The 57,671-nt window shown below is 60.4% G+C and carries 51 protein-coding genes and 4 pseudogenes (2 of these 55 only partly in view); 20 read left to right on the forward strand and 35 right to left on the reverse strand.

Annotated features, from left to right (window positions below):
• A protein-coding gene (locus tag FHW75_RS04970; RefSeq protein ID WP_025753007.1) for an undecaprenyl-diphosphate phosphatase crosses the window boundary here: on the reverse strand, positions 1-696 show its 5' portion. The gene continues 135 nt to the left of window position 1, outside the view; only the first 696 of its 831 coding nucleotides appear in the window; its start codon is at positions 694-696; its stop codon lies beyond the left edge, outside the window.
• Positions 697-1,086: 390 nt separating this feature from the next.
• Here FHW75_RS04970 and mcpP point away from each other — a divergent pair.
• The 12 genes and pseudogenes from mcpP to FHW75_RS05025 form a co-directional block, all read left to right on the forward strand.
• Positions 1,087-1,758, forward strand: a pseudogene (gene mcpP, locus FHW75_RS27095) (methyl-accepting chemotaxis protein McpP); the annotation flags it as partial.
• Positions 1,759-1,896: 138 nt separating this feature from the next.
• Positions 1,897-2,631, forward strand: coding sequence for a methyl-accepting chemotaxis protein (locus FHW75_RS27100; protein ID WP_409321561.1), 735 nt, complete (start codon positions 1,897-1,899; stop codon positions 2,629-2,631).
• A gap of 133 nt (positions 2,632-2,764) precedes the next feature.
• Entirely contained in the window at positions 2,765-3,331 is a 567-nt protein-coding gene (gene pnuC, locus FHW75_RS04980; protein WP_183673258.1) for a nicotinamide riboside transporter PnuC, read from the forward strand.
• Entirely contained in the window at positions 3,328-3,897 is a 570-nt protein-coding gene (locus tag FHW75_RS04985) for an AAA family ATPase (protein ID WP_159266170.1), read from the forward strand. The genes pnuC and FHW75_RS04985 overlap by 4 nt, the downstream gene beginning before the upstream one ends.
• Before the next feature lie 297 nt (positions 3,898-4,194).
• Positions 4,195-4,635, forward strand: a complete 441-nt coding sequence (locus FHW75_RS04990) for a hypothetical protein (protein ID WP_019098573.1) — start codon at positions 4,195-4,197, stop codon at positions 4,633-4,635.
• 1 nt (position 4,636) lies between these two features.
• Positions 4,637-5,215 (forward strand): adhesin, encoded by a 579-nt coding sequence (locus tag FHW75_RS04995; RefSeq protein ID WP_183673260.1) that lies wholly within the window; start codon positions 4,637-4,639, stop codon positions 5,213-5,215.
• A 51-nt stretch (positions 5,216-5,266) separates the two neighbouring features.
• Positions 5,267-6,718: a hypothetical protein gene (locus FHW75_RS05000; protein ID WP_019098571.1), complete on the forward strand. Its 1,452-nt coding sequence runs from the start codon at positions 5,267-5,269 to the stop codon at positions 6,716-6,718.
• A gap of 63 nt (positions 6,719-6,781) precedes the next feature.
• On the forward strand, positions 6,782-7,462 hold the full coding sequence (locus FHW75_RS05005) for a C39 family peptidase (protein WP_016714146.1): 681 nt from the start codon (positions 6,782-6,784) through the stop codon (positions 7,460-7,462).
• A 45-nt stretch (positions 7,463-7,507) separates the two neighbouring features.
• Positions 7,508-8,260: a hypothetical protein gene (locus tag FHW75_RS05010; RefSeq protein ID WP_019098570.1), complete on the forward strand. Its 753-nt coding sequence runs from the start codon at positions 7,508-7,510 to the stop codon at positions 8,258-8,260.
• A 46-nt stretch (positions 8,261-8,306) separates the two neighbouring features.
• Positions 8,307-9,587, forward strand: coding sequence for a hypothetical protein (locus FHW75_RS05015; protein ID WP_019098569.1), 1,281 nt, complete (start codon positions 8,307-8,309; stop codon positions 9,585-9,587).
• Positions 9,588-9,723: 136 nt separating this feature from the next.
• Positions 9,724-11,925, forward strand: coding sequence for an LTA synthase family protein (locus tag FHW75_RS05020; RefSeq protein ID WP_025753015.1), 2,202 nt, complete (start codon positions 9,724-9,726; stop codon positions 11,923-11,925).
• Between the two features lie 94 nt (positions 11,926-12,019).
• Complete coding sequence (locus tag FHW75_RS05025; RefSeq protein WP_019099109.1) at positions 12,020-12,748, forward strand: thioredoxin family protein; 729 nt, start codon at positions 12,020-12,022, stop codon at positions 12,746-12,748.
• A 108-nt stretch (positions 12,749-12,856) separates the two neighbouring features.
• Here the strand turns inward: FHW75_RS05025 and ureG are convergent, their stop codons facing one another.
• The 17 genes and pseudogenes from ureG to FHW75_RS05110 form a co-directional block, all read right to left on the reverse strand.
• On the reverse strand, positions 12,857-13,480 hold the full coding sequence (gene ureG / locus FHW75_RS05030) for an urease accessory protein UreG (protein WP_010953755.1): 624 nt from the start codon (positions 13,478-13,480) through the stop codon (positions 12,857-12,859).
• Positions 13,481-13,491: 11 nt separating this feature from the next.
• Positions 13,492-14,166, reverse strand: a complete 675-nt coding sequence (locus FHW75_RS05035; RefSeq protein WP_025753023.1) for an urease accessory protein UreF — start codon at positions 14,164-14,166, stop codon at positions 13,492-13,494.
• Positions 14,166-14,711: a HupE/UreJ family protein gene (locus FHW75_RS05040; RefSeq protein ID WP_019099107.1), complete on the reverse strand. Its 546-nt coding sequence runs from the start codon at positions 14,709-14,711 to the stop codon at positions 14,166-14,168. Before FHW75_RS05040 ends, FHW75_RS05035 begins: the two co-directional genes overlap by 1 nt.
• An 18-nt stretch (positions 14,712-14,729) precedes the next feature.
• On the reverse strand, positions 14,730-15,227 hold the full coding sequence (ureE, locus tag FHW75_RS05045; protein WP_016714153.1) for an urease accessory protein UreE: 498 nt from the start codon (positions 15,225-15,227) through the stop codon (positions 14,730-14,732).
• Between the two features lie 10 nt (positions 15,228-15,237).
• A complete protein-coding gene (gene ureC, locus FHW75_RS05050; protein WP_019099105.1) occupies positions 15,238-16,941 on the reverse strand; it encodes an urease subunit alpha in 1,704 nt (567 codons plus the stop codon).
• The gene (locus tag FHW75_RS05055; RefSeq protein WP_016714155.1) at positions 16,938-17,255 is read right to left on the reverse strand and encodes an urease subunit beta; all 318 of its coding nucleotides are present in this window, start codon (positions 17,253-17,255) and stop codon (positions 16,938-16,940) included. Before FHW75_RS05055 ends, ureC begins: the two co-directional genes overlap by 4 nt.
• A 19-nt stretch (positions 17,256-17,274) precedes the next feature.
• Complete coding sequence (locus FHW75_RS05060; protein WP_003253929.1) at positions 17,275-17,577, reverse strand: urease subunit gamma; 303 nt, start codon at positions 17,575-17,577, stop codon at positions 17,275-17,277.
• Between the two features lie 9 nt (positions 17,578-17,586).
• Positions 17,587-18,420, reverse strand: coding sequence for an urease accessory protein UreD (locus tag FHW75_RS05065; protein ID WP_027615196.1), 834 nt, complete (start codon positions 18,418-18,420; stop codon positions 17,587-17,589).
• Between the two features lie 279 nt (positions 18,421-18,699).
• Positions 18,700-19,614: a tyrosine recombinase XerC gene (gene xerC / locus FHW75_RS05070; RefSeq protein WP_016714157.1), complete on the reverse strand. Its 915-nt coding sequence runs from the start codon at positions 19,612-19,614 to the stop codon at positions 18,700-18,702.
• 227 nt (positions 19,615-19,841) lie between these two features.
• Positions 19,842-22,100: an ATP-dependent DNA helicase gene (locus tag FHW75_RS05075; protein ID WP_027609826.1), complete on the reverse strand. Its 2,259-nt coding sequence runs from the start codon at positions 22,098-22,100 to the stop codon at positions 19,842-19,844.
• Positions 22,097-23,746 carry a VRR-NUC domain-containing protein gene (locus tag FHW75_RS05080; protein WP_025753034.1) on the reverse strand — a complete coding sequence of 550 codons (1,650 nt, stop codon included), beginning with the start codon at positions 23,744-23,746 and terminating at the stop codon, positions 22,097-22,099. The genes FHW75_RS05075 and FHW75_RS05080 overlap by 4 nt, the downstream gene beginning before the upstream one ends.
• A gap of 73 nt (positions 23,747-23,819) precedes the next feature.
• Positions 23,820-25,121 carry an MFS transporter gene (locus FHW75_RS05085; RefSeq protein WP_019098283.1) on the reverse strand — a complete coding sequence of 434 codons (1,302 nt, stop codon included), beginning with the start codon at positions 25,119-25,121 and terminating at the stop codon, positions 23,820-23,822.
• A 99-nt stretch (positions 25,122-25,220) separates the two neighbouring features.
• Positions 25,221-26,465 (reverse strand): fumarylacetoacetate hydrolase family protein, encoded by a 1,245-nt coding sequence (locus FHW75_RS05090; protein WP_371257718.1) that lies wholly within the window; start codon positions 26,463-26,465, stop codon positions 25,221-25,223.
• Positions 26,462-27,521, reverse strand: a pseudogene (locus FHW75_RS05095) (Ldh family oxidoreductase). The gene FHW75_RS05090 and the pseudogene FHW75_RS05095 overlap by 4 nt, the downstream one beginning before the upstream one ends.
• Before the next feature lie 35 nt (positions 27,522-27,556).
• Complete coding sequence (locus FHW75_RS05100) at positions 27,557-29,098, reverse strand: UxaA family hydrolase (protein WP_016714163.1); 1,542 nt, start codon at positions 29,096-29,098, stop codon at positions 27,557-27,559.
• A 190-nt stretch (positions 29,099-29,288) separates the two neighbouring features.
• Entirely contained in the window at positions 29,289-30,236 is a 948-nt protein-coding gene (locus FHW75_RS05105) for a LysR family transcriptional regulator (protein WP_016714164.1), read from the reverse strand.
• Between the two features lie 28 nt (positions 30,237-30,264).
• Positions 30,265-31,212 (reverse strand): LysR family transcriptional regulator, encoded by a 948-nt coding sequence (locus FHW75_RS05110; protein WP_016714165.1) that lies wholly within the window; start codon positions 31,210-31,212, stop codon positions 30,265-30,267.
• Between the two features lie 101 nt (positions 31,213-31,313).
• Here FHW75_RS05110 and FHW75_RS05115 point away from each other — a divergent pair, with 101 nt between their 5' ends.
• Both FHW75_RS05115 and FHW75_RS05120 read left to right on the forward strand, forming a co-directional pair.
• Positions 31,314-32,627, forward strand: a complete 1,314-nt coding sequence (locus FHW75_RS05115) for an L-fuconate dehydratase (RefSeq protein ID WP_019098281.1) — start codon at positions 31,314-31,316, stop codon at positions 32,625-32,627.
• A 66-nt stretch (positions 32,628-32,693) separates the two neighbouring features.
• Positions 32,694-33,995: an MFS transporter gene (locus FHW75_RS05120; protein ID WP_025753044.1), complete on the forward strand. Its 1,302-nt coding sequence runs from the start codon at positions 32,694-32,696 to the stop codon at positions 33,993-33,995.
• Positions 33,996-34,059: 64 nt separating this feature from the next.
• Here the strand turns inward: FHW75_RS05120 and FHW75_RS05125 are convergent, their stop codons facing one another.
• From FHW75_RS05125 to FHW75_RS05135, 3 genes are all read right to left on the reverse strand, one after another.
• The gene (locus FHW75_RS05125; RefSeq protein ID WP_026020423.1) at positions 34,060-35,412 is read right to left on the reverse strand and encodes a GntR family transcriptional regulator; all 1,353 of its coding nucleotides are present in this window, start codon (positions 35,410-35,412) and stop codon (positions 34,060-34,062) included.
• Positions 35,412-36,791 (reverse strand): hypothetical protein, encoded by a 1,380-nt coding sequence (locus FHW75_RS05130; RefSeq protein WP_019098278.1) that lies wholly within the window; start codon positions 36,789-36,791, stop codon positions 35,412-35,414. The genes FHW75_RS05125 and FHW75_RS05130 overlap by 1 nt, the downstream gene beginning before the upstream one ends.
• Positions 36,792-37,307: 516 nt before the next feature.
• A complete protein-coding gene (locus FHW75_RS05135; RefSeq protein WP_019098277.1) occupies positions 37,308-38,330 on the reverse strand; it encodes a zinc-dependent alcohol dehydrogenase family protein in 1,023 nt (340 codons plus the stop codon).
• 206 nt (positions 38,331-38,536) lie between these two features.
• Between FHW75_RS05135 and FHW75_RS05140 the strand changes: the two genes are divergently transcribed.
• A complete protein-coding gene (locus FHW75_RS05140) occupies positions 38,537-39,451 on the forward strand; it encodes a LysR family transcriptional regulator (RefSeq protein WP_003253946.1) in 915 nt (304 codons plus the stop codon).
• A gap of 151 nt (positions 39,452-39,602) precedes the next feature.
• Entirely contained in the window at positions 39,603-40,874 is a 1,272-nt protein-coding gene (locus FHW75_RS05145) for an integrase arm-type DNA-binding domain-containing protein (RefSeq protein ID WP_183673262.1), read from the forward strand.
• 239 nt (positions 40,875-41,113) lie between these two features.
• Here the strand turns inward: FHW75_RS05145 and FHW75_RS05150 are convergent.
• The 6 genes and pseudogenes from FHW75_RS05150 to FHW75_RS05170 all read right to left on the reverse strand — a co-directional run bounded on the left by FHW75_RS05150 (position 41,114) and on the right by FHW75_RS05170 (position 46,811).
• Positions 41,114-42,263 (reverse strand): annotated as a pseudogene (locus FHW75_RS05150) (IS3 family transposase).
• 82 nt (positions 42,264-42,345) lie between these two features.
• The gene (locus FHW75_RS27105) at positions 42,346-43,209 is read right to left on the reverse strand and encodes a methyl-accepting chemotaxis protein (RefSeq protein ID WP_141099597.1); all 864 of its coding nucleotides are present in this window, start codon (positions 43,207-43,209) and stop codon (positions 42,346-42,348) included.
• A pseudogene (locus tag FHW75_RS27110) lies at positions 43,201-43,968 on the reverse strand (MCP four helix bundle domain-containing protein); the annotation flags it as partial. The pseudogene FHW75_RS27110 and the gene FHW75_RS27105, both read right to left, overlap by 9 nt.
• Before the next feature lie 144 nt (positions 43,969-44,112).
• Positions 44,113-44,322, reverse strand: a complete 210-nt coding sequence (locus FHW75_RS05160; protein ID WP_027596523.1) for a hypothetical protein — start codon at positions 44,320-44,322, stop codon at positions 44,113-44,115.
• A gap of 154 nt (positions 44,323-44,476) precedes the next feature.
• Positions 44,477-45,589 carry an FAD-dependent monooxygenase gene (locus FHW75_RS05165; protein ID WP_027596522.1) on the reverse strand — a complete coding sequence of 371 codons (1,113 nt, stop codon included), beginning with the start codon at positions 45,587-45,589 and terminating at the stop codon, positions 44,477-44,479.
• A 223-nt stretch (positions 45,590-45,812) separates the two neighbouring features.
• Positions 45,813-46,811 carry a fumarylacetoacetate hydrolase family protein gene (locus FHW75_RS05170; protein WP_027596521.1) on the reverse strand — a complete coding sequence of 333 codons (999 nt, stop codon included), beginning with the start codon at positions 46,809-46,811 and terminating at the stop codon, positions 45,813-45,815.
• Positions 46,812-47,199: 388 nt separating this feature from the next.
• Here FHW75_RS05170 and FHW75_RS05175 point away from each other — a divergent pair, with 388 nt between their 5' ends.
• The 3 genes from FHW75_RS05175 to FHW75_RS05185 are packed head-to-tail and all read left to right on the forward strand — an operon-like array spanning position 47,200 to position 50,747.
• On the forward strand, positions 47,200-48,207 hold the full coding sequence (locus tag FHW75_RS05175) for an ornithine cyclodeaminase family protein (RefSeq protein WP_027608959.1): 1,008 nt from the start codon (positions 47,200-47,202) through the stop codon (positions 48,205-48,207).
• A 45-nt stretch (positions 48,208-48,252) separates the two neighbouring features.
• Positions 48,253-49,263 (forward strand): dihydrodipicolinate synthase family protein, encoded by a 1,011-nt coding sequence (locus tag FHW75_RS05180; RefSeq protein ID WP_027596519.1) that lies wholly within the window; start codon positions 48,253-48,255, stop codon positions 49,261-49,263.
• Between the two features lie 26 nt (positions 49,264-49,289).
• Positions 49,290-50,747: an NAD-dependent succinate-semialdehyde dehydrogenase gene (locus FHW75_RS05185; protein ID WP_201296097.1), complete on the forward strand. Its 1,458-nt coding sequence runs from the start codon at positions 49,290-49,292 to the stop codon at positions 50,745-50,747.
• A gap of 509 nt (positions 50,748-51,256) precedes the next feature.
• Here FHW75_RS05185 and FHW75_RS05190 read toward each other — a convergent pair.
• The 3 genes from FHW75_RS05190 to FHW75_RS05200 form a co-directional block, all read right to left on the reverse strand.
• Complete coding sequence (locus FHW75_RS05190) at positions 51,257-52,159, reverse strand: transporter (protein ID WP_183673264.1); 903 nt, start codon at positions 52,157-52,159, stop codon at positions 51,257-51,259.
• Positions 52,160-52,265: 106 nt separating this feature from the next.
• Positions 52,266-52,601: a Rieske 2Fe-2S domain-containing protein gene (locus FHW75_RS27115; protein WP_081717242.1), complete on the reverse strand. Its 336-nt coding sequence runs from the start codon at positions 52,599-52,601 to the stop codon at positions 52,266-52,268.
• A 22-nt stretch (positions 52,602-52,623) separates the two neighbouring features.
• The gene (locus FHW75_RS05200) at positions 52,624-53,559 is read right to left on the reverse strand and encodes a VOC family protein (protein ID WP_027608962.1); all 936 of its coding nucleotides are present in this window, start codon (positions 53,557-53,559) and stop codon (positions 52,624-52,626) included.
• Positions 53,560-53,948: 389 nt separating this feature from the next.
• On the opposite strand from FHW75_RS05200, the gene FHW75_RS05205 reads away from it, so the two are divergent.
• Complete coding sequence (locus tag FHW75_RS05205) at positions 53,949-54,554, forward strand: TetR/AcrR family transcriptional regulator (RefSeq protein ID WP_027596515.1); 606 nt, start codon at positions 53,949-53,951, stop codon at positions 54,552-54,554.
• A 53-nt stretch (positions 54,555-54,607) separates the two neighbouring features.
• Here the strand turns inward: FHW75_RS05205 and FHW75_RS05210 are convergent, their stop codons facing one another.
• The 5 genes in view from FHW75_RS05210 to FHW75_RS05230 are tightly spaced (at most 50 nt apart) and all read right to left on the reverse strand, a layout consistent with a single transcriptional unit that may run on beyond the window.
• Entirely contained in the window at positions 54,608-55,534 is a 927-nt protein-coding gene (locus FHW75_RS05210; protein WP_027596514.1) for a 3-keto-5-aminohexanoate cleavage protein, read from the reverse strand.
• On the reverse strand, positions 55,531-56,070 hold the full coding sequence (locus FHW75_RS05215; RefSeq protein ID WP_027596513.1) for a cupin domain-containing protein: 540 nt from the start codon (positions 56,068-56,070) through the stop codon (positions 55,531-55,533). The genes FHW75_RS05210 and FHW75_RS05215 overlap by 4 nt, the downstream gene beginning before the upstream one ends.
• Positions 56,071-56,120: 50 nt before the next feature.
• Positions 56,121-56,585, reverse strand: coding sequence for a PaaI family thioesterase (locus FHW75_RS05220; protein ID WP_183673266.1), 465 nt, complete (start codon positions 56,583-56,585; stop codon positions 56,121-56,123).
• 8 nt (positions 56,586-56,593) lie between these two features.
• Complete coding sequence (locus FHW75_RS05225; protein WP_027608964.1) at positions 56,594-57,583, reverse strand: fumarylacetoacetate hydrolase family protein; 990 nt, start codon at positions 57,581-57,583, stop codon at positions 56,594-56,596.
• Between the two features lie 21 nt (positions 57,584-57,604).
• Positions 57,605-57,671, reverse strand: partial view of an ABC transporter substrate-binding protein gene (locus FHW75_RS05230; protein WP_157767039.1) — the end only. Its footprint extends 746 nt past the window's final position; 67 of the gene's 813 nt are visible here — the last part of the coding sequence; its start codon lies off the right edge, out of view; it ends in the stop codon at positions 57,605-57,607.

Genomic DNA, 57,671 nt, shown 5'->3' on the forward strand with positions numbered 1-57,671 from the left:
GATCATGGCGAAGATGAACGACGTCACGAAGCCAATGGCAAACACCGGCAAGTCACTGGGCTGGAACAGGTCACGGTACTTGTAACCCGAATACACCGCCGCACCGACCATGGTCGGCATCGCCAGAAAGAACGAAAATTCGGTCGCGGCCTTGCGCGACAAGCCGAACAGCAGGCCGCCAATGATGGTCGAGCCCGAGCGGGAAGTGCCCGGAATCATTGCCAGGCACTGGATGAAGCCGATCTTCAGCGCATGGGTCCAGCGCATGTCGTCCACATGGTCCACCTGCACGCGGTGCTCGCGGCGCTCGGCCCAGAGCATGATGACGCCACCCACCACCAATGCCGCCGCCACGGTGATCGGGTTGAACAGGTACTCGTGAATCAGGTCGGCGAACAGCACGCCCAGAACGACCGCCGGCATGAACGCCAACAGCAGGTTGCCGGTGAAACGCCGCGCCTTGGGCTGGCTGGCCAGGCCAAACACCACTTCAAAAATTTTGCCACGAAACTCCCACACCACCGCCAGGATCGCTGCCAGCTGAATGATGATGTTGAATGCCATGGCCCGCTCACCGCCAAAACCTATCAGGTCGGCGACGATGATCTGGTGCCCGGTACTGGAGATCGGCAGAAACTCCGTCAGCCCTTCGACCACGCCTAAGATGATTGCCTGGAAGGCAGTCCAAAAATCCATCATTCCCCCGGATGGAGCGCCGCTTGCTGCGGGCCCCTTGTTCTTGATTTGCTTGAATTTGCCGCACGCGGCCCGGCTGTTTTACAGCGACTGTTGGGCGCAACGCCAGTAGAAAAGTTCACGCCCGCTAAAGGTTTCATCTTGCGCGGCCGAAATCCTAGCAGAGCGCCTTTGCAATCGCTTTACGCGACCTGCTGCAGACTATTTCAAAGATAGCACTTAGCCATTAGTCGGGTGGGGGCCTGTCGCAAAGCATGCTTGGATGCACCTCAATAAAAAGAACAATGCGGGAGCTCCTGGATGAACACGTTGAGATCGATGTCGATCAGCCGGCGCCTGTGGCTGATCCTTGTGGTGGCGGTGGCCATGTTGGTAGTGCTGGGCCTGCTCATGCTGCGCCAGATCCACGGTGACCTTTACCAGGCCAAAGCGGAAAAAACCCGCCATGTGGTGCAGACCGCCGCTGGCGTGCTGGCCTATTACCAAGGGCTGGAGGCCGCCGGCACGCTCAGCCGCGAAGCCGCCCAGCAACAGGCACTGCAGGTGGTACGTGCGTTGCGCTACGACCACGATGACTACTTCTGGATCAACGACCTGGGGCCAAAGATGATCATGCATCCGGCCAACCCCAAGCTCGATGGCCAGGACCTTTCTGCCATTCGCGACCCCGACGGCTTTGCCGTGTTCAACGAAATGGTCGCCTTGGCCCGCCAGCAGGATGCAGGGCCGGTCAACTACCGCTGGCCCAAACCCGGTGCCAGCGAGCCGGTGGCCAAGACTTCCTATATACAGCTGTTCAAACCCTGGGGCTGGATCATCGGTTCGGGCGTGTACGTCGATGACGTGCAGGCCGAATTCGCCCGCCAGTTGCGCGATGCCTCGCTGGTGGGTGTGGCTATTGCCTTGCTGATGGCACTGGTGGTCCTGCTGATTGCGCGAAGCATTGCCCGCCCCTTGCGGGAGGCTGTGCAGGCCATGGGCAATATCGCCAGCGGCGAAAGCGACCTGACGCGGCGCCTGGACACCCACGGCCGTGATGAAATCACCCACCTGGGCGAGCACTTCAACCGTTTCAACGGCAAGCTGCAGGGTGTGGTCGGCCAGCTGCAAGGGGCGGCCCACGCGCTGGCTCAGTCCGCCGGGCACGTCGGCGACAATGCAGGCGCCGCACAGCAGCACAGCGCCCAACAATCGCTACAGATGGACCAGGTAGCCACCGCCGTGAACGAGGTGACCTATGCCGTGCAGGACGTGGCCAAGACTGCCGAACAGGCCGCCGGGGAAATGCGCACCGCACAGCAGCAGGTAACCCATGGCCAGCAAGCGATTCATGGCAGCCTGGCGCAGATCGACCGGTTGTCGCTGACCATCGACCAGGCCGTGCAGGTGATTCGCGACCTGGCCGGCCACAGCACGCGCATCGGCGGTGTGCTCGATGTCATCCGCTCCATCGCCGAGCAGACCAACCTGCTGGCGCTCAATGCGGCCATCGAAGCGGCGCGGGCCGGGGAACAAGGCCGAGGCTTTGCCGTGGTCGCCGACGAAGTTCGCCTGCTGGCCCAGCGCACGGCACAATCGACGGCCGAGATCCATACCATGATCGAACACCTGCAAAGCCAGTCGGATGCAGCGGTCAAAGCCATCGACACCAGCAGTGAAGCCTCGCGCCAAACCGTCGAGCAGGCCCGCGAAGCCGGCGCCAGCCTGGACGCCATCAACCAGGCACTGACCAACCTGACCGTGCTGAATGCCTCCATTGCCAGCGCCACCTTGCAGCAGTCGCATGTGGTCGAGGAGATCAACCGCAATGTGCTGGATACCGCCGGGTTGTCCCAACAGACGGCTGATGCGGCACGTCAGTCCAGTGATGCCGGGGTGGCGTTGGGGCAATTGAGCGAGGAATTGGAACAGTTGCTGCGCCAGTTCCGGGTTTGACGCCGGCCTCTTTTGTGGGAGCGGGCATGCCCGCTCCCACAGAGAACCGATGCATCCCACCTACTGCGCCCTACACCTTCCCCAGCCGACCCGCTACAATCGCGCCCCTCCCCACAGCCGCCAAGGATCGCCGATGTCCGGCCTTGAACTCATCGCCGCCGTCCTCGGCGTCACCGCTGTCTGGCTCACGGTCAAACAAAACACCTGGTGCTGGCCAATCGGCCTGGTCATGGTGCTGATCTATGGCTGGCTGTTCTACGAGGTAAAGCTGTACTCGGGCATGCTGCTGCAACTGGCCTACGCCATCCTGCAACTGTACGGCTGGTGGCAATGGAAACGCCCCGGCCACACCGAAGATGCCCGCCAGGTATCGCGCCTGCAAGGCCCAGCGTTATTTGCCGGCCTGGCTGCCGGGGTACTGCTGAGCGCAGCCCTGGGCACGGCCATGGCCAACTGGACCGATGCCGCCCTGCCCTGGCTCGACGCCACCCTGACCGGTTTCAGCCTGGTGGCGCAACTGTGGATGGCCCAGAAGCGCCTGCAATGCTGGCCGCTGTGGGCGGCCGTAGACATCGTCTATGTAGGCCTGTACCTGCACCAGCAGCTGTACTTCACGGCAGGCTTCTTTGCCGTGCTCACCCTGATTGCCGTACGCGGCTGGCTGGAATGGCGCCGCGACCCGGCGTTGGCGCAAGCATGAGCACACAACACGCCATGAAGGTCCTGGTGCTGTGCGGCCCCGAATCCAGCGGCAAGAGCTGGCTCAGCGGTGTGATCCAGGCGCATTTCGGCGGTGTGGTGGTGGCCGAGTACGTGCGCCACTTCATCGACCAGGAGTGCCGCGATACCTGCTATGCCGATATCCCTGCCATCGCCCACGGCCAGCTGGCCTGGGAAGACCGGGCGCGCGAACAGGCACCACCGCTGCTGATCCTCGACACCCACCTGCTCAGCAACATGCTCTGGAGCCGCGCCTTGTTCAATGACTGCCCGGCCTGGCTGGAACAAGCCTTGCTTAAACGGCACTACGACCTGCACCTGCTGCTGAGCCCACAGGGGGTGGACTGGGTTGCCGATGGCCAGCGCAGCCAACCCGACATCAACGACCGCCAGCGTTTTTTCGACGACAGCCTGGCCTGGCTGAAACAGCATAATCAGGCGCACCAGATAGTTGAGGGCAATTGGCCGCAGCGCCAGTTGCTGGCCTTGCAAGCCGTTGCTACGCTACTTGATAGCGATGCGCCATCCTGCCCCGCCGAGTGTTAACCCACTGACACACTCTAGTGGGGCAAAGCCCCCGGAATTGCGGGCTTTTCCCCCGTTTCGGGGGCAGTGTCAACCCCATGAAACACCCCTGCAAAAACCCTTCCAATCAAGGCCACAGCTGGCTTGGCCAGCAATGCGCACGGCTGGCTGTTTCACCGCTGAGACAGAATGCGCCGCAGTTTGTCAGCCTTTCGCCCTAACTGTCTGATCTGAAAAAGATTCTCAAAAGCGGCACACCATCTGCTCTGTCCTTTGCATCGCTGAACAAGGCCAGCGCTCAAAGAAGGAGTTGCCGTCGTGAGGAAGAGTGACAAACGCCTCTATCACCTGTTGTTGGCGGGTTGTGTACTGGGGGCGATGAGCCTCACGGCCCACGCAGACAAAGGAATCATCATCATCAAGCGCGACGTACAGGTGCGCAACGCGACGATCCCGCCCTTGATCCCTGACCCGAGCCCGACCACTGTCAACGCCAACCCTTCTGCCCACGTGCTCAAGCAAACCAACGAACTGAGCGATGGCGATTTCGCCAGCATCAGCAGTGGCGCCGGCATCAGCAACATGATTACCCAGCAGACCAACAACCTGGGGGGCAACCTCGGCAACCAGAACCAATTGCCCAACCTGTCTGGCGGCCGTGGCACCGGGGGCGCGGGTAACGGCATCTCCAACATGGTCAACTCAAGTGTGCAACGCGGCCTCGCGCCGTTGCAGATTCTGACCGGCGGGGGCAAGTGACATGAAGCACATGCTGCTGATTCTGGCCACCCTGTGCAGTACGCCAGGCTTCGCCGATTCCCTGGTTCCCGTCATCAACAATGCCAACATCGACAGCTCGGGCAGCCGCTATCAGGGCAACCTCTCCGTCAACCAGGCCGCCGGTGACAAACAGCAACAGGCCAATGCGCGGGCCATCGCCGTCGGGCCTCAAGCGAATGCCAGCACGCAGATCCGGCAACGGCTGAACACACCCGCCGACCCGACGATGGATGCCCGCTCGACCATTCAAGGCAACGCGTTCAGCAACGGCAGTGGTGCGCTGGGCGTCAACCAGAGTGCCGGCGCCAATACCCAGCAAGCCAATGGCCTGAGCATAACCCTCAGTGCTCAACCGCAAAGCATCGACGACAGCGTCCTCATGCAACAGAACGTGGCGCTGCTCAACAACTCCGGTCCAACTGACACCCCAACAGGCCATCGCCAGGTCACCACCAGTGACCAGGCCTTCACCGGTAGCCGCGGGGTGATCCAGTTGAACCAGAGTGCCGGGGTGGGAAACCGAATGGCCAACACCTTGAGCATCCGGGTCGCGGATTGACCCTTTCAGTTAAGAACGACACTTAACCAACATAGAGTACGGAGAATCACCATGAAACCCTCGATGGCAATCAAGCCTCTGGTGTTCGCAATTGCTGCGGTCATGGCTGTTGCTGTACAAGCTGGGCAGAACGATCGGCGCAATGACCACCACAACGGCCACCATAACAATGGTCATCACACGCCTCCTCCAACCAAAATCCCTGTGTATGCAACGGCCAATGCCTGGGATACCCAAACCAGCACCGATAACCGTATCAGCAATCAAGGCACCATCAACGAAGCCGAGATGAACCAGTCGGGCGAAGGCTCCAGTGGCAACGTCGGTATCAACGTGGCGGCCGGTAACGGCAACCAGCAGGATAACGCCGCAGCCATTGCCAACGCCGGCTCCGAGTCGAGCCTGGACAACAGCTTCGTGTTCGGCATGGCCAGTGCTACTGCCGATGTCGTGCAAACCAGCGACAACAACCGGGTCGACAACTATTCGACCCAGTCGTCTGCTGTGATGAGCGGCTCGGCCAGCGGGGCTGAGGGCAACATCGGCATCAACATCGCCGGTGGCGACCTCAACCAACAGAAAAACACCATGGCCATCGCCAACACCGGTGCGCCTCTGGGTAACGCCACTGCCACGGCTTCTGCCGAACAGGACGGGCCAGGCCTGGTCGTGAACAACAGTGCTGACCGCACTTACCGCGTCGACACGATCACCATCACCACCTCGGCCAGCGGTTCGAGCTCGCGTGATGGTACGTTCAACTCGACCGACGACCGCAGCTCCTCGTCGAGCTTCAGCGTGGCCGGCTCGCAAAGCGCCAGCTCCAGCGGCTCTAGCGGCTGGAACTCCAGCGGCTCGAAATCCAGCAACGCCAGTGGCTCCAGCAGCATGTCGGCAAGCGGTTCCAACGGCTGGAATGCCAGTGGCTCTGCCAGCGGCAGCAACAGCTCGTCGAGCAGCGCCAGCCTGAACGCTTCGCTGGATGCCGCAGCCAATGCTACGCGCACCTTCACCACTGATGATGGCCGCCGCGAACGCACCCGCTCCAGCACCTTCGATGGCTCGCTCAGTGCATCGTTGGACGTATCGGTCGACAAGTCGCACGAAAGTGCATACGACTCGTCGTTCGAGAAAGCCTTCGACTCCAGCTACGACAAGACGCGCGAATCGTCTTACGACAAGTCCAAAGACTCTTCGTACACCAAGTCTCACGACTCTTCGTACGAGAATGCTTCGGCCTCGGCGTTTGAAAAGTCTGGCGAGAAATCGAAACAATCCTCGAACGACGTTTCGAAGAGCTACAGCGAAAGCAGCGCTTACGACTTGAGCAATACTGTGTCCTTCCAAGTGCTGACCCCGACCGGCTGGGCCAACCCTGTTACCAATACTGCAACCCTTAGCGGTTCGGTCAACGGTGGCAGCGGCAACCTGGGCGTGAACGTGGCAGCCGGTGTGGGCAACCAGCAGAGCAACTCGCTGGCCATTTCCAACACCTCGTTCTAAACACTGCGCTTGAGGCCCCCTTCGGGGGGCCTTTCTTCAACACCCACCGGAAGGCATCCGATCATGCGCATTATTGCCTTGGCGTTTTTGCTGTGCCTGGCCAGCGTGAGCGAAGCCGCACAAATGCCGCTGTCCGTCCTGCCGGGCGGCGCCGTGGTGTTCAAACCCATCCAGAGCGTGCGTGAACGCAAGTTCGCCGACCTGGTGCAACAAAAAACCGACTTCAGTTGCGGCGCCGCCGCGCTGGCGACCATCCTGCGCCAGGCCTACTGGCTGGATGTGGACGAACATCAGATCATCGAGGGCATGCTGGCCCACGCCGACCAGAACCTGGTGCGCACGCAAGGCTTCTCGATGCTCGACATGAAACGCTACGTCGAAAGCCTGGGGATGCGTGCCCGCGGCTACCGGGTAGCACCCGACACCCTGCACAGTGTGCGCATCCCGGTCGTGGTGCTGATGGACGTGCGCGGCTACAAGCACTTCGTGGTCATGCAAAAGGTCGACAAAGGCTGGGTGTACATCGGTGACCCGGTGCTGGGCCACAAGCGCTACAAGATCGATGATTTCCTCAAGGGCTGGAACGGCATCATCTTCGCCGTGATCGGCCAAGGGTACGACAAGAACAATGTCCTGCTCGACCCGCCCCTGCCACTGACTGCCAAGGGCCGGGTGAACAACTTCACCCCAGTGAAGGACACCGAGCTGCTGGACTTCGGCTTCATCAAAAGCGACTTCTTCTAACGACTGTTCTAATGACAAGGAGCATGAGGCTCCAGGGAGCATTTCATGAAGACTTCATTGTGGCTGGCCATGGCCTGCCTGGCCGCCAGCCTGCCAAGCCACGCCGAGGCGCTGAAACCCATCGAACTCAAGGACCAGGAGCTGGCCAACCTGCGTGGCCGCTATGTGATGCCGGGGCGCATCGTGAGTTTCGGGATTGTCATGTCCAGCACCTGGCAAAATGCCAAAGGGGACGTGATCGGGGCGACATCCACGCTGCAAGTCCAGCAGTCGACCATCAAGCCCCAGTTCTATGTCTCGATGATCGACGAAAAAGGCACCGGTGCCGCGTCGAGCGGTGCCACTTCTGCGGGCACGGGCGTGGTCACAGGTGGAAACGGGCTGACCACCACCGAGGGTGTCACCCAGGTAGTGCGTGCAGCTGGCGACAACAATACGGCCTACAACAACGTTGATATCAACGTCACCAAAGCCAACCAGGCCCCCGCTGTGCAGCAGCAAGGCCAGGTACTGGCCGCTGGCCAGACCCTGGTCGGTGAAAACGGCGCCGGCTCGCTCAGCGTGTCCTCGACCGGCGTGGGCGTGCAGCTCAACATCAATGCCAGCAACAACCAGGGCAGCAGCGTGCAGCGCCTCGCCCAGGGCGGCCTGATGCAGAATTCGACGCTGCTCGGCAATGGCAACCTGGTCAACAACGTCACTTCCCTGAATGTGGTCATGCGTGAAAGCGTGCCAACGGCCGCCTCGCTGAACGGTAGCCTCGACCAGCTCAAAGGTCTTCGCACCTTCGGATACTGATCTACGCTCAGTCTCATCAAAAGTAGTCGGAAGGGACGGCAAATCCATGCACCGATCTTTAACGCTCAACGCTTTTGTGTGTTTGACTACCCTGGCCCCGGCCACAATGCTCTATGCAGCTGCCGACCCTCAGGTCGAGGCCCTCAAACAGGAACTGATCGAGCTTAAACGCCGTTACGAAGCCCAGCAGCAAGCGCTGATGGTGCTGGAGCAGCGCGTGCGACAGGTCGAGGAAGCCCCGGCGGCGGCGCAACCCAAACGCCTGGTCAAATCCCCCGCTGAAGGGGTCAAGGGGGCACAAACTGTCGCATCCGGCGCGCCGGGCACCACCGGCAGCTCCTACGGCCAGGCACTCACCGCCGACTCGGAGCCGGCACAAAGTGTGTCCAACCTGTATGACGAAGCCAGCGGCTTCTTCGGTGGCGGCAAGTTCAGCTTCGAAACCGGCCTGACCTACACCCATTACGATACCCGTGCGCTCACGCTCAACGGTTTCCTGGCGCTGGACTCGATTTTCCTCGGCAGTATCAACCTGGACCGCATCAAGGCCGACAACTGGACCCTGGACATGACCGCGCGCTACAACCTGGCGCAGCGTTGGCAGTTCGATATCAACGTGCCCGTGGTGTACCGCGAGTCTACCTACTCGTCCGGCGGCGCGGGTGGCGCCGGGGCCAGCACCTCCGACGCCAGCGTGACCCGTGACCCGGAAATCGGCGACATCAACGTTGGCGTAGCGTACAAGTTCCTCGACGAGGACGAGACCTGGCCTGACGCTGTGGCCACCCTGCGTATCAAGGCGCCGACCGGCAAAGACCCCTATGGCATCAAGCTCCGCGAGGTCGACGGCAACAGTAACCTGGCAGTACCGGAAAGCCTGCCGACCGGTAACGGTGTGTGGTCGATCACACCGGGCATCTCGCTGGTCAAGACCTTCGACCCGGCCGTGCTGTTCGGCAGCCTGTCCTACACCTACAACATGCAAGACTCGTTCAGCGACATAAGCCCACAGGTCAACAGCAAGGTGCCGGGAGACGTGAAGCTCGGCGACTCCTGGCAAATTGGTGGTGGCATTGCCTTCGCCTTGAACGAAAAAATGAGTATGTCGTTCTCGGTGTCAGACCAGTTCGCCCGCAAGAGCAAGATCAAACCGGATGGTGGTGACTGGCAATCGATCTCCAACAGTGACTACAACGCCGCCAACTTCAACATCGGCATGACCTTCGCCGCCACCAACAACCTGACCATTGTCCCCAACCTGTCCATTGGTCTGACCGATGATGCGCCAGACTTCTCCTTCAGCCTGAAATTCCCCTACTACTTCTGATACTTGCCTTCAGCCATGCCCGTGCAAGCGGGCATGGCTTTTGGTTACCAGCCTTGTAGCCAACCGCTTTCCACTTCCCGGCCTGTTATCATCCAGCACAGATGCATGACGATTTAATGGCAAAAGGGAAGTTTTTGTGAAGAACCTGTCCGACCACCCACGTACCCGGCTTGCCGCCTTGGCAGCCCTGGTGCTGGTGATCCCACTGGGTACGCGCGCCATGCTGGGTTGGTCCAACCCGCTCGGTTACCTGTCCGACCTCGCCCTCGGCAGCCTGCTGGTCTTGCTGCTGCACCGCCGGCCATGGTGGCTGGCCCTGCCCGTGCTGCTGGCCTGGGCAGCCCTGTGGGTGGCCTCGGCCGAACTCGTCAGCGCAGTGGGCCGGTTGCCCACCAGCGCCGACCTGACGTACCTCGTCGACCCGCAATTCATGGAGAACTCTACCGGCGGGGGCCTGGCCCATGCCTGGCTGCCTTGGGTAATGGGCGCAGGCCTGTTGGTCTGGCTGGCCTGCGCGTGGCGCAGCCGCACCCGGCGCAGCCAGCCGCTGCCGCGCAAGGCCTGGGCCGTTCCCGCGCTGCTGTTCGCTACCCACTGGGGCAGCCAGCAGCTGGTACCCAGCGACGCCGATCAATGGCGGCAATACAACCTCACCCACCAACTGATGTCTGCCGGGGTCGGCACCCTGGAGCGCAAGGTCGAGGGCTGGATGGGTCGCACGCAAACGTTCACGCCGCTGGCCAGCAGCGGCCTGACGCAATCAGACCTGCATGGCCAGCGCCTGCTGGTCGGGCCAGGCAGTGCTCGCAACCTGCTGGTCATCACGGTGGAAGGTATCCCCGGGGCCTACCTGCGGCCCAATCGCCAGGCCCTGCACAGCCGCTTCGACGAAGACCTGATGCCCAAGGTCAGCCAGTGGGCCGAGCGCGGCATGAACACCCCGGACTACGTGCTGCACACCCACCAGACCATCCGCGGCCTGTACGCGATGCTGTGTGGTGACTACGACAAACTGGCCAACGGCACGCCCAAGGGCGTCGAGCTGCTAACCCAGAACGAACGCAACCAGGCCTGCCTGCCGGCGCAACTGCGCCAGGCCGGCTTTACCACCCACTACCTGCAAGGTGCCGGCCTGCGCTTCATGGCCAAGGACCGCATCATGCCGCACATCGGCTTCGATTCGGTGCACGGCCTTGAGTGGTTCCGCAACAAGAACTACCTGGACTTCCCTTGGGGCAAGGATGACCGGGCCTTCTTCGAAGGCGCCCTGGACTACGTCGGCCAGCTGCAAAAGCAGGACAAACCCTGGATGCTGACCCTGCTCACCGTGGGCACGCACCAGCCGTATTCGGCACCCGCCGAGTACCTGGAACGCTATGACACGCCCAAGCAGGCTGCGGTGGCCTACCTGGACGATGCGCTCGGGGCGTTTCTCGATAACCTGGAACGCCAGGGCGTGCTCAAGGACACATTGGTGGTGGTGACCTCCGACGAGTCCCACGGCATCGACGGTGTGCGCCTGGCCTCGTCCTGGGGCTTCAACCTCACCCTGGCGCCGGAACAGGCGCAACTGCCCCACATCAAGCGCGGCACATACGGCCATATCGATCTGGCCACCTCCGTGCTCGACTACTTTGCACTGCCCATTCCAATAGCGCTTGGTGGTCGCTCGCTGTACCGCGACTACGATACCGGCCGCGAAATGATTTCCTACACCAATGGCATGCTGCGCTATCACAACGGCCAAGGCGTCTTCACCGAATGTGACTTCCAGCAGCGCTGTCGACGTTACGCCAGCGAGGGCTTCATTGCCGACCAGGCCCGCTATCTGGGCCCGGGCGACAGCCTGCTCGGCCAGCAGATCGGCGCCCTTGCCGGGGTGCTCGACCAGTCACTGCTGCAAACCCCGCTCAACCTGCGTTACCAGTTCGGCGGCCCTTCGCCGATCAAGCTGCGCAAGCGCATTCACGATGACTGGGCCGATAACCTGATCGGCGCCCAGTACCTTGAAATGCCGGAAGGCTCGCACACCCGCGTGCGGGTGAAGGTGCGCTCGCTGGACCCCAAGCGTGTCGCCTACATCCAGCTCAAGGCCAAGCAACTGGAGCAGGATGTGCCACTGGGCCTGCCTGCCGAGGTGAAGGTCACCGCCGACGAACCGCTGGAGATGGAGTTCAGCTTTGACAACCCGACCGAGCGCAAGGCGTTTTCCTTCCATTTGCTGGGGTATGGCGGCGGTAAGGTGGAAGTCAGTGACTTCAGCGTGATCACAGCGCTGCCCGGAGAGGATGACGCCGCAGATGAACTGACCGAGGGCCACATTGCCCATTCGGGCTGAGCGGATAACCACTCATCGCCCGGCTACCGGTGCCTGTCGAATCGGCAAACGCGTGCTCGACTAGTGTGTGAACCCCCAGCGTGGAGACAGCACCATGAGCACAAGCGAAAGCAGGCACCCGGTGGTTTCCCGTAGCCAGTGGCTGGCGGCACGCCGGCAACTGTGGCTGCACGAAAAGGCCTTTACCCACCACCGCGATGCGCTGTCCGCAGCCCGCCGCGCCCTACCCTGGGTCAAGGTCGAGCAAGGCTATCGCTTCCAGGGGCCGGACGGCGAACTGAGCCTGGCTGACCTGTTCGAAGGCCGCAGCCAGCTACTGCTTTATCACTTCATGTTCGCCGAAGGCTGGAGCGAAGGCTGCCCCGGCTGTTCGTTCCTGGCCGACCACTTTGACGGCGCCAACCTGCACCTGGCGCACCACGACGTGTCGCTGGTCGCGGTGTCACGGGCCCCCTATGCCGAATTTCAGGCGTTTCGCCGTCGCATGGGCTGGCAGTTCCCCTGGTACTCGTCACAGGGCAGTGGTTTCAACGAGGACTTTGGCGTCAGTGTGGGCTGCGAGGGGGAACGGCAGTACAACTATGAGCCGTATGACGGCAATGAAAGCGAGTTGCCTGGCCTGAGTGCGTTCTACCGTGAAGCGGACGGCAGCGTTTACCACACCTACTCGACCTATGCCCGTGGGTTGGACATTCTGGTCAATACCTACAATTTCCTGGACATTGCGCCACTGGGGCGCAATGAAGGCGGGACCATGGACTGGGTGCGGCACCACGACCGGTATCAGGGGCAGCCAGACAAGCCCCACTGCTGCCACACTTAAGCTCCAAGGCACCCCATCGGGCGTGCCCGCGAACACCGGCAAAGCCGGTGCCAGGCACCAAGTCGCCTGCTTCGCGGGCACGCCCGCTCCCACAAGGGCCGCTTTTAGTCAGCCGCGAACCCCCAGCATCCCGCGCTCGACGATAAAGTCGATCACCGCCTGCAACCCCTCGCCCTTCTTCAGGTTGCTGAACGTCCACGGCCGCTGCGGGCGCATGCGCTGGGTGTCGCGCTCCATCACTTCCAGCGAAGCCCCCACATAGGGCGCCAGATCAGTCTTGTTGATCACCAGGAAGTCCGACTTGGTAATGCCCGGACCGCCCTTGCGTGGAATCTTCTCGCCCTCAGCCACGTCGATCACATAGATAGTCAGGTCGGCCAGCTCCGGGCTGAACGTGGCGCTGAGGTTGTCACCGCCGCTTTCCACGAAAATGACCTCAAGGTTACCGAACTTGCGCGCCAGCGCCTCAACGGCGGCCAGGTTCATCGAAGCGTCTTCGCGAATGGCCGTGTGCGGGCAACCGCCGGTTTCCACGCCCACGATGCGCTCCGGCTCCAGGGCGCCGGCTTCGGTGAGGATGCGCTGGTCTTCCTTGGTGTAGATGTCATTGGTAACCACAGCGATCTGGTAGTGATCGCGCATGGCCTTGCACAGCGCTTCCAGCAGTGCGGTCTTGCCAGAGCCGACCGGGCCGCCGACACCGACGCGCAGGGGTTGTTGATAGCTTTGCATGAAGGCAGTCCTCAGGAACGGAACAAACGGGTGTATTGGGTTTCGTGACGCGATGAGGCAATGGCCAGCAATGGCAGGCCGCCACCGAGCTGGTCATCGGCCAGCGCCAGGGCCTGCTCAAGTGCAGCGGGCAATTCGGTGCCCAGGTCGCGCAGCAAGGTCTGGGCCGCCTGCTGGCCGAACGGCACCAGCTTGACCCCGGCCATGACCGCGCCTTCCAGCCAGGCAAAGCCATGGCCCAGGGCCAGCTGACGCAGTGGAATGCCCCAGTGCGCAGCCAACCAGGCCATACCGCCCAACTGGGTCAATTCCAGGCTGGTGCGCCACGCCGGCGCCTGACCCAGTTGCCAGCCATCCAGAAGCCGCGCCAAGGCCGCACCACGCTGCTGCTCTTCCAGGCGCAGCTCGGCGGTTTCGCGGTTGGCCAGCAAGAAGCGGCTCCAGTGGCCGAAGGCCTCGGCGTCCTCGGCCTGACAAGCGTGATACAGGCGCGCCAGCACCGGCCAGTCCAGGCAAGCCAAGGTGTCTTCGACCTGCTCGCGCTGCCAGGCTGCGAAGCCATCCACGCCCTTCACCCAGCCCGCCTCGACCGCCCACTCCAGGCCTTGCGAATACGTGAAACCGCCCACCGGCAGGCCGGGACTGGCCAGCTGCAACAGGCGCAGCAACGCCAGGTCGCTGTCCATCAACCGGCCAGCACCAGCGCGGCACCGGCCAGCAGGCCACCACCGAAGGCTTTCTGCAGGCCACTGTGCCGGCGCAGCAGGCACCCGACGGCAAAGCCCGCCGCCAACAGCAAGCCGCTGACCGTGACAAAGCCGGCGCTGAACTGCCAGAACGCGCTCGGCGTGGCTTCCACGCCATGGGCCCAGCCGTGGAACAGGGCAAACACCGGCATGGCCATGGCCAGCAGCAACTGCCGGCTTGGTAGCAGCACCGCCCCGGCGGCCACCAGCAGCGACCCGGCAATCAAGGTTTCCATGCCCAGCACGTCACCGAACAAGTGGCCACAGACTGCCCCGCCAAACATCGCCGCCAGGGTTGCCATGGGCAGTGTCAGGCTGCGCCGGGTCAGTGCAGCGAGTACGCCAGTGCCCAACAGCATCAGCAGGTGGTCAAGGCCCGTCAGCGGGTGCAGCAGGCCATCGTGCAACGGATTGCTGTCATGCCCAGGGTGAGCGAAAGCCGGCAGCGCCAGCATCAGTAGAAACAGGGCGAACGTCTTTTTCATGGGTTGCTCCAGGGCAGTTCAGGAATGGGCAGGCAGGCGAACGAACGGGTGATCGTTGCCGTGGGCATGGCTGTGGCCATGCGGCGCGCTCTGATAGGCGCCCGCTTCGGGCTCGAACGGAGCCTGTTCGGCCTCCACCGTCAGGCCCAGACCACGCAGCATGTCGTCCAGCACATGGTCGTGCTGGAAACGCAGCAGGCCAGGCTCGATCTGCAGGGGCACGTGGCGGTTCCCCAGGTGATAGGCCGCACGGGCCAACAGGTGCGGGTCGGCACAGCGCACCGTCGACACCGTTTCGGGTGCCGCCAGCACACGAATCAGCTGGCTGCCATCGGCATCGGCAAGCAACTCTCCCCCGCGTAGCAGGTGGCCGCGTTCGAGCATCAGGCCGGCTTCGCGGCCATCGTCCAGGGTCACACGCAGGCGGCTCTTGATACGGCTGTCCACATCCAGGGTGACGGTGCCGGTTTCGGTGAGCGTGCCGGGCTCGGTGATGCGGCGGGTCAAGACAATCATCGGTGCTCCTTCAAAACAGGAAATAACGCTGAGCCAGCGGCAACTCGCTGGCCGGCTCGCAGACCAGCAGCTCGCCATCGGCACGCACCTGGTAGGTTTGCGCATCGACCTCGATCAGCGGCTGCAAAGTGTTGTGGACCATGTCCGGCTTGCGCACCCGGCGGCAGCCGTTGACCACGCCTACCAGGCTGCGCAGGTTCAGCTCTTCTGCCAGGCCGCGGTCCATGGCCGCCTGGGGCAGGAAGGTCATGCGTGTGGCATGCCGCGCCGCGCCCAGGGCGCCGAACATGGGCCGGTAGTGCACCGGCTGCGGCGTGGGGATAGAGCCGTTGATATCGCCCATGGGTGCGGTGACGATCATTCCGCCCTTGATCACCAGCGCCGGCTTGACCGCGAAGAACGCCGGCGACCACAGCACCAGGTCGGCCAGCTTGCCCGCCTCCACCGACCCCACTTCGTGGCCGATGCCATGGGTGAGTGCCGGGTTGATGGTGTACTTGGCGATGTAGCGTTTGACCCGGAAGTTGTCGCTGTAGGCGGTGTCAGGTGCCAGAGGCCCGCGGCGCAGCTTCATCTGGTGCGCGACCTGCCAGGTACGCAGTACCACTTCCCCGACCCGGCCCATGGCCTGGGAGTCGGACGACGTCATGGCAAAGGCGCCCATGTCGTGGAGAATGTCCTCGGCCGCAATGGTTTCGCGGCGGATGCGTGATTCGGCAAAGGCCACGTCCTCGGCAATGCTTGGGTCCAGGTGGTGGCAGACCATCAGCATGTCCAGGTGCTCGTCAACGGTGTTGACCGTGTACGGCAAGGTCGGGTTGGTCGAGGAAGGCAACACGTTGGCCTGCCCCGCCGCGCGGATGATGTCTGGCGCATGGCCACCGCCGGCACCTTCGGTGTGGAAGGTATGGATGGTGCGGTCGCCGATGGCCGCCAAGGTGTCTTCGATGCAGCCGGATTCGTTGAGTGTGTCGGTGTGGATCGCCACCTGGATGTCCATTTCCTCGGCCACGCCCAGGCAACAGTCGATGGCTGCAGGCGTAGAGCCCCAGTCTTCATGCAGTTTCAGGCCGACAGCGCCCGCAGCGATCTGCTCACGCAGCGCTTCAGGCCGCGAGGCATTGCCCTTGCCCAGCAAACCGATGTTGATCGGCAGGCTGTCGGCGGCCTGCAGCATGCGCGCCAGGTACCAGGGGCCGGGCGTGCAGGTTGTGGCATTGGTGCCGGTGGCCGGCCCGGTGCCGCCGCCAATGAAGGTGGTGACGCCACTGTTCAGCGCCTCGTCCACCTGCTGCGGGCAGATGAAATGGATATGCGAGTCCACGCCGCCGGCGGTGACGATCTTGCCCTCGGCCGCGATCACTTCGGTACCTGGCCCGACCGGTACGTTCACGCCCGGCTGCACATCGGGGTTGCCGGCCTTGCCGATCACCGCGATACGCCCGTGCTTGATGCCGATGTCGGCCTTGACGATGCCCCAGTGGTCGATGATCAGCGCATTGGTCAGCACCAGGTCCATGGCTTCGGCGGCCAGCATCTGGCCCTGCCCCATGCCATCGCGGATCACCTTGCCGCCGCCGAACTTCACTTCTTCGCCATAGATCGTGAAGTCCTTCTCTACCTCAACCCACAGCGCCGTGTCGGCCAGCCGCACGCGGTCGCCCACCGTGGGGCCGAACATGTCGGCATAGGCCTGGCGGGAAATACGGCTCATACCCTGCCCTCCAGTGCACCCATCACCTTGCCCTGAAAGCCGTAGACCTCACGCTTGCCGGCGTAGGCCACCAATTGCACGGTGCGCGCCTGGCCTGGCTCGAAACGCACGGCAGTGCCGGCCGGAATGTCCAGACGAAAGCCCAGGGTGGGCGCTCTGTCGAACACCAACGCGTCGTTGACTTCGAAGAAGTGGTAATGCGAGCCGACCTGCACCGGCCGGTCACCGTGGTTGGCCACGCTGACGCTGACGGTTTCCCGGCCACTGTTCAGTTCGATGTCGCCAGCAGCGACCTGGATTTCACCTGGGATCATGCGGGGCTCCTTGGCAGGTTCAGACGATGGGGTCATGCACGGTCACCAGCTTGGTGCCATCCGGGAAGGTCGCTTCGACCTGCACGTCGTGGAGCATTTCGGCAATGCCGGGCATCACCTGCTCGCGGGTCAGCACTTCGCGCCCGAGGCTCATCAACTCGGCCACAGTGCGGCCATCGCGTGCGCCTTCGAGCACGGCGGCGCTGATCAACGCCACCGCTTCCGGGTAGTTAAGCTTCAGGCCACGGGCCAGGCGCCTTTCCGCCAGCAAGGCAGCGGTGAACAGCAGCAGTTTGTCTTTCTCTCTTGGGGTCAGCTCCATGGCGCTCTCTCAGGTGGCCCAGATGCGTGGTGGGCAAGCTGGCAGGCCGAGGACGGCCGGGCGCAGCACATGCCACAGACGTTGCAGGGTGCGTTGCAGGTGTTGGTTGTCGTGGTCGAGCACACGGATGACCAGCAACGACCCCAGCAGGGTCGCGCCGGCCGGGGTGTCCAGTTCATCCAGCAGCGGGCGAACCTGCTCCAGCACCGACTGGTCGGCCGGTGCCGCACAGAACGTGGCGAGCAGCGGGTGGCCGCCGAGCTTGTCCAGGCGCCCGCCTTCGATGCGCAGGCGTTCGTGCAGGCCGACTTCGTCGGGCAGTTCAATGTGCAAACGGCTGTCCAGCCTGCCCTGCTCGAAACGCTCGCTCATGACCGGGCGGCCGAGGCACAAGGTTTCCCAGGCCAGCAGCCGCGCCCCGGGTTCCAGGGTGAAACGGCTGTCGAGGCTGGCGCGGGCGCCGGAGAAGAAGATGCTGTCTTGCGGCAGCCATTCCAGGGTGCTGCCAGCCGCCAGCCGAAAACGCTGGGTCAGCCGTGCGGTGGGGCCGATGCTGCGGTAGAACTTGCTGGCGCCGGGCATGGTCAGCAGCGCGTGGCTGCCAGGTTCCAGGTGGATATCCAGTTCCAGGCGGTCGCCGGCGACAATGCCACCCGGCGGGTGCAACACATAGACATGGCACGGCGCACCTTCAGGATAGAAAGGCCGCTGCACCAAAAGAGGTCCGAAATGGCGCCACGCACCAAGGCGGGTCACGTCGTAGCGCCTGACAAAGCGCAACTGCAGGTGGGCGCTCCAGCCTGCATCGTCTTGTTGTTGTTCGATCTGCTCCGCGAGCGACATCCTGCGGCCCCTGAAATCCGTGGCCTGATGGCCGTTTAGAGGGTCCGGCGCGGGCGGCTGCTAGCGCGCACGGCCTGACCACTCGATCAAATTCGCAGGCTGGATATAGCAGTTTGCGGGCCAACTCCGCAGGTGAAGGCAGATGAAACTTTTTTCGTAGCCGCTCTGGCACAGGGCATACGGGGGAATGGCGCACAAAGCGGGGGCGCGCACTGGCCCTGTTTCGGTGCCAACAGATGTGCCATCGGGGCTGCAAAGCGGCCCCAAACACATCAAGACTCAGTAGTCGAAGCGGTCCACCGCACGGCGGCGTTCGTTGTCATCACGCCGGTCATAGATGGCCGTGGTCTGGATATTGGCATGGTGTGCCAACTTCTGCGCAATCGACAGGTCATGCTCTTCGATCACCCGGGTGATGAATGCCCGGCGGAAGTCGTGCGGCATGATCTTCACCCCCACCTGTGCACCGCGCTGGCGGGCGATGTAGTAGATGGCATGTTTGGTAATGCGCGCCCGGGTTATGTGGCTGCCACGGCGGATGCGGTTGAACAGGAACGGGTCATCCTCCGCACCGGCAGGCAGGTCCTGGCGGCGCAGGTCGAGCCAGGCCTGCAACTTCTCGAATGCCCACGGTGGTGCGTACTTGACCAGTTGGTGGTTGCCCTTGCCCACCACCTGCAGGCTGCGCGCCTCGAAATCGACCTGGTTCAGGTCGATGTCGACCGACTCCGACTTGCGCATGCCGGTTCCGTACAGCAAGGCAATAATCGCGGCATCGCGTACGCCCTGCGGCCGAGGGTCGGCCGCGCACACGTCCATCAATTCGCGAATCAGGCTGCGCCGCAAGTTGCGCCCGGGTGGCAGGCGGGTGCCAGTGGCCGGCTTGACCTCGCGAATGCGCAACAGTTGCTCATGATCGATCAGGCCCTGGCGCCAGGCCTCGTTCATCACGCCGCGAATCGCGTTGACGTACAGCGACGAGCTGTTGGGGGCGTATCCGTCGGCACGCAGGGCAGCCACCAGCGCGATCACATGGCCGGGCTCGAGCCGATGCCAAGGCACATCGACGATGTTGCAGTCGACAAAGCCCAGCCGGTCGGCGGCGTCCTGAAGGATGTAGCGCATGGTTTGCTGGCTGGATGGGGCCAGGCGGGCCATGTACTGCAGCAGCGGATTGTTGGAAAGATCGGACAAAACGTGAATCCTGTAGCGAAGCGGCGGCCGGTATTGAGCTGGCCAGCATCTCAAGCAAGTTGAAACGATTGATGAACGAGGGCCAATGACGTTTCAAGCGCACGCCATTCGAACCCGAAGAAGTGCCATCATCTTGATATTCATGGATTTTATAACTGACACGGGCCAGATCTTAACCCATTTACAGCGTCAAGGGCCGCCCGTACGGCGCCAAGCCTGCCAGCCAACTAAATGGCCGTCGGCCACCACCCTGGAAACATCTGCTGCACCCGGGGCTCGGCAAAGCGCTCATCAATCAGCACCAGTACGCCACGGTCCTGGTCACCTCGGATAACCCGGCCCGCCGCCTGGATCACCTTGCGCACCCCCGGGTAGAGATAGGCGTAATCGAACCCCGCACCAAACTGCCGCCCAAGGCGCTGCTTGAACTGCTCGTTGACCGGGTTGACCTGCGGCAGCCCGAGTGTTGCGACAAACGCGCCGATCAAGCGCGTGCCCGGTAAATCCACCCCCTCACCAAAAGCACCGCCCAATACGGCGAAGCCGATGCCCTGCCCGTCGCTGACAAAACGATCGAGAAATGCCTGACGGGCCGCCTCGTCCATGCCCGGTTCCTGAGCCCATTGCGGAATCTGCGCATGCTGCTCTGCCAACAGCCCTGCCACCTGCTGCAGGTATTCGAAACTGCTGAAGAAGGCCAGGTAGTTGCCCGGCATCCGCTCATACTGCCGGGCAATCAGCTCGACGATTGGCGCCAGAGAGGCGTGACGCTGCTGGTAACGGGTAGACACCTGGCTGGCAATCCGCACCTCAAGTTGCTCTGCGCGAAACGGCGCGGCCACTTCCAGCCAGGCGGTGTCGGCTGGCATGCCCAGCAGGTCGCTGTAGAAATGCCGCGGGCTCAGTGTGGCGGAAAACAGCGTCACGCTACGCGCCGCCTGCATGCGCGGGGCCAGCAAGCGCGCCGGGGTGACATTGCGTAGGCACAGCGTGGCCAGCCGGCGCTTGCGTGGGCCCTGGCGCTGGCTGATGTCGAACAGGAAGTGCTCGTCGAACAGCTCGGCCACCCGGGTGAATTGCAAGGCGTGGTAGAAGAACTGCAACACCTGCGGGTCCATGTGCGCGGGCGCCTGGTTCATCTGATCCTGAATCAACCCGATGCACTGCTGCAAGGCGCGCAACAAGCCTTCGGGCAACGACTCGCTGGCCTGATACGGCGCACGCTGCTCTTTATACAACGCGTTCCATTGCCGGTTCAGCCGGTCCAGCGCACTGCCAAGCCCGGGTGGTTTGCTCTGGCGCAATGCCAGCAACTGGCCCTGGTCGAGGCTGGCGCTGTACATGCCGCGCCCACGCTCGACCAGGTTGTGCGCTTCGTCCACCAGCACGGCAACGCGCCACTGGTTGAGCTGGGCAAGGCTGTACAGCAGCGCATGCGCATCGAAGTAGTAGTTGTAGTCGGCAACCAGCACGTCGACCCAGCGCGCCATCTCCTGGCCCAGGTAGTACGGGCATACCTGATGTGCCAAGGCCACTTCACGCAGGTTGTTGCGGTCGAGCAACGGCAGTGCTGCCGCCGCTTCGCGCGCCGCCGGCAAGCGGTCGTAGAAGCCCGCCGCCAATGGGCAGGACTCGCCATGACAGGCCTTGTCCGGGTGCTCGCAGGCTTTGTCGCGGGCGATCAGCTCCAGTGTGCGCAACGCGGGCTGGGGCGTTGCATCGGTAATCTGGCGCATGGCGTCCAGCGCCAGCGCCCGGCCCGGCGTCTTGGCCGTGAGAAAGAACAGTTTGTCCAGCTGCTGCGGCACCATGGCCTTGAGCAGCGGGAACAAGGTACCGAGGGTCTTGCCAATGCCGGTGCTGGCCTGGGCCATCAGGCAACGGCCGGTACTCACCGCCTTGTACAAGGTTTCGGCCAATTGCCGCTGGCCCTGGCGGAACTGTGGGTAGGGAAAGCTCAGTGCCTGAAGGCCCTGATTGCGTTCGGCCAAACGTTGCTGCTGGCATTGAGCCCAGCCCAGAAAGCGCTGACACTGGATTTCGAAGAAGGCCCGCAGTTCAGTAGCCGTGAAATGCTCACTGAACAGCGTCTGCCCATCGCTGTCGACGTCCAGGTACACCAACGCCACCTCGATGGCCGACAGTTGACGTGCCTGACACATCAGCCAGCCATAAACCTTGGCCTGCGCCCAGTGCAACTGCCGGTGGTTGGCCGGCTGGCGCGCCAGGTCGCCACGGTGTGTCTTGATCTCTTCCAGGCGATTGCTGGCCGGGTCGTAACCATCGGCACGGCCGCGCACCTTGAGGGTTTCGAACTGGCCTTCGAGGGTAATTTCCGACTCGTAGCCGGCAGCACGCCGTGCCACCACCCGCTGGTGCCCTTCAATGCCCTCTTGAGCGGTGGGCGACGGGGTGAAGCGCAGGTCCAGGTCACCGACCTTGGCACTGAACTCGCACAAGGCGCGCACCGCCACGCTGTAGCTCAAGGTGTTTCGCTCCAGCGTACATGGCACACCGCGACCGGCAGTCCGTGTTGCCGGCAGAATTCCAGCCAGCGCAGTTGGTTATCCTGCAGGCGGTCACCGGGGCCCTTGACCTCGACCATGCGATAACGGCCCTGCTCGGGCCAGAACTGGATCAGGTCGGGCATGCCGGCACGGTTGCTGCGAATGTCCTGCAACAGGCGCAGGAAGCACTGCTTCAACTGGGCCGCCGGCAGGCAAGCCAAGGCCTGCTCCAGCAGTTCCTCGCTGAGCATGGACCAGAACACGAATGGCGACTGCAAACCCTGCTTGGCCTTGTAGCAGTCGAGAATCGCCTGGCGATGGCTACCCTCGTCGAGCCGACCGAGGCAGTGATCGAACAGCGCACTGCGCCGTTGCTGGAAGTCGCTGTCGTGCAGGTCTTGCGGCCCTGCCTGGAACGGGTTGAAGAACGCGCCGGGCACCGGAGCAAAGATGGCCTCCCAGCACAACAGGCCAAACAGGCTGTTGAACAGCGTGTTCTCCACGTAGTGTGCCTGGCCTCCCGCTTGTGCCAGATGCTGGCGCACGGCTTCCTCCACGCCGAGTGCTGCGTGCTCGCGGGGCAGTTCGAGTTCGATCAGCTCCAGTGGCGCAACCCGCTGGCGCCGCTGTGGCGGGCCGCCGAGTTTTCGCGCCAGGCGCGGCAGCATGCGCTCCAGCGCCTGCACCTCCAGCGCATTGGCAGGTGCCGCAGCCAGCTGCAACGCCAATGCGTGGGCCTGGGGCCATTGTTCGCTGCGCTCCAGCACCCGCACCTGGCGGATACGTGCCTGAGCATGGTTGCACTGCGCATACACGGCCATGGCCAGGTCCCATTCAGCTAGGCGCTCGCAGTGTTGGCCCAGGGCGAATTGCAACCGCGCATGGCGCCGCGCCAGCCAGGGGTTGTCGCTGTGCAGGCCCTGCAACGCCGCGAGGATTGGCAGCGGGTCGCCGCCCTGCTCCAGGCGCTCGGCGCACTGGTGCAGCGCCATGGCCAGGTCGACTTCGGCACGTTGCTGCAAGGCACGTGAATCGGTGCTGAACGGTACCTGCTCGTAACGCAGTACCCCCAGGTCAGCGAGGACGAAGTCAGACCAGTCCTGGTACAGGTTGCCGAAGAACAGCAGACGCATGCGGTCGCACAGGGGCTGCAGGCACCACTGGACAATGCGTACCTCGCTGTCAGGGAACCACTCGCTCAGAGGTCGGGCAGCCAGCTCCAAGGGTTGCAGCTGTGCCAGCAGATCCTGCTTGGCGGCGCGGGGGCGGCTCAATTGCGGGGCGAAGCAACGGGCCAGCTCGTCTTTGCGCAGCAAGGCGAACAGTTGCTCCAGTGCCAGTTGCTCGGGCTCCCGTACCCAGCCGAGGGCCTGCAACGGCTGCAGCGCCAGCGCGGTATCGCCGATTTCGACGTAGTCCAGCCGGTCGCTGCGAAACAACTCGCCCTTGCGCATGACCATGCGCACCATCAAGGCCTGAGCGGGTGCCTCCAGTTGATTGAAGGCCTGGATGAACGCCAGCTCCTGGTCATCGAGCAGGTCCTGGTAGCGCTGTTCTACCCACAGCAGCACCTGGCGGAAATTGTGCAGGTAGTAGAACGGGTCGTCGACGGAATGAGCGATCACAAGTACAGAGTCAGGCGGCTGGAACAACCACTGGTTATACATACAGACCAGCGCGCCTGGCAAGTACCGTGGGTCACTCCGTCGCGGTGACCATGTCCCCCGCCTCGGCCTTCACGCTGCCAAGCGGCGCCTGCAGCAGCAGGAAGTAAGCCACCGCCGAGCACAGCGCCACCACCGCACTGATCATGAACGCCGTGGTGAACGAGCCCGAATACTGGATGCTGAAGCCGGTCACGATCGGCGCGACAGAGCCGGCGATGTAACCGCCGAAGTTCTGGATCGAACCAAACGAGGCCACGCGCTGGCTGTCGACGATGGTGTTGACGATCATCCAGGCGGTTGCGCTGGCCATGTTGATGCTGAACAGCGCCAGGCACAGCAGGATGATGCAGCCGGTCAGGCCGGTGACGAACGACAGCGGCAAGGTGAACAGTGCTGCCAGCACCAGGCCGGTGATGACACTGAACTTGCGGCTGCCCAGCACACTCATGCCACGTTTTACCAGCCAGTCGCAGAAGCGGCCGGCAACGATAGTACCTGCCGCGCCAAAACCGTAGGCCAGCGACACGACCCAGGCGGTCTTGTACAGGTCCAGGCCGTGCTCACGCTCGAAGTAACCCGGCAACCAGGTCAAGTGCAGCCACAGCATGTAGATCACACCCATGAAGCCCAGTACCGCCCCCCAGGTGCTGCGGTGCTTGAACAGGTCGAGCCAGCCGGCAAAGTAAGAAGGCTTCGGCGCGTGCACCGAGGACGCGGGCGCCTGGTGCTCCCCCGGCAGCGGCTTGCCTTCGGCTGCCAGCTCGGCCAGGTATCGCGCCTTGCTTTTGTAGAAGCTCAGCCAGCACACCGCCAGTACCACGCCGATCACGCCTGTAATGATGAACATGCCGCGCCAGCCGAAGTTGACCATGAACAGCGTCAGCAACGGCGGTGCCAGACAGGGACCAAGGCAGGTCGACGACCACACCACGCCGGTTGGCGTGCCGCGTTCGTTGGCATCGAACCACTCCGACAAAGCCTTGGCGGCCGACGGGAACATCGGCGCCTCGCCAATCCCCAGCAATACCCGCAGGCCCATGAAACCGGCAAAACTGCTGACCATGCCGAACGCAGCCTGGGCAACCGACCAGCCCAGCAACGAGGCACCGAGGGCGATCTTGCTGCCCAGGCGGTCGATGATCATGCCCATCGGCAGTTGGGCAAAGGCATAGGCGATGGAAAACGCCGACAACAGAATGCCCATCTGCGAAGGGCTGATCATCATGTCTTTCTGGATGGAGGTGTTGGCGATCGACAGCGCACTGCGGTCCAGGTAGTTGACGATGCCGATCAGCAGCAGGAACACGACGGTGATGCGCTGGTACTTCTTCATAGGGTTCATGTGTCGACCTTTATTATTATTGTTGCCGCGCTGTCAGCGCCTTGGCGATCCCTCGTTGATGCTGCGCCCCTCCCTGGCGCAGCGTGTCGTTCAGGGCCTGCGTGCAGTGGCTGCAACCTCCAGCAAGCCACGCCGGCCGAGGTTGTCGATCAGCGCGCGCAGGCCGAACGCCCATTGCGGTGCCAGGTCGCTGGTGGTCACGCGGTTGCACAAGGTGCCCAGTTGCGGGTTGCTGATGCTCACCACATCGCCCGGCTTGTGGGTAAAGCCGTTGCCCGGCTGGTCGCGGTCCTGCTTGGGCGCGAACAGGGTGCCAAGGAACAGCACCAGGCCGTCGGGGTATTGATGGTTTTCGTTAAGCGTCTGCTGCACCAGGTCTTGGGGGTCGCGGCTGATCTGGCGCATGGAGCTGCGACCCGACAGGACGAAACCGTCTTCACCCTCCACCCGCAGGTCCACCTCGGCAGTGCGAACGTCGTCCAGCCCGAAGCTTTCGTCAAACAGCCGCAGCAGCGGCCCCAATGCAGTGGAGGCGTTGTTGTCCTTGGCTTTGGACAGCAGCAAGGCACTGCGCCCTTCGAAGTCGCGCAGGTTGACGTCGTTGCCGAGCATGGCGCCCTTGATACTGCCATCGCTCGACACCGCCAGCACCACTTCCGGCTCCGGGTTGTTCCAGCTGGACTTGGGGTGGATGCCGATGTCCGCGCCATGGCCAACCGCCGACAGCGGCTGGGCCTTGGTGAATACTTCGGCATCCGGGCCAATGCCCACTTCCAGGTATTGCGACCACAGGCCCTGCTCCACCAGCACCTTGCGCAGCGCTTCGGCTTGAGCCGAACCCGGCACGATCTGCGAAAGGTCGGCGCCAATGCGGCTGGCCAAGGTGTCACGGATCGCATCGGCCTTGGCCGGGTCACCCTTGGCCTGCTCTTCCACCACACGCTCCAGCAGGCTGGTGGCGAAGGTCACACCCGCGGCCTTCACCGCCTGAAGGTCGATGGGTGCCAACAGCCATGGCTGGCGCGGGTCGCGCCGGGCGGGGTCGCTGTTGGCCAGTAACGCCGGTAGCGCAATGAGCGGCTCGGCCAACGGCAAGGCACGCAGGTATGCGGCCGGGTCATCCACTTCAAGCAGCGCCGAGACCGTCGCCACATGGCTGCTGATATCGTAGACGGCGCCAGCCTTCACCCGCACCACCGCCGGCCCCTGTTCCGGCAACCAGACGCGCCCTACCCAACTGCCACTGTCGAACACGCTGGCATCAAAACTTAGCGGTAGCGGTTGATGGGTGTTCGATCGATCATCAGTCATCTGTGTACCCTTACTGTGCATCATTGGGAAAATGTCGGCAGTTCCATCAGCCCGGCCAGGCGGTCGAGGTCGGCCATCAACTGCGGCGACAGGCTTACGCCCTGCGCCAGTGCCTGGCGACGCAGGGCAAGGCCGGCTTGCCCGGGCAGGCGTACCGGGCGTTCGGGATCGAGCGGGCGGCTTGCCAGAATCAGGCGGCCAAGGAAGCTGGTTTCGTGGGTGAACGCCTCCAGGCCACCGAAGAAGCGCGGGTCAATGACCACGGCAGTGGCCGAGGCGCCCCACTGGGTGGGTTCGTCCTTGCGTCCATGACCGGCCAGGCCCGAGGTCAGGGCTTCGACCAGCAGCGCCAAGGCGAAGCCTTTGTGACCAAAGGCCTGCCCCCCCCAGAGGCAGGATGCTGCCTGGCGGGGTAGTGAAAAAATCGCGCGGGTCGTCACTCAGTTGCCCGTCGTTGCTCACCAGCACCGGGTGCGGCAGGCGGCTGCCGGCATCGCGGCATTGGCCCACCAACCCGAGGGTGACAGTGGACATGCTGACGTCCAGCAGTATCGGCTCGCCCTGGGTCGGTACACCGGCAGCAATCGGGTTGGGGGTGTACACGGGGTCGATACCGCCATGGGCGCAGACCAACGCCACAGACGGGTCCGACGAGTAGACCATGGCCACCAGGCCTTGGTCGGTATAGGGCTTCAGGTAGGCGGCCAGGCAACCTATGTGCGAAGCCCGGCGCACCACGGCGATACCGATGCCCTGCGCGGTTGCACCTTTGGCTGCGCAGTCCAGTGCACGGCTGACGCAGTATGGCCCCAGTACATAGTGGCCATCGAACACGCTGGAAATACCACTGTCCGACACGTGCTCCAGCGCCTGTGCGCGGGCCTTGACCTGCCCGCTGAGAATGCCATCGATGTAACGGCTGACCAGGTTCAGGCCATGGGTGCGGTGCCCGAGCAGTTCGCCTTCGAGCAGCACCCGGGTGACCACTTGGGCGACTTCGCTATCGGCACCGGCTTTTACGAACAGTTGCTCGACAAAGGCGGTTAGCGCTTGCACGTTGTAACGTGTGGGTTGGGTCATTACGGTTGCCTCGAAAATGGGACTGCAACGGACGATCAGGTCACGGCGCCAATCTGCCAGGGCACGAATTCGTTCTGCCCATAGCCGTGCTGTTCGCTCTTGCTGCGCGCCCCGGAGGCAATGCGCAGCATCTGATCGAAGATGTACGCACCCCGCTCCTCGATGCTGGTGGAGCCATCGGCAATGCCACCGCAATTGACGTCCATGTCTTCTTGCTGGTGCTCGAACACCCGGTTGTTGGTAGCCAACTTGATCGACGGCGCGGGGGCACAGCCGTAAGCCGAGCCTCGACCGGTGGTGAAGGCGATCAGGTTGGCCCCGCCGGCCACCTGGCCGGTGGCCGAGACCGGGTCGTAGCCGGGGGTGTCCATGAACACCAGGCCTTGTGCGCGCACGGCTTCGGCATACTGATACACGTCGACCAGGTTGCTGGAACCCGCCTTGGCCACCGCGCCCAGGGATTTCTCGAGGATGGTGGTCAGCCCGCCTGCCTTGTTACCGGCCGAAGGGTTGTTGTTCAGTTCGGCGTTCATGCGCTGGCAGTAGTCTTCCCACCAGCGAATGCGCGCCACCAGCTTCTCACCCACCTCACGGCTGACTGCGCGGCGCGTCAGCAAGTGCTCGGCGCCGTAGATTTCCGGGGTTTCGGAAAGGATCGCGGTACCACCGGCGGCCACCAAGCGGTCAACCGCATTGCCCAGTGCGGGGTTGGCGGTAATCCCCGAGTAGCCATCGGAGCCGCCGCATTGCAGGCCGACTACCAGATGCTGTGCGCTGACCGGTTGACGCCTCACCTGGTTGGCCTCGGCCAGCAGGCTGCGAACCTGCTCGATGCCTGCCGCGATGGTTTTCGAGGTGCCACCGATGCCTTGGATCGTGAAGGCACGCAACTGTGCGCTGGCCTGCAGGCCCTGGGTTTCCAGCAGGCTTTCAATCTGGTTGGTTTCGCAGCCCAGGCCGATGATCAGCACGGCAGCGAAGTTGGGATGCACGGCGTACCCGGCCAGGGTTCGGCGCAGCAGGCCAAGGGCTTCGCCGCTGGGGTCCACGGCGCAGCCGGCACCGTGGGTCAGGGCCACCACCCCGTCGATGTTCGGGTAATCGGCAAGCGCTTCGGGGTGGATGTCGCGGCGGAAATGGTCGGCCACCGCCCGGGCTACCGTGGCCGAGCAGTTCACCGACGTGAGAATACCGATGTAGTTGCGGGTAGCGACCCGGCCATCGGCGCGCACAATGCCTTGGAACTGCGCTGCGCTGCCCGGCTGGCTGCGGGTATCGACACCGAAGGCATAGTCGCGGGCAAAGTCACCCATCTGGACGTTGTGCACATGCACATGGTCGCCGGCATCGATGGCCTGCGATGCAAAACCGATGATCTGGCCGTACCGGCGCAGCGGCTGGCCCTGCTCCACACGAACCGTGGCGAGCTTGTGGCCCGAGGGGATAGGCTGGCGCACGGTAATCGCCTCGGCCTCCAGGCGCAGGCCTTGCGGCAGCGGCTGACGGGCGATCAGTACATTGTCCAGCGGGTTCAGGCGGATGACGGCAGGGTCACCGGATTTGGCAATCAGTTGCATGGGACCTCTCAGGGCGGTGCGGCTGACTTCTTGTTATGGCTGTGGCCACTTTAAGAAGCCTTGCGTGGCATTCCCAATGAGATGATCCGATCAAGCGATAACCTGAGGTTATCGCAAGAGGATTTCAGCACCTGATTATCAATCACCTGTGAGGCCATGAGGGCTGCGCTACACGGCCTCGGGGCTATCTCTATACGGCCCTGCGACGCTGCGCACCCTCCAGCAGGATCTCGACAAACGCCCGAGCCGAAGCGCTCAGCGGTTCCTCCTTACGGGTGACCACACCATACTCCAGCGCAGGTACATGCAAGGGGCTGCGCAGCTCCTTGAATTGCCCGCTGGCCAGCTGTGCGGCAACCATCGAGCGCGGCAACATGGCAATCATAGGTGCCGATTGCAGCAGCTGCAGGAACATCGGCATGGAGATGGTCTCGACACTGTCGGCAGGCGTGGCGATACCGGCCACCCGGAACGCCTGCTCCAGGCGGTTGCGGATCGGCGTGCCCACCGGGTACAGCACCCACGGCCAGTCGCCTAGCGCTTCAAGGGGTGTGCTGTCGAGCTGGTTGAGCGGGTGCTCGCTGTTCACTACCAGGCTGAAAGGTTCGGGCTCCAAGGGCTGGAAGTCGAACAGCTGGCTGAAGCGTTCCTCAGTAAAGCGGCCGATCATGATGTCCAGCTTGTTCTGCTCAAGCATGGCCAGCAGGTGATCGCTGGAGTGCTCCACCACTTCAATCGACAGTAACGGGCTGCGCGCCTTGATGGCGGCGATGGCCTGCGGCAGAACCAATGCAGTCGCGGCAAAGATACCGCCAACACGAATAAAGCCGTGCCCGCCGTTGCGCAGGCGGTTGACCTGGTCGACGAACTGCTGCGACTCGGCCAGCGCACCCTGAGCGTAACGCACCACGTACTCGCCCAGTTCGGTAGGTGGCATGCTGCGCGGCAAGCGCTCGAACAGGGCGAAGCCGAACTGCTCCTCAAGGTCGCGCAGCATCTTGCTCAGGGCCGGCTGGCTAAGGTTCATGCGGGTGGCGGTTGCATGCATGTTGCGCGTGCGCGCCAGGGTGTCGATCAGCACCAGGTGCTTGTAGCGAATCCAGTTGCAAAAGCTGGAATGGGTCATGTCCGGCGGCATAGACGCAGGGCCTCATGCTGGGTGAAGGTCATTGCGCCCGCAAGTAGCGCAGCAAAGTATCGAGGGCAACCGAGTGGGGCCGTGAACGCAAGGTGAGTACACCGAGGTTGGCCATGGCCAGCGGCAGTTCCACCGGCAGGATGGCGACCATCCCATAGCGGGCATAGTGCTCGGCTACGTCATTGGGCACCACTGCAATCATTTCAGAGGCTTCGAGCATGGCCGTGGTTGCCAGGATCGAGGCGGTTTCGACGATGTCCAGCGACTGCACCATGCCGCCGGCCTGCAGCGCGCTTTCGACGCGGCGGCGCATCGGGCTGCCGATGGGGTGCAGGATCCAGGTCAGGCTCACCAGGTCTGCCAGCTGCAACCCGGTGGCGCGGGCCAAGGGGTGGCCTGCGCGGGCAATCACGCGCATCTGCTCACCCCCTTCGAACAGCTCGATGTTCAGCGCCTGGCTGTCGCTCTGGTCCGGCAGGCGCCCCACCACCATGTCGAAGTCACCGCGCAGCAAGGCGGGCAGCAAGGTATCGCTGGTACCGACTTCCAGGGCGATGCGTACCTTGGGGTGGTCGTGCTTGTAAGCCAGTATCGCCTTGGTCAGCACGCCCGGCACCGGCCCCATGACGCTGCCCACGCGCACCAGGCCCAAGGCCCCGCGCGCCAGCTCGGCGATTTGCGCCTGGGCATGCTCGAACTCATGCAACGCGTTCTGTGCGTAGCGGATCATCACCTCGCCGTACAGCGTTGCTTGCATGCCCCTTGGCAAACGCTCGAACAACCGTACGCCAAGACGCTCCTCCAGTTGTTGCAGCAACAGGCTGGCCGCCGGTTGCGTGGTGTGCATCGCTGCCGCAGCGCGGCGCAGGTTGCCAAATTCGCCCAAGGCATTGAGCAGCGTGATCTGCCGGCTGGAGATTTTCAGTGCGCCAAGGCTGGCAGGCGCCTGGGCGTTATCGGGCGGCAAGCGAGACATATCGAATCCGGTATCGCTGATTAAGATTTGGCGATTATGCCTGTATCGCTCGACAACCTACAGTCAGCGCTCCCAGTGCTTGAACAGAACAAGAGCCGACCATGAGCATTCGTATTACCCACCTCAGCGTACGTGACATCCGTTTCCCCACTTCACTGTCGCTGGATGGCTCAGACGCCATGAACAGCGCCCCCGACTATTCTGCGGCCTATGTGGTGCTGCACACCGACGCCGAGGCCCTCGAAGGCCACGGCCTGACGTTCACCATCGGCCGAGGCAACGAGATATGCGCGGCCGCGGTGCAGTCACTGGCGCCCTTGATCGTCGGCCTCACCCTCGATGAAATCACCGCCGACATGGGTGGTTTCTGGCACCGCTTTACCGTCAGCGACAGCCAGCTGCGCTGGCTGGGCCCGGAAAAGGGCGTGATCCACCTGGCCACGGCCGCCATCATCAACGCCGTGTGGGACCTGTGGGCCAAGCACGAAGGCAAGCCCGTATGGAAACTGCTGGCCGACATGACGCCGGAGCAACTGGTGCGCTGCCTGGACTTCAGCTATGTCACCGACGTGCTCACCCCCGAAGAAGCCATTGCCCTGCTGCGCCGCCAGGCGCCAGGCAAAGCCCAGCGCGAGGCACAGATGCTGCGTGAAGGCTACCCCGGCTACACCACCGCGCCAGGCTGGTTGGGCTACAACGAAGAAAAAATGCGCAAACTGGCCCGCGAGGCCGTGGAAGATGGCTGGACCCACATCAAGCAGAAGATCGGCGCCGACCTGGAAGAAGACATTCGCCGTGCCACTATCCTGCGCGACGAAATCGGCTGGGAGCGCACCCTGATGATGGATGCCAACCAGGTGTGGGGGGTCGAGGAGTCGATCGCCAACATGCGCCGCCTGGCCGCCTTCGAACCGTTGTGGATCGAAGAACCGACCAGTCCGGACGACATTCTCGGCCACGCCACCATTCGCCAACGCATCGCGCCGATTGGCGTGGCCACCGGTGAACATTGCCACAACCGTGTCATGTTCAAGCAAATGTTCCAGGCCGGTGCGCTGGACTTCTGCCAGCTGGACGCTGCCCGCCTGGGCGGCCTGAACGAGGTGCTGATCGTGCTGCTGATGGCGGCCAAGTACGACGTACCGGTGTGCCCGCACGGGGGTGGCGTCGGGCTGTGCGAATATGTGCAGAACATCGCCCTGTTCGACTACATCGCAGTGTCTGCCTCGCTGCACAACCGGGTGCTGGAGTACGTCGACCACCTGCACGAGCACTTCATCGACCCGGTGGTGATCCGCCGCGGGCGCTACATGCCGCCACAACGCCCGGGCTACAGCATCGAAATGCACGCTGAAACCCTGGAGCGCTACCAGTACCCCAACGGCGCCGTGTGGCTCGACATCAACCGCTCCTGACCCACAGACCTTGGCGTGTCGCGGTTACGCGGCACGCCACCAGCACATTTCACGGGGAAAAAAACAATGACAACCCTCACCCGTGCAGCGGCTTCGGCCCCTGCCGCCACCACAGAGCAGCGCCTGAACGGCCTGCTGTTACGCAAATTGATGCCACTGCTCATCGTCGTCTATGTGATGAGCTTTCTTGACCGCACCAACATCGCCTTGGCGAAAGCCAGCATGGGCATCGACCTGGGCTTGTCGGCAGCGGCGTACGGCCTGGGTGCCGGCCTGTTCTTTCTCACCTATGCGCTGGCCGAAGTACCCAGCAACCTGATCATGCATCGGGTGGGCGCGCGCTTCTGGATCACCCGCATCATGATTACGTGGGGTTTGCTTTCGGCGGGCATGGCCTTCGTCCAGGGTGAAACCTCGTTCTACATCATGCGCCTGTTGCTGGGCGTAGCCGAAGCGGGCCTGTTCCCCGGAGTCATGTTGTACCTGACCTATTGGTTCGACCGCGAACAGCGCGCCCGTGCTACGGGGTATTTCCTGCTGGGCGTGTGCCTGGCCAATATCCTCAGCGGGCCACTGGGCGGTGCCCTGCTGGAAATGGACGGCGTACTCGGCTGGCACGGCTGGCAATGGCTGTTCGTGCTCGAGGGCCTGCCTGCCGTGGCCCTGGCCTTGGTGGTGTGGAAGAAGTTGCCGGACGGCCCCGCGTCGGCGCCCTGGCTGTCGGCCGCCGATGCCAACGATATCGAACGCCGCCTGGCTGCGGAGCGGGCTGCCGCGCCACAGCAAAGCAAGTTGGGGCAGATGTTCCGCGACCGGCAGATCTGGCTGGCGATCGTGGTGTACTTCGTGCACCAGATCACCATCTACACGGTGATTTTCTTCTTGCCGGGCATCATCGGCACATACGCTGCGCTATCGCCTTTCCAGGTCGGCCTGCTGACCGCGGTGCCATGGGTTGCCGCCGCCATCGGTGCCGCCACCTTCCCACGGCTGGCCACCTCACCACGCCGCTGCCGCACCTTGCTGTTCTTCGGCCTGCTGACCATGGCGGCCGGGCTGCTGCTGGCCTCGCTGGCCAACTCGTTCGTTGGCCTGATCGGGTTCTCCCTGACAGCGCTGATGCTGTTCGTGGTGCAATCGATCATCTTCGTCTTCCCCTCCAGCCGCCTGAGCGGCAATGCGCTGGCGGCCGGCCTGGCCTTCGTTACCACCTGTGGCCTGTTTGGCGGTTTCGTCGGGCCTTCGGTAATGGGGCTCATCGAGCAGACCACCGGCAGCACCCGCAATGGTTTGTGGATCATTGCTGCGTTGCTGGCAGTGGCGGCACTGGTCAGCACCCGCCTGCGCCAGGGGCAGGAGCAACACTGAGCAATACGCACGCTTGCACCGCCTGCAAGCGCAGCCTTGTGCTGCACTTGCAGGCACTTCGATCTCAATGTGAGAGGCGGACACGGCGCCGGCAGCCTTGCTCCAGCGCCCGCGCCAAACGCTCCACTGCTTGGCGCAGGTCGTCCGGCAGCCCGCCCGGCCACATCAACGCCAGGTATTGCGGGTAACGCCCCTGCAGGCAGAACTGCTCGCCCGGCAGTGCACGCAACGCTGAACCTGCCAAGGCTACGGCAACACGCTCCCATACCAGCGGCTGGCGAAAGCAAACCCACAGCATGTGCCCACCTTGCGGCATCTCAAACCTCACCTGTTGGCCAAATTGCAGCGCAAGCACATGCGCCAGGCCGTGAGTTCGCCTTTGCAGGTCTGTGCGCAGGTGTACCAGTTGTACGTCCATTTCCCCCTTGCCGAACATGTGCGCAAGCGCCTGCAGACGCAGTGGCGCGAGCCGAAACGCGCGTTCGGCAAACGCCTTGGCCAGCACGGTGTCTTTGCTCAACAAATAGGCATACGGTGCTTCGGCCCCGACCGTGGACTCGAACGCGCCCATCACCAGCAGCCAGCGCGGGTCGACCCAGTCGCGCAGGCGCTTTTTCGGTGGCCCGTTGTAACAGAGCTCACTGTCCAGATCGTTTTCCAACAACCAAACAGGGTGCTGGCCTAGCAACAGACCAAGCTGTTGCTGATAGTACGGTGAAACCAGCCGCCCTTGCGGCATGCCCAGGCACGATGGCATGACCAACATCTTTACAGGCTCGCTCCCTAGCAGCGTGGCCAAGGTGTGCAGGTCCGGATTACCACGGGCATCCGGTGGCACCTCCAGCACACGCATGCCTGCACGTGTCAGGGCGCGCAGCACTTGTCGGCAACAGGGTGAATGCACCAGCACGGTACCGCCCTGCAAGGCCAGCGCCGCCATCAGCGTCTCCAGCAACGCCGGCACATCAGGTGCCAGTTGCACGTCATCGCGACACCAGTACTGGCTGGAAGAACGGGTATAGCGTTCTGCCAATGCACTGCGCAGGCGGGTGCTGCCAAGCGCCCCCCAGGGCTCCACGCCGCGGTCACGCTGGCGGGCGAAACGCCGTTCGTGGCCAAACAGGGCACGCTCCAGCAGCGGTTGCACGGGGGGTGGCAGACAGGGCGTGGTCACGGCTTGCACTTTGCCAGCGTGTTGTACGTAATAACCTGACCTCGGCAAGCAGCGTACGCGGCCCTCCTCTTCCAGCAGGCTGTAGGCGCTCTGCACCGTTGCCAACGACACCCGCAGCCGTCGGGACAGTGTGCGCAGTGACGGTAAGCGGCATGGGCCACCGCTTGCCGCCTGATCGATCATGGCTTCCAGGTAGCGATATACCTGGCGATACGCGAACTCGCCGGGGGCCACTCGCCCCATCAGGACAACCCCGCAAAGCCGCGCCGCAGCCCCAACGCCTGCCGAGGCATCAACCTCAAGTGCACGTCGCGGCGAGCCAGGTTGTTCATCAGGCGCCAGGCGGTCAGCGGCAGTTGCCCACTATAAATCGCCCGCAACTGCACCAGCGGCAAGCCACTGGTGTTCACCAGCCAGGCTTTCACCGCATCAGGGCAGGGTTTGCCCTGCAACGCCCTGTGTAGGTACGGCAACGCCACCAACATATCGGCATGCCGGCATTGCAGGAAACGTTCGAGGTTCTTCCCTTGCCGGGCAAAAGGGCTGAATAGCAAGCACACCAGCTGCGTCTGATTGAGGCCGTAGGTTTTGCCGAGTTGCGACTGATGCATTTCGTGTTGCTTGCTACCACCCGACTGCCCGGCCAGGCGCAGCGCGGGGCGGCTGGACTGGGGGTCCAGGCTGCGTGCATGCAGCTCGTGCAACTGTGCCGTGGCTTGCGGATCGACGAATGCCGACAGTGGCCAGGCACCCGGGGCGTTCTCGATACTACAACCCAGCATGCTATCAAGCGGCTGTGCTTCGACTACGTACGGTAGCAGGTCATCGAGGGCTATCAGCCGCACCATCTCCCTTTCCGATGCGCCGCCCAATGCCGGCTGGCGATTGGGGGCGCCCCCGACAACCCCATGCAACCGGCCCAGACCTTGGGCCAGCAACGCCAGGCACTGGTACATCGCATACGGGCCGTGCTCGCCGGACAGGCGCAGGTTACGCCGGGCCCATGCCAGGTATCGGCGCCGCTGGGCACCGGGTATGGCGGTGACCAATGCATCGGCAGGTGCCTGTGCCTGCAGCGCAAAACCTATAGCCCCCGCCAGCTCCAGGTGCAGACGGCAACCCAGCAAGGCTTCAGGCCTGGCGTCGACCAAGTGGCCGAACATCAACAAAGCGTCTTTCGCCAGTGCCCAACGCTCGGGCCTGGCCGAGGGCTGGCGACGAAACGGCACCACTGCGTCACCCTCGATCATCTGCAACTGCACCCGGGGGTCATCCTGCATGAACAGTGCGCTGAAGCTACGCTCGTGCGCGTCCAGCCTGGCGCTGTCCGCAACCGGCAAGCTGACCACCAGCACCCGCAGCTGGAAGGTTACCGGCGCACGCAGGGCAATACTCAATTGTGCGGCACGCAGCATCGCCAACAGCCTGGCACTGTGGCGATCGCTGCCCTGCAACACCTGCAAGCGGAAGGTACCGATATACTCGAGCCCACCCGCCGCAACCACCAGCCGTTGTATCAACAGTTGCAAAGAAGCACGCTGCGCCTGTGACATGTGGTTCAGCAAGCGTTCAAGCACTTGTTCGTAGACGTAATGCATTGCCTGGTCGTGAATAGCTGTCACGAAATCACCTCGCCCACTTCATTCAGCCGACACATGCCGAGCCCACTGCATTGAGCTTGAACCTGCGCCAAACTTACCCAGAAGAAATTTCCTACAATCAAATGGAAGTAATGACGTAACCCTTCACTGTCGCCAAGCCATCGAGAAAAGCCCTCCACGACAATGACCTATCGCTAACACACATCGCCCTGGCCTAGGCATAGCCATGCTCATTTCACGCTCCTTGCGCAAACTACTACCGAGCCATTATCGAGGGATGCAGAGCGAATTGAAGATACAGATCGCGGTAAAAAAACCATTCACCAGAAGCACAAGCGCACATTGAAGCGCATGGCGAATGCGTTCAAGCCAGATTATTTGGCGGAATATTTCCGACAATTAAAAAACATCCCACTTAGATGTAGTAATTTTTATATTTATTTGTAGGAACGTTCCTATTTTTAATGTTTCAACCCCACCCCGCAGACACAAAAAAACCCGGGGCTCACCCGGGTTTTCCAGTAACGCATGCAACCGTCAGTGTTGTGCCATGTCCAGCACCACCCGCCCACCGCACGGGCATTGGTCCATGTAGCGATGCGCCTCTACCACCTGCTCGAACGGGTACACCTTGATGATCTGCGGTGTCAGCAACTGGTCGGCGGTAAACTGGTTGATGTCGCGCAAGGCGCGCTGCAATGCCACCTGGTCCTGGCTGATGCCAAGCTCTGGCTTGCCGGTGAAGTTGCCGATGCAATGCACATAGAACTGGATGTTCTTCTGGAAAGCCGCGCACGCCGGGAACGGCGTTTGATTACCGCCTTGCAGGCCATACAGCACCAGGCTGCCACGCGGTGCCAGCACGTCGCCCAGCAGCGACATCTGCGGGCCACCCATGCCATCGAGAACCATGTCTACGCCGCGACCTTCGGTATACTTGCCAACCTGCAGCAGCAAGTCCTGCTCTTCGGTGACAATCACTTTGTCGGCGCCCAGGCTCAGCAGGTACTCACGCTGTTCCGCTTCCTTGGTGGCCGCAAACACTTTCAGCCCCAACGCCTTGCCAAGCTGCACGAAGGCGGGGCCGGCGCAATGGCTGGCATCGGTGACCAGCGCAGTCTGCCCGGTCTTGGCCCGCGCCAGGTCGACGTAGGCAAAATAGGCGATCAACAGCGGCGTATAATGCACGCTGGCCTCGATCGGGGTGAGTACATCCGGGTAGCGGGTAATGGCTGAACGCGGGAGCACAATGACATCACCATACACCGGGTGGTCGTTGGCACTGGTAGCCGGGAAGCTGGCAACCCGATCACCGACGGCAATGTCTTCTACCCCTTCACCGATCGCCGTCACCACCCCGGCCATTTCGTGGCCGATCCCCGCAGGCAGCCGTGCCTGGGACGGCGCCAGGTTCTGGCGCCAAAGCACGTCATACCAGCTGACGCCAACCGCCTCGACGCGGATCTGAACCTCGTCGGCAGCGGGTGACGGTTCGGCCTGCTCCTCGCAACGGAGCACATCGGCAGCGCCGAACTTGTGGAAACGGATCATGCGGGACATCGCATACCTCGCCTTTGTGAACCTCTAATTACCACTGACTCTATCCGGGCTTTACCGGTTAGACCATCAGCGGTCATTAATAGTCGACATGCTTGTCATCGATTGGGCACCTCACTTTCCCTGCAATTGGTCCCCCTAAACCCGTGCAGGGTAACAGCCTTTGGCCTTAAGATTCACCCCTGCCCCACTTTAGGCGAAGCGCACCGATGAATCGAAACGACCTGCGTCGCGTAGACCTCAACCTGCTGATCGTGTTCGAAACGCTGATGCACGAGCGCAGCGTGACCCGTGCCGCGGAAAAACTGTTCCTCGGCCAACCGGCCATCAGCGCGGCCTTGTCGCGCCTGCGCAACCTGTTCGACGACCCGCTGTTCGTGCGCACCGGCCGCAGCATGGAACCCTCTGCGCGGGCGCACGAGATCTTCGCCCTGCTGTCGCCGGCGCTGGACTCCATTTCCACGGCGGTCAGCCGCGCAGCCGAGTTCGACCCCGCCACCAGCAATGCCGTCTTCCGCATCGGCCTGTCGGACGACGCCGAGTTCGCCCTGCTGCCACAGTTGCTCAAGCGCATTCGCGCGGAAGCGCCTGGTATCGTGCTGGTGGTGCGAAGGGTCAATTACCTGCTGATGCCTACGTTGCTGGCTTCGGGCGAGATTTCGGTGGGCGTCAGCTACACCAGCGAACTGCCGGCCAACGCCAAGCGAAAAGTACTGCGCCGCAGCATGCCGAAACTGCTGCGGGCCGACAGCGTGCCCGGCAGCATCACCCTGGACGACTTCTGTGCCCGACCGCATGCACTGGTGTCGTTTGCCGGTGACCTTTCCGGGTTTATCGACGAAGCGTTGGAAGAAATTGGTCGCAAGCGCCATGTGGTGCTGGCGGTGCCGCAGTTCAACGGGCTGGGGAGCTTGCTGGCGGGCACGGATATCGTGGCGACGGTGCCGGACTACACGGCCGATGCACTGACTGCGGCGGGAGGGTTGCGTGCCGAGGACTTGCCGATACCCGTGCGCAGTTTCGAACTGCACATGGCTTGGCGTGGAGCGCAGGATAATGACCCGGCGGAAAGGTGGTTGCGGTCGAGGATACAGATGTTCTTCGGGGATCCCGATAGCTTGTGACTGACTTCCATCAATATCCATAAATACCAATAGAATCATCACTTTATCCTGACCCTACGTCCAAGGCCATCCGTAGTATTCCGCTCATTTCCAATACGCTTGCGGATATATTTTTGGGTACTTTTTCTATTTCGAAAAAAAGTACCCGCACATGACGACTTCCCTCCCCACGCCTGCATTGCGGCGTAAACTCAGCGATGCCTTCTTGCGCGCCATTGCTGAACCCGGCAAGTACACCGACGGCGAGGTACCCGGTCTTTACCTGCATGTTCAGGCCTCGCAGAAGTCGAACAAGCCTGCCGCGAAATACTGGCGGATGAGGTATCGCCTGAACGGCAAGGAAAACGTGTACGCGATCGGCCGTTATCCCGACATTGGCTTGAGAGACGCCCGCGACTTGGCCCGCGCCGCGCGCCAGAACGTAGCTCATCACGTCGCCCCGCTGAAGGCCAAACGCAAGAAAATCGCCGATCAGCTACTCAATGAGGAACGCACATTCAGTTACGTCGCCGAACAGTGGCTGGCCTTCAAGTCGCACGACCTCGTGAGCAAATCCCTCGCGGGCTTTCGCGGCGCTTTGAACAATCACATCCTGCCCACGATCGGCAACATTCCCGTCAGCGAGATCAAACTGGACCACATCATCGAGATCATCGCTACCCTGCGCCGAGCACGCACACTGGCCATGGCCAAGCGCGTGCGTACCATCATCCGTGCCGTGCTCGGTTTCGCTGAGGGTCGTGGCTGGGTGGAGCGTAACGTGGCCCTGAGCAACACCGAAGAGCTCAAGGTTCGCCATGTGGTGACCAGTAATCCCGCGATCGAACGACCAGCCGATTTGGGTCACCTACTGCTTCGTCTGGATGAGCTCAGCCCGAGCAGCGTGAGCACTGCGATGCGCTTGCTGGTCATGCTGCCGGTTCGCCCCGGCGAGCTGGTGAAAATGCGTTGGGAAGACATCGATCTGGTCAGCGCCGACTGGCGGTATGTCGTAGGGAAAACCCGCCATCTGGATAAGAGCAAACACATCGTGCCACTGCCGGAGCAAGCCCTTGTGCTGTTGCGTGAACTACATGAACGGCGGGTGGTGGATGAAGCGGGCAATGGCTGGGTCTTTGTATCGCCGGTCTACCCAGGCTATCCAATTGACGCCACGTCCCTGGCCAAGGCCTACCAGCGGATCTGGCCGGAATACCGCATCACTGCGCATGGTTTCCGCGCCACCTACCGTACTATCGCTCACGAGCATTTAGGTATCGATCCGATTGTACTGGAGTTGTCGTTATCGCACCGCATGCCAGGTGCACTGGGTTCCGTGTATGCCCGCGCGCAATTGCTGCCGCAGCGTCGGGAGGCCGCACAGCATTGGGCGGACTACCTCGATCGGCTTCGAAAAAATTCCAAAGATACTGCAGCAGAATAGTTGTCGGAAAAGTACAGATCCTACTTGCACTTCCTTCTTGTCATGATCACAACAACTGCCTCTTCAGATAGGGCCAACTCAATATCGTGAACATGGCGGAGCACTCGATATCCGAACTCACGCGACTTAGCCAGCCGGTAAAAATAAAGTTATAACAATCAATAAGATAAAAATTGAGTTCGAAAGCAGCGAAGTCCGCCAAATAGCGCTCCAACGACTTCTGAATCGCCCCTGATTTCCTAGACACTCTCCAAGCTCTGAAAATAGCGTTTCTCATACTCTACTGGCGACAGCTGCATAGCACTGCCGTGTCGGCATTTAGGCTTATAAAACATCTCGATGTAATCGAAAATATCACTCCGGGCTTCGTCACGCGTTGCGTAGATCTTTCGTCGGATTCGCTCCCGCTTCAAAAGCTGGAAAAAGCTCTCGGCTATGGCATTGTCGTGGCAGTTTCCCCGTCGGCTCGTGCTGCTGACCACATTTTTGGCCTTAAGGAAGCTTTGCCAATCTGAGCTACTGAACTGACTGCCTTGGTCTGAGTGAATCATCACTTGCTGCTGTGGCTTGCGTCGCCAAACGGCCATCAACATCGCGTCGATAGCAAGGTCGCTGCACATCCTCGGCTTCATTGACCAACCAATCACTTGGCGAGAAAACAGATCCAGCACTACCGCCAGATACAGCCATCCTTCATAGGTGCGAATGTATATGATGTCTGTCACCCAGACCTTGCTCGGCTCGCTGACCTTGAACTGCCGGGCAAGGTGGTTGGGCGAGGCCAGGTTGGTTTTCCGCCATAAAACCCAGGACGACGGCGATAGCCCGTTTGCGAACGCAACCCCTCTGCCTGCATCAAACGACCGACTCGATTTCGCCCGCATGTCTCTCCCAGTTCACGCAGGTCACCATGAATTTTGCGGTAGCCGTACACACCTCCGCTTTCGAGCCAAGCCTGTTTGATCAAGCCAAGCAGACGATGATCTTCTTTTGCTCGGGTAGATTGAGGCTCGGCCAGCCAGGCGTAGTAGCCGCTGGGATGCACCTTGAGGGTTTGGCAAAGGCGCCGCACCGGGTAATCCGTCGAGTGCTTCTTGATGAAGGCGTACTTCAGCCGCACTCCTTGGCAAAGTACGCGGCGGCCTTCTTTAAGATGTCTCACTCTTCCGTCACGCGCTTGAGTTCAGCGCGCAGCTTACGCAGCTCAGCCTGCTGATCATCGTCTTGCTGACGCTGTTCTTGGGGTTTGCTGTATAGCTTGATCCAAGCGTAGAGGCTGTGCACGGACATGCCCGGGCGCTGGGCAACATCGGCGACAGGCTTGCCTTTCTCGGTCACTTGCTTGACCGCTTCGATCTTGAATTCTTCAGGGTAACGCTGACGACTCATGGCACCTCCTATTTGGGCCTCATTATGAGGCTTGGAGATGTCTAGGAAACCAAGGGCGATTCATACCACACTAGACAGTGCCTTAAGCCTCAAATCTTGAAACAAGTTGCTGCAAGTGCCCCGCTAACTCGGAAAGATCGCCACTTGCCTGATCAGTTTGTGTGACGCCTTCAGATGCTTCCTTGGACAGTCCCTGTATTTTCAGCAGGCTCCGATTGACGCTTTCCATCATCCCCTCCTGCTGATCAGCTGAACCGGCAATGACCCTACTTCGCTCAATGATCGTCTCGATTGAGGCCTGAATATCTCTTAAAGCCTGGTCAGCGGACCCAGCCAGACTCAGAGTGATCTCCGCACTTTCTGAACTGCGCCGCATTGACGAAACTGCCCGTTCCGTCACCTCCTGAATGCCCCCGATGAGCACCTCGATCTCATGGGTTGAGTTCTTAGTTCTAAGCGCCAAGGCCCGAACTTCCTCTGCGACTACTGCGAAGCCGCGCCCAGCGTCACCTGCCCGGGCCGCCTCAATGGCAGCGTTGAGCGCGAGAAGATTCGTTTGCTCCGCGATTGAGCGAATGACCTCGATGATTCTGGTGACGTTTGCAACATTCATGGCCAGCTCGCCGACCTGTGCGTTTGTCAGCGAAACCTCTTCAGTAAGCTCAGAGATGGAGTTGACCATCCGAGCGAACTGTTCACAGCCCGATCTCACGCTTTGATCGGAAATCTGAGAGGCCTCCGCAGTCCTGGCTGCGTTCTTTGCGACCTCCACCACTGCGAGCGTCGCGACATTCACAATAGAAACCGCTGACACAACCTCCTCATTCTGCAACTTCATTGCCCTTGAAGAAGATGTGGTGACTACTTTGAGCTCAACTGCAGAGGCCGCAATGCGGGTGGATGACTTGGTGATCGCCTTGATCATCTCCCTCAGACCGTCCTGCATGAGGTTTAGCGAGCTAAGAACCTGAGCAGGCTCGTCTCGGCCCTGGGCGTCTATCTTGACGTCCAGCCTTCCCAGGGCAACCCTCTCAACCACCTGCACTGCGCGCCGAAGGGGTCGCACAATGCTCTTGGTGTAAAAAATCGCTAAACCCACCGTTACCAGTAAAGCGATTAATACGGCAGCGATGATACCCCGCCGGGCACTGTCCCGGGCCTCGAGAAGCCCTACCGTGGCTTTCTCATAACCCTCCATGTTTAGCTTCATGAGTTCCTCGGTTGCCATCCCAAGCCGAGTCCCATAGCCAATTATTGCTCCCCTCAGCATTGAGGAAGCCGAGGCCAGATCGCCAGAAGAAATTGTACGGATGATATTCTCCTGCTCAGTGGTATAGATCTTGTCAGTCTGGTCGAACTGATCGAATACACTTCGCTCTTCCACACTCGTCAGCCCGACATTGACCTGTTCCTTCAGCGACTGAACTTCACCCACAAGCGCTTTCAGTTGGCGAAGACCAACCGTCCTTGCCGCTGGATTTTCCAGAGAGGAGAGTTGAGCAAGAAATACATGATTCCTAAGCTGTGCTTTAACCAGGTTACTGAGATTGACTATATTGGGCAGCCACTTCTCATTGATGACCGCAGATTGCTTCGCCATCCTTTCCATTTTATGAATAGAGAACGTACCCAAAAGAAAAACAATCAGCGCGATGATGCCAAAACTAAATGCCGAGCGCGGCGCCAATTTCATACTTCGTAACATATCGCCCCCGTATAGCCAAAGGCAGCAAACAAGAAAGCGCCTGACGAGGACCGTACAGGCGCACAAGTAACGCAAGGGACAACAACAATAGGCGCTAAATGGCACTCAAACCATTGAGGAATATCTGACCTCGTTGCCTACAGGTCAAAAGGCCAGCTTCTTGATCACAAGAAATACACCAATGAAGCCGCTGGCCAATCCACTGAAAAACCCACTCATGCCGTTGCCGATGGAATTATCAAGTGGATTGAGTGGAAACGGCGCAAGGTAATATGCAACAAGAAAGGCCACAACTGCGGAGATAACGCCACCAACAAGGCCAGCCACAACAGATTCTTTCAAAGCAAGACTCATAGTAGTTCCTCTGTTTTTATTTTCGGACGTACATCAACAAACAACCCTCCCCAGGCGAGGAAGATCATTGGCCAGGTATTTCTTTGAGCCCTCTAACTGTCCTAGATTCGCCGTTTTCAGGCGAACCGAGGACTCATCCTTGATGGATAGGGAATTAGAGCGGACGCCCCAAATACTGGTAGGTCTGCAGTAGCAGCCCAGCCGATCTCTCTCGGTTACCCAACGCGTCTTCCTGTTCATTCCTGCACAACTGCAGCGATGCGTCGCAGATCGTCTTACAACGTTCAAATCGACGATTGGAGTACATTTCAAGAGCAGCTTTTGCTGTGGTGGTGGCAGCAATGCTTTCAGCAAGGACAACAGCATCTTCGATGGCCATGCCACCGCCAGAGGTCATGTGAGGCGTAGGAGCGTGTGCGGCGTCGCCGAGCAGAATCACACGATTGCGATGCCAAGGCGCCGGCACAAGTGTGATATCCAGCGGACGGAAAATGACCTGCTTGGCATCGGTCACACGCTCGAGCGAGTCGCGGATTGCCGGAGCAGTGTACTCCATCAAGCGCTCCCGAATGAGATGATGAGCCTCTCCCTCCGGAATGCGCAGAGGCTCTTTACTGTTTTCGAGATAGAAGATGTAGCAACTTTCTTGCGACGTCGGGAACGATCCCACCGTATGACCCGTGGGAGTGCGATAAAGGCAGAAAGCATCGATTTCAGCGGGCCTCGGCGCATTGAAACGCCAGACACTTTGACCAGCAAATCGAGGGCTGCAGTCTGTACCGAACACCTGACCACGAATCTTCGAGTAGACCCCGTCTGCCGCAACCACCAAGTCGTATGTTGCCTCGCGGCCGTCCGAAAAGCGAACGTCGACGCCATCCTCACGATTGACCAGATTCTCTACGGTCAAACCGCGATCGATAACTGCACCAGCACCCTCGGCGGCAGACTCGAGGATGCCAGCCAGTTCCGGGCGGCGAATCCCACAGCTGGGAGGTGCAGGGTTGGTTACCAGAAGCTCGCCTGCCGAATTGAACTGGCGAAACTTATCGAACCGGTAACCACTATCCAGGCAAGGCTCCGCGAGACCGAGACCTGTGAGAGCCCGCATCGCGTTGTGAAGCATACAGATTCCAGAACCGGTAATCGGAGCCTCAGGCTTGATATCGATACAGTGAACATCAACACCAATTCTGCGGAGCGCGAAAGCTGCTGTGGCGCCCCCGATTCCGCTGCCCACGATCAGGACGCGTTTAATTGCATTCATTCTTGTCTCCTCTCCGCTTCTGTGGCGGGTGGTAACTGCTATAGCAGGTGTAGTCGCCCGCACATGGCTCAAAGCTCTGCACGAGGCTGGTCACATTCGCGCCTCTTACTGACCGGCTCGGACGCTGAACTAGCCACCCGGAGCGGGTCGAATTACTCTCTATGCTCAAATCTCGCGGTTTGACATGTTCAAAGACCGAAATTAAAAGCGGAACATCGATTGTTTACATGAACGGATCGCGACGCTCGGGCCACCAAGACTCTTCCGGACGCTGCCCGATGCGATTGCGCAGGACACCGACACCGCCCACGTCCAGTTCCACCACATCGCCCGGGTTCAAGCTACGCCCCAGCTCGAGTGCCGAGCCATCACCCATGGTACCGGAACCGATGACATCGCCAGGCTGGATGTGGTCGCCGATAGAGACGTAGGCAATCAATTCCTCCGGGGTCCAGAGCATCTCGGACGAATCACCCTCGCCCCAGGTCTCGCCGTTAACGCGAACGGACATCTTAATGGCGTTCAGATCGGAGAATTCGTCAATTGTGGTGATCCACGGGCCGATGCCGTAGGCGAAGTCCTTACTCTTGGTCGGCCCCATACCTATTGCGAACTCGTTGGCCTGGAGATCGCGAGCGCTGAAGTCGTTGAAGATGGTCACGCCGAACAGGTGGGCAAGAGCGGTGTCGGGAGTGATGTTATTGGCCCGGCTCCCGATGACCCAACCGATCTCGAGTTCGTAATCGATACGCTGGCCGCGAGCCGGCCACGGTACCTCAGCGTCATGACCGATGACGGTCCAGGGCGAGCCCTTGAAATAGCCGGGGATCTCCAGCAGGGCCGGCTGTGGCGTGACATTCATTCGCTCGTGGAATTGGCGGATGTGCTTGGTGAACGTCAAGCCATCACGGACCACTGAAGGATCGCACGCCGCGCCCCACTTCAGACCGTCCATGGCCAGCGACGCATCAGCCCCGTTTTTCTCAGCCGCTTCAGCAGCGGTATCCAGGAACTGCTGACCCAAGGCGATGGCAGCAGACATGCTTTCGGGGAAGACCGTGGACGCATAGCGAAGAGCAGCTTCGCGAGTAGCGCCCTTAGCTTGAAGACGCAGAGCTTCAGCGGCGCGCAGATCAATGACTCTGTTCTGCTCCGGCAGAACCATGCAGATACGCTGTACGGGACCGTCCAGACCTTCAACCACAAACCGACCTAGTTTCATCACTTTCTCCCGAGGGGTTGTCGTGCTCTTTCGAGAGTAAACTATACGTATCGTTTCGAAAGTGCAACCAATTCCAATCACTCCTCGGATTTGACCATATGTATTGACTCAATGAGCCTTGCTTGGAAAGAATATTTTGGATACGATCCGTTTCGTTTATCTTACAATCATCCCAGCTGAGCACCACAAGCAAGGGCCTGACTGAGTTGTCTTGGGTATCGAGAGGGCCAGACCACTTGAAACCTTCAACCGCCTCACGAGGAAGGCTATATGGCTGCAGATCCATGGAGCCGTCTAGTCAGAGACGTCCCTGCAAAGCACTCATCGCCGAAACAGGGACGCCCTGCTATTGCTCCCCCCGCAACCGCCGTTCTTTGGAATCCATCATATGACTGCCAATCTTAAGAACCCCGTATTCGTTTCCAGTGACACAGCTCGAGCCGTCTTTCGCTGGAAAGACGCTATTGCCGCCCTCCAGAAGGCATACGGCCACTCCATCCCTCCGAAAGCGACGCCACCTCGCACGGTCGCAGTGCTTGAAAAAACATGGCTACGCAACCTGCCTGCAATTCCTCCTGGCAGCCGATACTACGGCGCCAAACTGATGGGTTCGAACATGGGGGGCGATGCGCCTCCTGGCATCGAATACGTCATTGTCCTGTTTGATCGGACCACCAACCGAATCGCAGCCTTCGTCGACGGCAACCTGGTGACGGGCTACCGCACAGCCTCAACTTCAGCCGCTGCGTTGGATCGACTTGCCCCCAAAGGCCCTGCACGCCTGGCAGTACTGGGTAGCGGCCTGGAAGCAGCGATGCACACACGCGCGTTTGCAAGTGTTCGCGAGCTCACCGAAGTCAATGTATTCAGCCCGACGCCTGATCGTCGCGCAGCCTTCGCCGCAGCAGTAACCGCAGATATCGGCATTCCGGCCAGAGGTGTCGCATCCGCCAAGCAGGCAGTGGAAGGTGCAGACATCGTGCTGACCGCCGCCCGCTCGCGCGGCGAGGAGCCGATTCTTTTTGCCGAATGGCTGAAGCCCGGCGCAACCGTTGTCTCGATTGGTTCGACCATTCCTGAACAGCGCGAGATAGACATTTCGGTGGTTGAGCGCAGCGACATCATCATCTGCGACACACTGGAAGAGGTGCTCGAGGAAACTGGGGACATGTTGGCTGCCAAAGCAGCAGGCGTTGAGTTCCAAAACAAGGCATTCAGCCTGGCCGACCTCATGGGCGGCGCCTGCGCCGATGCCCTGGCAAAAGCTCGCGCCCCGATGTTCAAGTCTGTCGGCGGCGGTCTGCAGGACATCGTCGTCGCTGAGCTGATTCTAACCAAGGCACTCGAAGCCGGCCTTGCCACCCCGCTCCCCATCGAATTCGAAACCAAACGCTAAACGAGCTTTTAGTCCAGATAAAGCAATCCACAGAGGAAACTGAACATGGCCAATTACAACAAAAAGGACGCCCGTGAGTGGGCACGTGAACACCTGCTCGGCGTGGCCAACGTCACCATTCCGACGATGACCTCCGACTTCAAGCGCATCAACGAAAAGGCAGTGCGACATGATGTCGAACTGGCGATCCAGCATGGCTTCGTGGGCACGCTGTCCTGCTCTGAGGTTGCGATCACTCAGGACCAGTACGTCGAGTTCTGCCAAATCATGGCTGACCAGGCCGCAGGCCGGATGGTCGTGGTTCACCATGCCGTATTCAACACCCTTGAAGACAACATCGAAGCCGTAAAGCGTGCCGAAGCTGCCGGCGCCGATGTGGTACTGCTGGGCTACCCGCCCTACTTCTACCCGAAGGACTACGAAGAGGTTTTCCAGTACACCAAGGCAATCTGTGACGCGACCAATCTCGGCGTGATCATCTTCCCGCTGCCGGCCTGGGGCTTCAGCCGACTGCACCCTGCAGACATCCCGCTCTCGGTCCTGCGTCGCATGGTCGACGAGATTCCGAACGTTGTAGCGATCAAGGCCGAAGGCGGACTGCCCTACATCATGTCAGCCATTGAGGTTCATCGTGAGTTCCACGAGGAGGTCGTGATCTCTTCCCCTCTGGAATACGAATACGTGCCCCTGGCCCAGGTCATGGACATTCCGTTCTGTGGGACCAACTACTCCGCTTACTACGGCCCGCTGCTGCCCCAGATCCACAAGCTGATCCGCGCAGGCAACTACGATGAAGCCACCCAGCTTTGGTACAAGATGGACCCGGCCCGCAAGGCTTTCGCCAGCCTCCCGATGGCTGCAAACGGTCTGCTGAATCGCATGATGTGGAAGTACCAGGGTTGGCTCCAGGGCTACAACGGCGGCCCGATGCCCCACCCCACTCAACGTGTATTCCAGCGCGATATGGCGGTACTGCGCAAAGGTCTCGAGGCCGCCGGTCTCAATCCCACCCGTGATGCAGACGAAGCCTTCTTCGTCGGCCGTAATCCCGTTTGAGGCCCGCCATGACCTGTGCAAATACTCTGCAACTGAAAGACCCCGACCTGCTGCGTCAAGCCATGCTAATCGATGGCCAATGGGTTCCAGCCGACAACGGACAGAGCATCGAGGTCCGCAACCCAGCCACCGGCGAGCTGGTGGCTCATGTTCCCAATGGTGGTATGCGTGAAACTCAGCGTGCAGTAGCCGCCGCCGAGCGCGCCATGAAAGGCTGGCGTAAAACGCTGCCGAAGGAGCGCTCCAGGATACTTCGCAAGCTATTCGATCTGATGCTGGAAAACATCGACGACCTTGCGAAAATCATGACTGCCGAACAAGGTAAGCCCCTTGTAGAGTCCCGCGGCGAAATTACCTACGCCGCGGGCTTTATCGAGTGGTTTGCCGAGGAAGCAAAACGCGTTTACGGCGACATCATTCCGCACAACCTGGAAGGTCGCCAGATCCTCGTGCAGAAGGCGCCGATCGGGGTGTTCGCAGCAATCACTCCCTGGAACTTCCCCTCGGCAATGATCACCCGCAAAGCGGGTCCGGGCTGGGCTGTTGGTTGCGCCGGCGTGATCAAACCCGCAAGCCAAACTCCGCTATCTGCACTGGCACTGGCAGTGCTCGCGGAGCGTGCAGGTCTGCCTGCAGGCGTCTGCAACGTCGTGACCGGCTCCGCTCGTGCAATCGGCGGCGAGCTGACGTCCAATCCAACTGTACGCAAGCTCTCCTTCACCGGCTCAACCGAGGTAGGCGCCCAACTGCTGGCTCAATGTGCACCGACCATCAAGAAGACCAGCATGGAGCTCGGCGGCAACGCTCCATTCATTGTCTTCGATGATGCCGATGTGGACGCGGCGGTGAAAGGTGCCATCGCAGCCAAGTACCGCAACACCGGACAGGCCTGCGTTGCTGCCAACCGGCTTCTGGTTCAATCGGGCATCTACGATACGTTCGCGCAGAAGCTCGCAGAGGCCACCGCGGCTTTGAAAGTTGGCAACGGCATGGACGAAGGCGTAGTGCTTGGCCCGCTGATCAATGATGAAGCGGTCAAGAAAGTCGAAGAGCACATCGCCGACGCGGTCGAGAAAGGCGCCCGGATAGCAACTGGCGGTAAACGACACACCCTGGGTGGGAGCTACTTCGAGCCGACCGTTCTCACAGATGTGCCGAACGAAGCGTTGATCTTCAACGACGAAACCTTCGGCCCGGTAGCCCCCTTGTTCCGCTTCGACTCTGAAGAAGAAGCGATAAACATGGCTAATGACACGCCGTACGGCCTGGCCGCGTATGTATATGCGCGCGATGTGGGCAGGATCTTCCGCATCGTCGACAGCCTCGAATTCGGCATGGTCGGTGTGAACGAAGGGATGATTTCTACTGAGGTTGCTCCCTTTGGCGGCGTTAAAAACTCCGGCCTCGGCCGCGAAGGCTCCAAGTACGGGGTAGAAGACTACCTGGAGATCAAGTACATCGCCCTTGGAGGTCTGAACCAGTAACCGCAGGCATCGCCAATGCTCGGCAGCCAGAGATGGCTGTCGAGTACTCCCCTAAGCATTTCCTCTGCTGCGCAGAGCAGCACTGTCGTTAGCTGCTAGCCCTCTATATAGCTCTCTTCCTTTTCCTCAGTGTTTCGCGGTCGACAACGCTACTGTTCAGGCTCCACAGATCTACATGCCTAGAGTCATAGAGTCGAGAGCTCCTTGCCAAATAGGGACACCATTGGGCTTTGACGATTTGCGCCGTCTTACCCCGCTACGCCGTCTAATCCGCTTCCTGTTCGTCAGGCCAGCATTTTGCCTCGGGCTTCTTTCAGATTCGCAGTCACCCACGACACCCTTGCCTCTGGCTAACACTTCCCCTTGCCGGGTGTGTAGAGGACTTTCAACTCCAAGTCGCCCGCTCAGCCACCATAGCCAAACGGGTTGCACTAACGCGCAACGCGCCATGCCTGGCGCACGCAAAAAAAAACGCCCAGCCATGCGACTGGGCGTTGCTGTAATTCATATCAGTACTTCAGAAAACCATTAAGCATGATGGTGTCGCCTTCCGAGGAATTACGGGAGTAAATGTCATTCTGGTAAGCGGCAACAATTCCCCAATCACGAGTGCCGTAGCCAACCTGTGGGCCGATTTTGGTGGTGCGGCTGCGATTACCTACATTATGACCTTGAGACTGATCGTCGTTCAGCTGAGTTGAGACGAATCCGCCCACGCCAACCAACCAGCTCTGGGTTACACGATAGTTCAGACCATAATCAGCTACTAACTGAACGCCCGACTTATAGTCAGTATCGCTATTTTCCCAACTGTAGTTCAGGCTGATCTTCGAACTCAGTTCGACACGCTCCATCGGGAACCAAGTGAAGGCATAGGCCATGTATAGGGCGCGGCTGTTGTTACCCGCGTTGATGAGCGCGTTCTTGTCATACTTACCCCACGGTTCGATCAGTTCAATATCGACGTTCTGCAGGTAGTTCGCAGACACCCAGCTGACCAAGAAGCCAAACATCGGATCGCCGATACCGCTGACGGAGTCACGCTCGAACGGACCAAGAGCCGGGATGTTAATGTGCCCCTTGACATAAGGAATCGCTGCCTGCAAAGAGACATCGCCGCCCAGCAACTTCGGACCGTCCAGGGTGTGAACAACTCGAATGGCGTGGGCGTGAACTCGACCCTTGGCCTTCGGAAAGACTTTATCGCCATCATTGTTTCGGACCGAATCGATATCGATAAGTTTATTGTACGTGTAGAAATGAGTTTCACCAGGAGCACCCACAGCGCCACTCATCACAGTTACGGTACCTGCTGGATAGCTAGAGCTCCCCCCCTCCAACGCATAAGTATGCGAAGCCAACAGGAAACCGACGAAACAGGTAACCACTCGCAAAGCACCAGCACTTTTCATGGATAGACTCCGCTTTGTTTTTGTTTTAGTTCTAATTGAGCCACCCGGAAAATAGAGTCCCCACCCAGCCATTTATTGGGACACGGCAAAAGGTTTGGAAACTATTCTAGGCGTTTACTACAAAAACATTACCTTCCTCGTCCACTGCTATAGACAGAGCGCTTAGTTTCTCCCCCAAGCAAGGACCGTGAACACAAACACCTGTATCAATCTCAAACAGCGCACCATGCCCGTGACAGACGATATACTTCGACTCTCGATCGAGGTATTGCCCCCTCCTCATGGGCAACGTTGACCCGGGCCAGTGCGGACAAGAGTTCCGATATCCATATATTTCCCCGAGCTTATTGACCAAAAAAATATCGTCTTTGCCATACAGCGAATATCGGAGCCCTATGGAAGTTCCTGGCAGAACATCATCGATATGACAGATTCGCTCCATTACGTTTCGGCCCAATTAACGCCTACTGGGGACGTTCACCACCCGGCGCCCACTGTTCGCGCCAATGGAACAAGAACACCTGGGAATTATCCATGATGCCCGGAGCAATGCGAGGCTCCCAGTTGTCATCATGCTGGTCCATATCTGCGTCGTATTCGATATGGCAACCCATCGGGGTGTTGAAGTACCAGAACCAATTGGAGCCGAAGCGGTGGCGGCCAGGCCCCCAAAAGGTTTCGTAACCTTTCTCGACCAAGGCAGTGCCGGCGCTGAGGACTTCAGTCGGGCCGCCCATGTGGAAGGTGAAATGCTCACAACCTTGCAGGTGCGGTGGGGTTTGGATAAAGAACAGGGTGTGGTGCTCCAAGGTGCCCGCAGGGCGTAGGAACGGCCCCATGCCGACGAACTTGTCGGTGAGCTTGAAACCGAGGCGATTGGTGTAGAACGCCTCTGCCTTTTCGATATCGGGCACGAAGAAGACGACGTGGGAGAGTGACCGCGGGCGCGCGTCGATCAGCGTAGCCACATCGGACGGAACCCCGGTGACGTTTGCAGGACGACGGACATCGCCCGGAGCGTTCACAACCTCGGCAGGCAAGTCGAGGGGCTTGCGTACAGTGACTTGGAAGCCCAGCGCGAAACCGAGGTCATCAACAAGCTCCAAAGACCCATCGGCCAATGTCTTGACCTCACGCTCACCTTCGAACTCCTGCTTAATCTGCTGCAGCACCGAGGCGTCTTTAACGCCGTAGACGGTCTTTCGCAACATGTTTGCAGTCGGAAGATCCCAGGCCGGTAGAGAAGGATCTTTGCAATGCTTCAGCTCAACGCCGGTGCCATCAAGGGCTTCGAAACGTCCGTTTCCTACAGCTTTCAGACCGTAATCAGTCAGAAACTGCTCGCAGAGAACAACGTCATCCACACCAAAGACAAGCGTATCCGGACCAATAATGTTCATTCAATCACCTTTTTTATTATTCATCGTGCCGTCGGCTCGACCAGCAGACCTGACGAAGCCAACCAGCGACTCACACATGAAAGGCCTGTGCACTTGCGCCCACCTGCCACCCTATTTTGTCAACGTTTACTGCCTATTGGCACATCCCGTTGTGATCTGATCCTTAGGGTAAAAAATAATCTATACGGCACGTACCGTTTTGTAAAGCATTTACCATACTAATCCATTCGAAGCGAGCATCAGTCAAGCCTTCACCTCCAACCAAACCCAAGGCTAAAAGCACTGCTGTGGCAAAACCGAAGCGCAGAGACTATACTGACCGAACCGTATCGTAAGCATCTCCAACGCGGGCTGCACGAGCGTTTTAGCCAACTTGAAAGGACGGATGCATGCAGGTTAAGAAGACCGCATCGAATGAAAAAACATCGGTCGGCCGCCCCCGCAGCGAGGCAACTCGCCGCCAAATCCTTAGCGCGACCATCGCCCTTCTCCAGGAAAAATCAATTCAGGCCATATCCATCGAGGCGATCGCACGCGAAGCTGGTGTGAGCAAGGCGACGATCTACCGCTGGTGGGACTCCAAGGCGCTCATAGTCATCGATGCTTTCATGGAAAACCACCTGGTCAAAACCACCATCCCTCGTGAGCTTGGACCGCGTGACGCGCTGGCCTACCACTTCAAATCGCTGGTAGAGCAGTATTCAGGCTGGCCGGGCCGCCTGGTTGCCCAGATCATTGCTGAAGGGCAATCGGATCCTTCGATTTTGCGTGCCTTCCGTGAGCGTTTCCACTACGGCCGCCGTGCTGTCGTACGTGAGGTACTCGAAGAGTGGAAAGCCACTGAAGAGATTTCCGCAGACACCAACATCGAGATACTCATGGATGTGATCTACGGTGCGGTCTACATGCGCCTGATGCTAAACCACGCACCGCTGGATGAGGCTTTTGCCGAGTCGCACATTGCCTACGTGTATCACCTGCTCGGCATCAACTGAACATCAAAAAAAGCCGGCCCTAAGGCCGGCAATGAGATAGACAAATCTTGGGCTTAGAATGCGGTGTTGTCTTTACCTTTCAGGGCCAGGATTTCGCGTGCCTCTGTTGGAGTAGCGATCTCGATGCCCAGGCCCTCAAGTATTTCCCGGATTTTGCGCACCTGCGCGGCATTCGACACTGCGAGCTCGCTGCGGCCGATGTACAAGCTGTCCTCCAGGCCGACGCGCACATTGCCCCCCAGGATTGCGCTGATGGTCGACAGCGGGATTTGATCCTTCCCTGCCCCCAGCACTGACCAGTGATACTGATCGCCAAACAGGCGGTCTGCGGTGCGCTTCTGGTGCAGGACATCCTCGATGTGAGAGCCAATGGCGCCGCGCAAACCAAAGATGGTTTGAATGAACAGCGGCGGCTTTACCAAGCCCTGATCAAGGAAGTACTTCAGGGTGTAGAGGTGGCTGACGTCGTAGCACTCGAACTCGAAGCGAGTCCCCGCACCACCGATCGTTTTCAGGATCCACTCGATATCCGCATAAGTGTTTCTGAACACCAAGTCCTTGGTCGCCTCAAGGTGCTCAACCTCCCAGCCATACTTCCACTCTCTGTTCTTTTTCGCCATCTCGGACAGATTGAGGTTGATAGACCCCATGTTCAGAGAACACATCTCGGGCTGCAGATCGATACCGGCGGCGGCGCGCTCATTGATCGGCATACCGGGCCCACCTCCCCCCGTGGAAATGTTCACGATCGCATCAGTTTCACGCTTGATGCGGCCGACAAACTCACGGAACACCTCCGGACTACCCGTAGGACGACCATCCTCTGGGTTTCGTGCATGAAGGTGGACAATGGCGGCACCGGCCTCAACCGCTTCAATAGCCTGCTCGGCAATCTCTTCGGGAGTCACAGGCAGGTAAGGAGACATCGAAGGGGTATGTGCGCCACCGGTGATCGCAGCGGTAATGATGGCTTTCTTCACAGTTCCTCTCCTTCGTTAAGAGCCAGAAGGACGAAGAGCATCCGGCAGTTCTTGCCCGACCTGTTCGACCAGCTATGGTTTGTGGCGCGCTGAATTAGGACGTCGCCAGACTTCATCAGCGACTCGCCTTGGTCGAGCATTGCGTAGATCTCCCCCTCGAGTACTACGGCGTAATCCAACGACTCGGTTTTATGGAACCAGAAATGCCGAGGCTGCGCCTTATCACGCACGCCCTCCTTGTCGAGAAACTCGATGAGTTTCTCTTTGTCGTACGACTCATCCGGCGGAAAGTCCACGACGCGCAGCAGCGAACCACCTTCGGAATGGAAGCCGAATTTGTGCCCAGCGGGTGCGGGTTCTGAACCGGCCGCACGGCCTTCCCCTGTAGCCCAGAGCACCTGAGCAACAGGTTTCCCAGGCTCAGCAATGACATTCAGCGCACGACCATCGCTGACGATGATCGATTCACCTTTTTCATCGTGACCGGTAACAATTCGTCGCACTGCTGCGTAACCAAGCTTTGGCAGCTTATTCATCTTTTCCCCACAAGAACGAAACGTTTCGTATTATAATTACCCAAATTTTTTTAAACCCTCGGACTTACATCCATGACAAAGAAAGTTGCCGAGGCATTAGCTATTAATAAATTTCTCTCAAGGTCATAAACCTCACTTCTAGCAAATGCAACTTGGCGACCAACACGATCGACACTACCAATAACTTTTAAACGAGCAGGTCTTGCCGCAGACTGCATGTTCACAGTCATGCTGGTTGTAGCGCAGGTTTTTCCAAATGGCAGCTTACTGAGCACCGCATAGGCCATCGCATAGTCCAGCATGGTCATGAGAGTCCCGCCGGAAACAACCCCGTTGCCCTGAACGGCTTTGGACGAGACCAAGAAACTGAATTCCAATTCACCTGGAGAGCCATTTACCAGTCGAGCACCGAGCTCCTTCAGTCCATCTGTTGTTTCAAGAGCAATATCAAAGGCTTGCTCGGAGATGATTCTTTCAAGCAGTGCGCGGTCGGGACTGTCGTTGAGAGCCTGCATGATCTGCCTCATTTCGTCTCTACGACACACTTCTGGAGCTGATATCCCAAGCCGGAAATCTCAGCTCGCATCACATCTCCATCGGTGAGATAGCGGTTGTAATGGGTACCGTTACCGGCAGGAGAACCAGTACAGATAATATCGCCAGGCAATATCTTGGCGTACCGGGAGATATAGGCGATCTGCTTTTCAATATTGAAGAGCATATCTGCGGTCGTCTCGTCCTGCATGGTGGCTCCGGACACCATGAGTTTCATCTGCAGATCATAGGGGTTGTCAATGAAGCACTTAGGCACAACGTAAGGCCCCAGAGGCAGGAAGCCCGGCTGCCCTTTCGAGCGGAACCAGTCGGTACCGAGCATTTTATAGTCGGTTCGCGGAATCAGGTCGCGGGCAGAGATATCATTTACGATCGTATACCCTGCAACATAATCCATCGCGTCCACTTCACTGATGTTGTATCCTTCTTTACCTATTACGACTGCCAACTCCAGCTCCCAATCAGGCCTTTCAGTAGTGAATGGCAGAATGAGATTATCGTAAGGGCCAGAGATAGCGGAAACAGGCTTGGTAAATACATACGGCTCGCCGTTCGCGACCCGATTATCCATCATTTCCTCAGCCCACCGCTTAAGCTCTTCTTTGCTGAAACCCTCAGGACCGACATTGGCATCAACGGTCATGTCGACCACATGTTTTCGATAATTTGCACCAGTGCAAAAAACTTGCCGGGGCAGATCTACCGCTGGATGAAATTCCAGATGATTCTCATCATACCACTCGGTAGTATCTACCTTTTCAGCCAATACTTTCAGCGACTGGAAGGCGCTGGACCAAGACTCGAGAAGCGCCAGTACACTTTTCCCGCCAAGCTGCGGCATGTCGTGCTCTTCTGCCAGCGTGGAGATGGGAGCAACCTTCCGGTCCACAACCAGACCCGCGAATTTCTCGGCATTTTCATGCTGAGCAGAGAATGTACCTAATGCGAACTTTTTCATGCCCACTCCAAACTTATTTTATCAAGCCAGGTATACAACTTGATCGTACGTAACATCTGAGCCGATGAGCCCAAGCCGCCGACGATGT

This window comes from Pseudomonas sp. OG7 (assembly GCF_014192825.1).
GTDB classification, from domain to species: Bacteria; Pseudomonadota; Gammaproteobacteria; order Pseudomonadales; family Pseudomonadaceae; genus Aquipseudomonas; species Aquipseudomonas monteilii.

What these genes read in the sequence shown, in the direction of transcription:
- FHW75_RS27100 (WP_409321561.1), top strand. Translation starts at nt 1,897, where the DNA reads ATGGACCAGGTAGCCACCGCCGTGAACGAGGTGACCTATGCCGTGCAG.
- pnuC (WP_183673258.1), top strand. Translation starts at nt 2,765, where the DNA reads ATGTCCGGCCTTGAACTCATCGCCGCCGTCCTCGGCGTCACCGCTGTC.
- FHW75_RS04985 (WP_159266170.1), top strand. Translation starts at nt 3,328, where the DNA reads ATGAGCACACAACACGCCATGAAGGTCCTGGTGCTGTGCGGCCCCGAA.
- FHW75_RS04995 (WP_183673260.1), top strand. Translation starts at nt 4,637, where the DNA reads ATGAAGCACATGCTGCTGATTCTGGCCACCCTGTGCAGTACGCCAGGC.
- FHW75_RS05000 (WP_019098571.1), top strand. Translation starts at nt 5,267, where the DNA reads ATGAAACCCTCGATGGCAATCAAGCCTCTGGTGTTCGCAATTGCTGCG.
- FHW75_RS05005 (WP_016714146.1), top strand. Translation starts at nt 6,782, where the DNA reads ATGCGCATTATTGCCTTGGCGTTTTTGCTGTGCCTGGCCAGCGTGAGC.
- FHW75_RS05010 (WP_019098570.1), top strand. Translation starts at nt 7,508, where the DNA reads ATGAAGACTTCATTGTGGCTGGCCATGGCCTGCCTGGCCGCCAGCCTG.
- FHW75_RS05015 (WP_019098569.1), top strand. Translation starts at nt 8,307, where the DNA reads ATGCACCGATCTTTAACGCTCAACGCTTTTGTGTGTTTGACTACCCTG.
- FHW75_RS05025 (WP_019099109.1), top strand. Translation starts at nt 12,020, where the DNA reads ATGAGCACAAGCGAAAGCAGGCACCCGGTGGTTTCCCGTAGCCAGTGG.
- ureG (WP_010953755.1), bottom strand. Translation starts at nt 13,480, where the DNA reads ATGCAAAGCTATCAACAACCCCTGCGCGTCGGTGTCGGCGGCCCGGTC.
- FHW75_RS05035 (WP_025753023.1), bottom strand. Translation starts at nt 14,166, where the DNA reads ATGGACAGCGACCTGGCGTTGCTGCGCCTGTTGCAGCTGGCCAGTCCC.
- FHW75_RS05040 (WP_019099107.1), bottom strand. Translation starts at nt 14,711, where the DNA reads ATGAAAAAGACGTTCGCCCTGTTTCTACTGATGCTGGCGCTGCCGGCT.
- ureE (WP_016714153.1), bottom strand. Translation starts at nt 15,227, where the DNA reads ATGATTGTCTTGACCCGCCGCATCACCGAGCCCGGCACGCTCACCGAA.
- ureC (WP_019099105.1), bottom strand. Translation starts at nt 16,941, where the DNA reads ATGAGCCGTATTTCCCGCCAGGCCTATGCCGACATGTTCGGCCCCACG.
- FHW75_RS05055 (WP_016714155.1), bottom strand. Translation starts at nt 17,255, where the DNA reads ATGATCCCAGGTGAAATCCAGGTCGCTGCTGGCGACATCGAACTGAAC.
- FHW75_RS05060 (WP_003253929.1), bottom strand. Translation starts at nt 17,577, where the DNA reads ATGGAGCTGACCCCAAGAGAGAAAGACAAACTGCTGCTGTTCACCGCT.
- FHW75_RS05065 (WP_027615196.1), bottom strand. Translation starts at nt 18,420, where the DNA reads ATGTCGCTCGCGGAGCAGATCGAACAACAACAAGACGATGCAGGCTGG.
- FHW75_RS05085 (WP_019098283.1), bottom strand. Translation starts at nt 25,121, where the DNA reads ATGAAGAAGTACCAGCGCATCACCGTCGTGTTCCTGCTGCTGATCGGC.
- FHW75_RS05090 (WP_371257718.1), bottom strand. Translation starts at nt 26,465, where the DNA reads ATGATGCACAGTAAGGGTACACAGATGACTGATGATCGATCGAACACC.
- FHW75_RS05100 (WP_016714163.1), bottom strand. Translation starts at nt 29,098, where the DNA reads ATGCAACTGATTGCCAAATCCGGTGACCCTGCCGTCATCCGCCTGAAC.
- FHW75_RS05105 (WP_016714164.1), bottom strand. Translation starts at nt 30,236, where the DNA reads ATGCCGCCGGACATGACCCATTCCAGCTTTTGCAACTGGATTCGCTAC.
- FHW75_RS05110 (WP_016714165.1), bottom strand. Translation starts at nt 31,212, where the DNA reads ATGTCTCGCTTGCCGCCCGATAACGCCCAGGCGCCTGCCAGCCTTGGC.
- FHW75_RS05115 (WP_019098281.1), top strand. Translation starts at nt 31,314, where the DNA reads ATGAGCATTCGTATTACCCACCTCAGCGTACGTGACATCCGTTTCCCC.
- FHW75_RS05120 (WP_025753044.1), top strand. Translation starts at nt 32,694, where the DNA reads ATGACAACCCTCACCCGTGCAGCGGCTTCGGCCCCTGCCGCCACCACA.
- FHW75_RS05125 (WP_026020423.1), bottom strand. Translation starts at nt 35,412, where the DNA reads ATGGGGCGAGTGGCCCCCGGCGAGTTCGCGTATCGCCAGGTATATCGC.
- FHW75_RS05135 (WP_019098277.1), bottom strand. Translation starts at nt 38,330, where the DNA reads ATGTCCCGCATGATCCGTTTCCACAAGTTCGGCGCTGCCGATGTGCTC.
- FHW75_RS05140 (WP_003253946.1), top strand. Translation starts at nt 38,537, where the DNA reads ATGAATCGAAACGACCTGCGTCGCGTAGACCTCAACCTGCTGATCGTG.
- FHW75_RS05145 (WP_183673262.1), top strand. Translation starts at nt 39,603, where the DNA reads ATGACGACTTCCCTCCCCACGCCTGCATTGCGGCGTAAACTCAGCGAT.
- FHW75_RS27105 (WP_141099597.1), bottom strand. Translation starts at nt 43,209, where the DNA reads ATGCAGGACGGTCTGAGGGAGATGATCAAGGCGATCACCAAGTCATCC.
- FHW75_RS05160 (WP_027596523.1), bottom strand. Translation starts at nt 44,322, where the DNA reads ATGAGTCTTGCTTTGAAAGAATCTGTTGTGGCTGGCCTTGTTGGTGGC.
- FHW75_RS05165 (WP_027596522.1), bottom strand. Translation starts at nt 45,589, where the DNA reads ATGAATGCAATTAAACGCGTCCTGATCGTGGGCAGCGGAATCGGGGGC.
- FHW75_RS05170 (WP_027596521.1), bottom strand. Translation starts at nt 46,811, where the DNA reads ATGAAACTAGGTCGGTTTGTGGTTGAAGGTCTGGACGGTCCCGTACAG.
- FHW75_RS05175 (WP_027608959.1), top strand. Translation starts at nt 47,200, where the DNA reads ATGACTGCCAATCTTAAGAACCCCGTATTCGTTTCCAGTGACACAGCT.
- FHW75_RS05180 (WP_027596519.1), top strand. Translation starts at nt 48,253, where the DNA reads ATGGCCAATTACAACAAAAAGGACGCCCGTGAGTGGGCACGTGAACAC.
- FHW75_RS05190 (WP_183673264.1), bottom strand. Translation starts at nt 52,159, where the DNA reads ATGAAAAGTGCTGGTGCTTTGCGAGTGGTTACCTGTTTCGTCGGTTTC.
- FHW75_RS27115 (WP_081717242.1), bottom strand. Translation starts at nt 52,601, where the DNA reads ATGGAGCGAATCTGTCATATCGATGATGTTCTGCCAGGAACTTCCATA.
- FHW75_RS05200 (WP_027608962.1), bottom strand. Translation starts at nt 53,559, where the DNA reads ATGAACATTATTGGTCCGGATACGCTTGTCTTTGGTGTGGATGACGTT.
- FHW75_RS05205 (WP_027596515.1), top strand. Translation starts at nt 53,949, where the DNA reads ATGCAGGTTAAGAAGACCGCATCGAATGAAAAAACATCGGTCGGCCGC.
- FHW75_RS05215 (WP_027596513.1), bottom strand. Translation starts at nt 56,070, where the DNA reads ATGAATAAGCTGCCAAAGCTTGGTTACGCAGCAGTGCGACGAATTGTT.
- FHW75_RS05220 (WP_183673266.1), bottom strand. Translation starts at nt 56,585, where the DNA reads ATGCAGGCTCTCAACGACAGTCCCGACCGCGCACTGCTTGAAAGAATC.
- FHW75_RS05225 (WP_027608964.1), bottom strand. Translation starts at nt 57,583, where the DNA reads ATGAAAAAGTTCGCATTAGGTACATTCTCTGCTCAGCATGAAAATGCC.